This window comes from Chryseobacterium aahli (genome assembly GCF_022699665.1).
GTDB lineage: Bacteria > Bacteroidota > Bacteroidia > Flavobacteriales > Weeksellaceae > Chryseobacterium > Chryseobacterium aahli.
The window spans coordinates 748,762-806,432 of the sequence record NZ_JALDNB010000002.1 but is presented as its reverse complement, the minus strand read 5'-3'; the positions used below and the strand labels follow the sequence as shown (position 1 = coordinate 806,432).

The 57,671-nt window shown below is 34.0% G+C and carries 57 protein-coding genes (1 of these 57 running past the window's edge); 34 read left to right on the top strand and 23 right to left on the bottom strand.

Annotation, left to right across the window (positions count from 1 at the left end):
- The first annotated feature begins 235 nt into the window (after window positions 1-235).
- From lysS to MQX03_RS05825, 3 genes are all read left to right on the top strand, one after another.
- Window positions 236-1,933: a lysine--tRNA ligase gene (gene lysS / locus MQX03_RS05835; protein ID WP_242802052.1), complete on the top strand. Its 1,698-nt coding sequence runs from the start codon at window positions 236-238 to the stop codon at window positions 1,931-1,933.
- Window positions 1,934-2,043: 110 nt separating this feature from the next.
- Window positions 2,044-3,489 carry a T9SS type A sorting domain-containing protein gene (locus MQX03_RS05830; RefSeq protein ID WP_242802051.1) on the top strand — a complete coding sequence of 482 codons (1,446 nt, stop codon included), beginning with the start codon at window positions 2,044-2,046 and terminating at the stop codon, window positions 3,487-3,489.
- A 91-nt stretch (window positions 3,490-3,580) separates the two neighbouring features.
- Complete coding sequence (locus MQX03_RS05825) at window positions 3,581-4,405, top strand: OmpA family protein (protein ID WP_242802050.1); 825 nt, start codon at window positions 3,581-3,583, stop codon at window positions 4,403-4,405.
- Between the two features lie 2 nt (window positions 4,406-4,407).
- Here the strand turns inward: MQX03_RS05825 and MQX03_RS05820 are convergent, their stop codons facing one another.
- Both MQX03_RS05820 and MQX03_RS05815 read right to left on the bottom strand, forming a co-directional pair.
- Window positions 4,408-5,418 carry a cytochrome d ubiquinol oxidase subunit II gene (locus MQX03_RS05820; RefSeq protein ID WP_242802049.1) on the bottom strand — a complete coding sequence of 337 codons (1,011 nt, stop codon included), beginning with the start codon at window positions 5,416-5,418 and terminating at the stop codon, window positions 4,408-4,410.
- Window positions 5,415-6,758, bottom strand: coding sequence for a cytochrome ubiquinol oxidase subunit I (locus MQX03_RS05815; protein WP_242802048.1), 1,344 nt, complete (start codon window positions 6,756-6,758; stop codon window positions 5,415-5,417). Before MQX03_RS05815 ends, MQX03_RS05820 begins: the two co-directional genes overlap by 4 nt.
- A 231-nt stretch (window positions 6,759-6,989) precedes the next feature.
- Between MQX03_RS05815 and gyrB the strand changes: the two genes are divergently transcribed.
- The 5 genes from gyrB to MQX03_RS05790 all read left to right on the top strand — a co-directional run bounded on the left by gyrB (window position 6,990) and on the right by MQX03_RS05790 (window position 14,704).
- Window positions 6,990-8,924 (top strand): DNA topoisomerase (ATP-hydrolyzing) subunit B, encoded by a 1,935-nt coding sequence (gene gyrB, locus MQX03_RS05810; RefSeq protein WP_129534130.1) that lies wholly within the window; start codon window positions 6,990-6,992, stop codon window positions 8,922-8,924.
- A 142-nt stretch (window positions 8,925-9,066) separates the two neighbouring features.
- Window positions 9,067-10,962, top strand: a complete 1,896-nt coding sequence (locus MQX03_RS05805) for a DUF3857 domain-containing protein (protein WP_242802047.1) — start codon at window positions 9,067-9,069, stop codon at window positions 10,960-10,962.
- A 1-nt stretch (window position 10,963) separates the two neighbouring features.
- Entirely contained in the window at window positions 10,964-12,901 is a 1,938-nt protein-coding gene (locus tag MQX03_RS05800) for a transglutaminase-like domain-containing protein (RefSeq protein WP_242802046.1), read from the top strand.
- A gap of 79 nt (window positions 12,902-12,980) precedes the next feature.
- Window positions 12,981-13,808 carry an RsiV family protein gene (locus MQX03_RS05795; protein ID WP_242802045.1) on the top strand — a complete coding sequence of 276 codons (828 nt, stop codon included), beginning with the start codon at window positions 12,981-12,983 and terminating at the stop codon, window positions 13,806-13,808.
- A 5-nt stretch (window positions 13,809-13,813) separates the two neighbouring features.
- Window positions 13,814-14,704 carry a diacylglycerol/lipid kinase family protein gene (locus tag MQX03_RS05790; RefSeq protein ID WP_394801737.1) on the top strand — a complete coding sequence of 297 codons (891 nt, stop codon included), beginning with the start codon at window positions 13,814-13,816 and terminating at the stop codon, window positions 14,702-14,704.
- Window positions 14,705-15,102: 398 nt separating this feature from the next.
- On the opposite strand, the gene MQX03_RS05785 is transcribed toward MQX03_RS05790, so the two are convergent.
- Window positions 15,103-16,383 (bottom strand): dicarboxylate/amino acid:cation symporter, encoded by a 1,281-nt coding sequence (locus tag MQX03_RS05785; RefSeq protein ID WP_242802044.1) that lies wholly within the window; start codon window positions 16,381-16,383, stop codon window positions 15,103-15,105.
- 109 nt (window positions 16,384-16,492) lie between these two features.
- A complete protein-coding gene (ggt, locus tag MQX03_RS05780) occupies window positions 16,493-18,178 on the bottom strand; it encodes a gamma-glutamyltransferase (protein WP_242802043.1) in 1,686 nt (561 codons plus the stop codon).
- 90 nt (window positions 18,179-18,268) lie between these two features.
- On the opposite strand from ggt, the gene MQX03_RS05775 reads away from it, so the two are divergent.
- Both MQX03_RS05775 and MQX03_RS05770 read left to right on the top strand, forming a co-directional pair.
- Window positions 18,269-19,231, top strand: coding sequence for an NAD-dependent epimerase/dehydratase family protein (locus tag MQX03_RS05775; protein WP_242802042.1), 963 nt, complete (start codon window positions 18,269-18,271; stop codon window positions 19,229-19,231).
- An 86-nt stretch (window positions 19,232-19,317) separates the two neighbouring features.
- Complete coding sequence (locus tag MQX03_RS05770; RefSeq protein ID WP_242802041.1) at window positions 19,318-20,070, top strand: polysaccharide deacetylase family protein; 753 nt, start codon at window positions 19,318-19,320, stop codon at window positions 20,068-20,070.
- Between the two features lie 12 nt (window positions 20,071-20,082).
- Here the strand turns inward: MQX03_RS05770 and MQX03_RS05765 are convergent, their stop codons facing one another.
- From MQX03_RS05765 to MQX03_RS05755, 3 genes are all read right to left on the bottom strand, one after another.
- Window positions 20,083-20,373 carry a hypothetical protein gene (locus tag MQX03_RS05765; RefSeq protein ID WP_242802040.1) on the bottom strand — a complete coding sequence of 97 codons (291 nt, stop codon included), beginning with the start codon at window positions 20,371-20,373 and terminating at the stop codon, window positions 20,083-20,085.
- Between the two features lie 27 nt (window positions 20,374-20,400).
- Window positions 20,401-21,606: a metallophosphoesterase gene (locus tag MQX03_RS05760; RefSeq protein WP_242802039.1), complete on the bottom strand. Its 1,206-nt coding sequence runs from the start codon at window positions 21,604-21,606 to the stop codon at window positions 20,401-20,403.
- 72 nt (window positions 21,607-21,678) lie between these two features.
- A complete protein-coding gene (locus tag MQX03_RS05755; RefSeq protein ID WP_242802038.1) occupies window positions 21,679-22,746 on the bottom strand; it encodes a 3-oxoacyl-ACP synthase III family protein in 1,068 nt (355 codons plus the stop codon).
- A gap of 100 nt (window positions 22,747-22,846) precedes the next feature.
- On the opposite strand from MQX03_RS05755, the gene MQX03_RS05750 reads away from it, so the two are divergent.
- From MQX03_RS05750 to MQX03_RS05710, 9 genes are all read left to right on the top strand, one after another.
- Window positions 22,847-23,416, top strand: coding sequence for a hypothetical protein (locus tag MQX03_RS05750; protein ID WP_242802037.1), 570 nt, complete (start codon window positions 22,847-22,849; stop codon window positions 23,414-23,416).
- Window positions 23,413-24,144 (top strand): bifunctional demethylmenaquinone methyltransferase/2-methoxy-6-polyprenyl-1,4-benzoquinol methylase UbiE, encoded by a 732-nt coding sequence (gene ubiE, locus MQX03_RS05745; RefSeq protein WP_242802036.1) that lies wholly within the window; start codon window positions 23,413-23,415, stop codon window positions 24,142-24,144. The genes MQX03_RS05750 and ubiE overlap by 4 nt, the downstream gene beginning before the upstream one ends.
- A 3-nt stretch (window positions 24,145-24,147) precedes the next feature.
- On the top strand, window positions 24,148-24,930 hold the full coding sequence (gene porT, locus MQX03_RS05740; protein WP_129534117.1) for a type IX secretion/gliding motility protein PorT/SprT: 783 nt from the start codon (window positions 24,148-24,150) through the stop codon (window positions 24,928-24,930).
- Window positions 24,931-25,068: 138 nt separating this feature from the next.
- Window positions 25,069-25,371: a hypothetical protein gene (locus MQX03_RS05735; RefSeq protein WP_059123884.1), complete on the top strand. Its 303-nt coding sequence runs from the start codon at window positions 25,069-25,071 to the stop codon at window positions 25,369-25,371.
- A complete protein-coding gene (locus MQX03_RS05730) occupies window positions 25,371-25,658 on the top strand; it encodes a cell division protein ZapA (RefSeq protein WP_242802035.1) in 288 nt (95 codons plus the stop codon). Before MQX03_RS05735 ends, MQX03_RS05730 begins: the two co-directional genes overlap by 1 nt.
- Before the next feature lie 219 nt (window positions 25,659-25,877).
- Window positions 25,878-27,449 carry a ribonuclease Y gene (gene rny / locus MQX03_RS05725; RefSeq protein ID WP_129534114.1) on the top strand — a complete coding sequence of 524 codons (1,572 nt, stop codon included), beginning with the start codon at window positions 25,878-25,880 and terminating at the stop codon, window positions 27,447-27,449.
- 225 nt (window positions 27,450-27,674) lie between these two features.
- Window positions 27,675-27,878 (top strand): hypothetical protein, encoded by a 204-nt coding sequence (locus MQX03_RS05720; protein ID WP_129534113.1) that lies wholly within the window; start codon window positions 27,675-27,677, stop codon window positions 27,876-27,878.
- 42 nt (window positions 27,879-27,920) lie between these two features.
- A complete protein-coding gene (locus MQX03_RS05715; RefSeq protein ID WP_242802034.1) occupies window positions 27,921-28,124 on the top strand; it encodes a hypothetical protein in 204 nt (67 codons plus the stop codon).
- Between the two features lie 36 nt (window positions 28,125-28,160).
- The gene (locus MQX03_RS05710; protein WP_242802033.1) at window positions 28,161-28,346 is read left to right on the top strand and encodes a hypothetical protein; all 186 of its coding nucleotides are present in this window, start codon (window positions 28,161-28,163) and stop codon (window positions 28,344-28,346) included.
- 55 nt (window positions 28,347-28,401) lie between these two features.
- On the opposite strand, the gene MQX03_RS05705 is transcribed toward MQX03_RS05710, so the two are convergent.
- Complete coding sequence (locus MQX03_RS05705; protein ID WP_242802032.1) at window positions 28,402-29,277, bottom strand: sugar phosphate isomerase/epimerase family protein; 876 nt, start codon at window positions 29,275-29,277, stop codon at window positions 28,402-28,404.
- A 9-nt stretch (window positions 29,278-29,286) separates the two neighbouring features.
- Window positions 29,287-29,754 (bottom strand): acyl-CoA thioesterase, encoded by a 468-nt coding sequence (locus MQX03_RS05700; RefSeq protein WP_047442845.1) that lies wholly within the window; start codon window positions 29,752-29,754, stop codon window positions 29,287-29,289.
- Window positions 29,755-29,893: 139 nt separating this feature from the next.
- On the opposite strand from MQX03_RS05700, the gene MQX03_RS05695 reads away from it, so the two are divergent.
- Window positions 29,894-30,250, top strand: coding sequence for an arsenate reductase family protein (locus MQX03_RS05695; RefSeq protein WP_129534108.1), 357 nt, complete (start codon window positions 29,894-29,896; stop codon window positions 30,248-30,250).
- 100 nt (window positions 30,251-30,350) lie between these two features.
- Here the strand turns inward: MQX03_RS05695 and gcvT are convergent, their stop codons facing one another.
- Genes gcvT through idi form a run of 3 tightly spaced genes read right to left on the bottom strand, consistent with a single transcriptional unit; the run spans window position 30,351 to window position 32,481 of the window.
- On the bottom strand, window positions 30,351-31,427 hold the full coding sequence (gene gcvT, locus MQX03_RS05690) for a glycine cleavage system aminomethyltransferase GcvT (protein WP_242802031.1): 1,077 nt from the start codon (window positions 31,425-31,427) through the stop codon (window positions 30,351-30,353).
- Window positions 31,428-31,485: 58 nt separating this feature from the next.
- On the bottom strand, window positions 31,486-31,962 hold the full coding sequence (locus MQX03_RS05685; protein WP_242802030.1) for a hypothetical protein: 477 nt from the start codon (window positions 31,960-31,962) through the stop codon (window positions 31,486-31,488).
- 9 nt (window positions 31,963-31,971) lie between these two features.
- Window positions 31,972-32,481 carry an isopentenyl-diphosphate Delta-isomerase gene (gene idi / locus MQX03_RS05680; RefSeq protein WP_242802029.1) on the bottom strand — a complete coding sequence of 170 codons (510 nt, stop codon included), beginning with the start codon at window positions 32,479-32,481 and terminating at the stop codon, window positions 31,972-31,974.
- Window positions 32,482-32,720: 239 nt separating this feature from the next.
- Between idi and MQX03_RS05675 the strand changes: the two genes are divergently transcribed.
- Complete coding sequence (locus tag MQX03_RS05675; RefSeq protein WP_129534104.1) at window positions 32,721-33,122, top strand: LNS2 domain-containing protein; 402 nt, start codon at window positions 32,721-32,723, stop codon at window positions 33,120-33,122.
- Between the two features lie 95 nt (window positions 33,123-33,217).
- Entirely contained in the window at window positions 33,218-34,177 is a 960-nt protein-coding gene (locus tag MQX03_RS05670) for a D-2-hydroxyacid dehydrogenase (protein ID WP_242802028.1), read from the top strand.
- A gap of 56 nt (window positions 34,178-34,233) precedes the next feature.
- On the opposite strand, the gene mscL is transcribed toward MQX03_RS05670, so the two are convergent.
- Window positions 34,234-34,623: a large conductance mechanosensitive channel protein MscL gene (mscL, locus tag MQX03_RS05665; protein ID WP_229984538.1), complete on the bottom strand. Its 390-nt coding sequence runs from the start codon at window positions 34,621-34,623 to the stop codon at window positions 34,234-34,236.
- A 136-nt stretch (window positions 34,624-34,759) separates the two neighbouring features.
- On the opposite strand from mscL, the gene MQX03_RS05660 reads away from it, so the two are divergent.
- Window positions 34,760-36,274 carry an NAD(P)H-hydrate dehydratase gene (locus MQX03_RS05660; protein ID WP_242802027.1) on the top strand — a complete coding sequence of 505 codons (1,515 nt, stop codon included), beginning with the start codon at window positions 34,760-34,762 and terminating at the stop codon, window positions 36,272-36,274.
- 26 nt (window positions 36,275-36,300) lie between these two features.
- On the opposite strand, the gene lgt is transcribed toward MQX03_RS05660, so the two are convergent.
- Window positions 36,301-37,146, bottom strand: a complete 846-nt coding sequence (lgt, locus tag MQX03_RS20450; protein WP_317224556.1) for a prolipoprotein diacylglyceryl transferase — start codon at window positions 37,144-37,146, stop codon at window positions 36,301-36,303.
- Between the two features lie 452 nt (window positions 37,147-37,598).
- Window positions 37,599-37,841 (bottom strand): membrane protein insertion efficiency factor YidD, encoded by a 243-nt coding sequence (yidD, locus tag MQX03_RS05650; RefSeq protein ID WP_185145176.1) that lies wholly within the window; start codon window positions 37,839-37,841, stop codon window positions 37,599-37,601.
- A gap of 190 nt (window positions 37,842-38,031) precedes the next feature.
- Between yidD and MQX03_RS05645 the strand changes: the two genes are divergently transcribed.
- Window positions 38,032-39,309: a replication-associated recombination protein A gene (locus MQX03_RS05645; protein ID WP_242802026.1), complete on the top strand. Its 1,278-nt coding sequence runs from the start codon at window positions 38,032-38,034 to the stop codon at window positions 39,307-39,309.
- A 55-nt stretch (window positions 39,310-39,364) separates the two neighbouring features.
- On the opposite strand, the gene MQX03_RS05640 is transcribed toward MQX03_RS05645, so the two are convergent.
- The 3 genes from MQX03_RS05640 to MQX03_RS05630 all read right to left on the bottom strand — a co-directional run bounded on the left by MQX03_RS05640 (window position 39,365) and on the right by MQX03_RS05630 (window position 42,713).
- Window positions 39,365-39,802 (bottom strand): hypothetical protein, encoded by a 438-nt coding sequence (locus MQX03_RS05640; RefSeq protein ID WP_242802025.1) that lies wholly within the window; start codon window positions 39,800-39,802, stop codon window positions 39,365-39,367.
- 198 nt (window positions 39,803-40,000) lie between these two features.
- Entirely contained in the window at window positions 40,001-42,268 is a 2,268-nt protein-coding gene (locus MQX03_RS05635; protein WP_242802024.1) for a DUF2339 domain-containing protein, read from the bottom strand.
- 31 nt (window positions 42,269-42,299) lie between these two features.
- Window positions 42,300-42,713: an acyl-CoA thioesterase gene (locus tag MQX03_RS05630; RefSeq protein WP_242802023.1), complete on the bottom strand. Its 414-nt coding sequence runs from the start codon at window positions 42,711-42,713 to the stop codon at window positions 42,300-42,302.
- A 135-nt stretch (window positions 42,714-42,848) separates the two neighbouring features.
- On the opposite strand from MQX03_RS05630, the gene dnaA reads away from it, so the two are divergent.
- The 4 genes from dnaA (at window position 42,849) to MQX03_RS05610 (ending at window position 46,182) form a co-directional block, all read left to right on the top strand.
- Window positions 42,849-44,303 (top strand): chromosomal replication initiator protein DnaA, encoded by a 1,455-nt coding sequence (gene dnaA / locus MQX03_RS05625; RefSeq protein ID WP_129534097.1) that lies wholly within the window; start codon window positions 42,849-42,851, stop codon window positions 44,301-44,303.
- Window positions 44,304-44,401: 98 nt separating this feature from the next.
- Entirely contained in the window at window positions 44,402-44,872 is a 471-nt protein-coding gene (locus tag MQX03_RS05620) for a low molecular weight protein-tyrosine-phosphatase (protein WP_242802022.1), read from the top strand.
- 46 nt (window positions 44,873-44,918) lie between these two features.
- Window positions 44,919-45,617, top strand: coding sequence for an SAM-dependent methyltransferase (locus tag MQX03_RS05615; protein ID WP_242802021.1), 699 nt, complete (start codon window positions 44,919-44,921; stop codon window positions 45,615-45,617).
- A 187-nt stretch (window positions 45,618-45,804) separates the two neighbouring features.
- Window positions 45,805-46,182: a hypothetical protein gene (locus tag MQX03_RS05610; protein ID WP_242802020.1), complete on the top strand. Its 378-nt coding sequence runs from the start codon at window positions 45,805-45,807 to the stop codon at window positions 46,180-46,182.
- A 67-nt stretch (window positions 46,183-46,249) separates the two neighbouring features.
- On the opposite strand, the gene MQX03_RS05605 is transcribed toward MQX03_RS05610, so the two are convergent.
- Complete coding sequence (locus MQX03_RS05605) at window positions 46,250-47,128, bottom strand: DUF4349 domain-containing protein (protein ID WP_242802019.1); 879 nt, start codon at window positions 47,126-47,128, stop codon at window positions 46,250-46,252.
- Between the two features lie 139 nt (window positions 47,129-47,267).
- Here MQX03_RS05605 and MQX03_RS05600 point away from each other — a divergent pair, with 139 nt between their 5' ends.
- The gene (locus MQX03_RS05600; protein ID WP_242802018.1) at window positions 47,268-48,335 is read left to right on the top strand and encodes a DUF2891 domain-containing protein; all 1,068 of its coding nucleotides are present in this window, start codon (window positions 47,268-47,270) and stop codon (window positions 48,333-48,335) included.
- 105 nt (window positions 48,336-48,440) lie between these two features.
- Here MQX03_RS05600 and MQX03_RS05595 read toward each other — a convergent pair whose 3' ends face one another.
- Window positions 48,441-48,914: an Mpo1 family 2-hydroxy fatty acid dioxygenase gene (locus MQX03_RS05595; protein ID WP_242802017.1), complete on the bottom strand. Its 474-nt coding sequence runs from the start codon at window positions 48,912-48,914 to the stop codon at window positions 48,441-48,443.
- Window positions 48,915-48,983: 69 nt separating this feature from the next.
- On the opposite strand from MQX03_RS05595, the gene MQX03_RS05590 reads away from it, so the two are divergent.
- From MQX03_RS05590 to MQX03_RS05570, 5 genes are all read left to right on the top strand, one after another.
- Window positions 48,984-49,829: a helix-turn-helix domain-containing protein gene (locus MQX03_RS05590; protein ID WP_242802016.1), complete on the top strand. Its 846-nt coding sequence runs from the start codon at window positions 48,984-48,986 to the stop codon at window positions 49,827-49,829.
- 88 nt (window positions 49,830-49,917) lie between these two features.
- Window positions 49,918-51,228, top strand: a complete 1,311-nt coding sequence (locus MQX03_RS05585; RefSeq protein ID WP_242802015.1) for a TolC family protein — start codon at window positions 49,918-49,920, stop codon at window positions 51,226-51,228.
- 26 nt (window positions 51,229-51,254) lie between these two features.
- The gene (locus MQX03_RS05580) at window positions 51,255-52,382 is read left to right on the top strand and encodes an HlyD family secretion protein (protein ID WP_242802014.1); all 1,128 of its coding nucleotides are present in this window, start codon (window positions 51,255-51,257) and stop codon (window positions 52,380-52,382) included.
- An 88-nt stretch (window positions 52,383-52,470) separates the two neighbouring features.
- Entirely contained in the window at window positions 52,471-54,060 is a 1,590-nt protein-coding gene (locus MQX03_RS05575) for an MFS transporter (RefSeq protein WP_242802013.1), read from the top strand.
- A gap of 862 nt (window positions 54,061-54,922) precedes the next feature.
- Window positions 54,923-55,405 carry a hypothetical protein gene (locus tag MQX03_RS05570; protein WP_242802120.1) on the top strand — a complete coding sequence of 161 codons (483 nt, stop codon included), beginning with the start codon at window positions 54,923-54,925 and terminating at the stop codon, window positions 55,403-55,405.
- Window positions 55,406-55,641: 236 nt separating this feature from the next.
- Here MQX03_RS05570 and MQX03_RS05565 read toward each other — a convergent pair whose 3' ends face one another.
- The 3 genes in view from MQX03_RS05565 to MQX03_RS05555 are tightly spaced (each overlapping or abutting the next) and all read right to left on the bottom strand, a layout consistent with a single transcriptional unit that may run on beyond the window.
- Window positions 55,642-56,730 (bottom strand): HpaII family restriction endonuclease, encoded by a 1,089-nt coding sequence (locus MQX03_RS05565; protein ID WP_242802012.1) that lies wholly within the window; start codon window positions 56,728-56,730, stop codon window positions 55,642-55,644.
- Window positions 56,700-57,467 (bottom strand): HNH endonuclease, encoded by a 768-nt coding sequence (locus MQX03_RS05560; RefSeq protein WP_242802011.1) that lies wholly within the window; start codon window positions 57,465-57,467, stop codon window positions 56,700-56,702. The genes MQX03_RS05565 and MQX03_RS05560 overlap by 31 nt, the downstream gene beginning before the upstream one ends.
- On the bottom strand, window positions 57,454-57,671 hold the 3' portion of the coding sequence (locus MQX03_RS05555) for a hypothetical protein (RefSeq protein WP_242802010.1). It continues 142 nt past the right edge of the window; the window shows 218 of its 360 coding nt (coding positions 143-360); its start codon lies beyond the right edge, outside the window; the stop codon is at window positions 57,454-57,456. The genes MQX03_RS05560 and MQX03_RS05555 overlap by 14 nt, the downstream gene beginning before the upstream one ends.

The following is a 57,671-nucleotide window of genomic DNA, read 5'->3' as shown; positions in this document are numbered from 1 at the left end:
TTCCCTCCTTTGGAGGATTGCCGAAAATTCGAAAGAATTTTTGACTGGGGTGGTTTAAAAATACTTAAATCATCATAAAAATTTTAAAGGGGAAATCTTAATCAGTTTTAATAAAATAAAAAACTTTTGTGACCCTTGACTATGTCGAATTTAACGATTTGTGGTTTAAATAAAATTCCAGTTTCATAAACGCTTAAAATTCACTATTTTTGCAATTCGAAAAAATTGAATTATAATGCAATTATCAGAACAGGAAATCATTAGAAGAGAAAAGCTGACTAAGCTTGTTGAAATGGGAATCAACGCATTCCCGGCAGAAGAATACACGGTTACAGATACTACAGAATCTATAAAACAGAATTTTTCTGAAAGTAAACAGGTGAAGATTGCGGGCAGACTGATGTCTCGCCGTATTCAGGGGAAGGCTTCTTTTGCTGAATTGCAGGATTCTACAGGGAAAATTCAGGTCTATTTTAACCGTGACGAAATCTGTACCGGAGAAGATAAAACTTTATACAACGACGTTTACAAACACTTATTAGATATCGGTGATATCATCGGAATCGAAGGAGAATTGTTCACAACTCAGGTTGGTGAAATGACGGTTTTGGTGAAAAATTTTACGTTGCTTACCAAAGCATTGCGTCCGCTTCCACAAGCAAAAACTGACGAAAACGGAGTGGTGCATGATGCTTTCAATGATCCTGAAATGAGATATAGACAGCGTTATGTCGATTTAACGGTGAATCCGCAAGTGAAAGAAATTTTCGTGAAAAGAACAAAACTGTTCAATGCAATGAGAACTTTTTTCAATGACGCAGGTTATTTTGAAGTTGAAACTCCAATTTTGCAGTCAATTCCTGGTGGAGCTGCGGCTAGACCATTCATAACGCATCACAATGCTTTAGATATTCCTTTATATTTAAGAATCGCAAACGAATTGTATCTGAAAAGATTGATCGTTGGTGGATTTGACGGTGTTTACGAATTTTCGAAAAACTTCAGAAATGAAGGGATGGACAGAACCCATAATCCGGAATTTACTGCGATGGAAATTTATGTAGCCTACAAAGACTACAACTGGATGATGGATTTCACCGAGAAATTACTGGAATTCTGTGCAACTTCTGTGAACGGAAATTCAGAATCAACTTTTGGCGAACATACAATTAGCTGGAAAGCTCCTTATCCTAGAGTTTCGATGACCGATGCCATTATCAAATATACAGGTTTCGACATTACAGGAAAATCTGAGCAGGAATTGTTCGATTTTGCAAAGTCTATCGGAATCGAAGTGAATGAAACTATGGGGAAAGGAAAATTAATTGATGAAATTTTTGGTGAAAAATGTGAAGGAAACTTCATTCAGCCGACTTTTATTACAGATTATCCGATTGAAATGTCACCTTTAACCAAGAAACATAGAAGCAAAGATGGTTTAACTGAGCGTTTTGAATTAATGGTTTGTGGTAAAGAAATTGCCAATGCTTATTCAGAGTTAAATGACCCTATCGACCAAAGAGAACGTTTTGAAGAGCAATTGAAATTAGCTGAAAAAGGTGATGATGAAGCAACAGGATTTATTGATGAAGACTTCCTGAGAGCTTTAGAATATGGAATGCCACCAACTTCTGGTTTAGGAATCGGAATGGACAGATTGATTATGTTCTTAACAAACAATCCATCAATTCAGGAAGTATTATTCTTCCCTCAAATGCGACCAGAAAAAACCGTTGCTCAAATTGAATTAGGAGAAGATGAAAAGATCATTCTTGATATCCTAAAATCTGACGAACAAATCGCTTTAGCTGAAGTAAAAACTTTAAGCAAATTATCTGGTAAAAAATGGGATAAAGCTTCTAAAACTTTGACTAAACATAATTTGGTGAAAGTGGAGAAGATTGATGAGAATGTATTGATGAAGCTGGTTTAAAATCAAATAGAAATAAAAATGAAAAAAAGCGAACTTTAAGTTCGCTTTTTTTCATTTTTATGTGATTAATTTTTATTAACTTTGCTTTTAGGAAAAAAAACACACCTAAGATGAAAAAAATAATTACTGCAGTTCTTGCATGTGGGTTTGCATATTCTTATGCACAGATTACTCTTACTAAAGATTTAAGTTTCGGGAATAATGGGGTTGTACAAATTACAACGCCTAATCAATTTCTGATGGTAGAAGATCGTGATATTGATAAAAAGTCAATGTTTCAGGGAGATAAAATTTTTCTAAGTTATCCTTATGGAGATCAATTGAACGGAATTCCTACTTCTACAAGATATATTCGATTGAATCATAACGGAACTATTGACAATACTTTTGGTAATAACGGTGAAGTATCTGTTCCGGAGTTAGAATCTTACTATTTCCATTCACAGAATGATTTTTTTTATTTGCTTTCAGGAAATAAGTTCCTTTCAAATGGTCAGATAGATTCTTCTTTTGGAAATAACGGAATGTTGACAACAGGAAATTGGTCTTATAAGTTTGTACTTCCTGACGCAAAAATCATTTCAAGAAATGATACAAATATTCAGAAATTTCTCTCAAACGGTACTGCAGATGCTTCTTATGGTACTGGTGGTACTTTAACTTTAAACTCTTCAGTTAATAATTCTTTGTACGATTATGGATACTTACTTTTTTGTAAAGATAATGCTGTGTACGAAAATGTAACCGCTATTGGGCAATTCTCAACTATAAGAAAAATAAATTTGAATACAGGAAGTTTAGACTTATCGTATGGTCAAAACGGATATGCACAAATTAGGCATTCCACTGCTAGTTTAAATTATGATTTTTACAGTGGCAGTGTTTTGATAAATGACCAAGACAATTCATTTATTAATAAAGTTGATGGTTTAGATGGTTACTCTCAATTAACAAAAACAAACTCCCAAGGTAACTTAGATTTAGGGTTTGGTACAAATGGAGTTATTGAGTTTGATAATTCTTTTACATATAACGGGGATGATTATCTTGGTGGAGAACGAAGACCTCTTCTTTACGGAAATATGATATTGGTTTCCTCAGAATTTGAGACAGCGGGAGTAGGTAAAATCGGAATCAGAGGATTTTCTCCCTCAGGAAATACCGTAACGATTAATAATAATTTTTTCTACCCGTTATCTGATGTGACTTATACTCATCCTGAATATATGCGAATGATTGTGAAAGACAATTACTTGTATGTTTTTTTTGATAATAAAATTGCGAGGTATATTTTTGGACAGTCTACATTGGCTACGAATACTATTTCACAAAACGAAAATTCATTAAATTTTAATAATCCTTTCAAAGATGAATTAAATTTAAACACCAATGAAAAAATAAAATCGGTGGAAATTTATGACGAAGCAGGACGTTCAGTGTTAAAAGCAAACGCAACAAAAAACATCGAGACTTCTATGCTGGAAAAAGGAGTTTATTTTATTAAAATCATTACAGAGCAAAATCAAATAATTTCCAAGAAAGGAATTAAAAATTAGTTTTAAATAAATTATAAAATCCTGAAATTTTTCAGGATTTTTGCTTTGACATAAACTATAAATAAATATTTCTCGTTTTTAAGAAAAACTAATGAAAGCCTTCATATTCTTTTTTCTGTTTTTTATTTCTATAACATTTGATGCACAAATGCTCACTTCCGTTTATTTTAAAAACAACAGTTATGAGCTTAATCTGGCATCTAAAAACAAGTTGGATAGTTTAGCCCAATTAAAGAGTAATCTCACGTTCAGAATTTTTGGAAATTGTGATCCTCCCGGAAATCTTGTACTCAATAAAAAATTATCAGAAAACCGTGCAAATGCAGTCAGTGAATATTTAAAAGGAAAAATTTCGAACAATATTAAATTGCAAACTACAATTGGTTTAGGAATAGAAAAACAAATCAACGACAACAGTACAGAAGATCTTCGAGAAAAAAACAGAAGAGTAGATGTTTTTATTGAAAAATCATTCGCTCTTGGAGAAAAAATTTCGAGAAAAGCCTATCCTAGTTTTCTCAATACGAAAATTGCAATGATGAAAGTGAAAGATACTTTTTCACTTCCTGATGTGAATTTCATTGGTGGGCGTCACTTCTGGCTTCCGAACGGAAATGCTAATCTGCTGAAACTTTCAAAAATATTAAAAGAAAATCAAAGTCTTGAGGTTGAATTACAAGGTCATATTTGCTGCGATTACGAGAATTTCGATGGTGAAGATATTGATTTAAAAACATTCAATCTTTCATGGACGAGAGCTATTGCAATCAAAGACTATTTGCTGAAACAAGGTATTGAGCAGAATAGAATTATGGTAAAAGGTCTCGGTCATCTAAATCCGGTCGTTTACCCTGAAATTACAGAGGTCGACCGAATCAAGAACCGTAGAGTAGAATTGGTTTTAACTAAAAAATAGCTTTAAGATTTTCCTTTTGCTTTTGTAAACGAAAACATCAGATAAAATAAGAACGGTAAAATAAATAGTGATCCTAAAACCAAAGCCCAACCCAAAGCAGAAATTGTTTTTTCGGGTGCGATATGTTTTAATAGAGAAAGGTGTTGTCCGTTTCCTAATAAAATAATATCCGGATTGTGCTGATACGTTGCCGCTACAAGAATCATAATAATCTGAAATCCTGCCAAAGCTCTTACAGGAAGCAATTTTCTGTTATGCATCGCTCTTAAAATTAAACCTAAAGCAACGGTTGCAAAGGAAATCGACATCACACCCAATGGTTTAGAAAAAATCCATTTTGTCAAAGGAATATCAGAAAAGTAAGCAGCAGAAAAGACGAATAATCCCGTTACAACTACAAAAATCATTGTTTGATGCGATTTTTTAATCATTAAGCCTAATTCTAATCTGTCACTGGTTTCCCGTAAAGAAAAAATGGAAGCTAAATAAGCGCAAAGAGAAACTGTGAATAATCCTACTGCAACACCGAACCAATTGAGCCAGCTGAAGACATACAAATCTAAAAAGTTATTTGCGTCAGGGTTGATCGATTGTGAAACCGTCGCAGCGGCTATTAAACCTAAGAAAAAGGGTGTTAAAAGACTCGCATAGTAGAAAATCTGTGTATAAATTATCTGCCATCGGTCTTCCACTGCATCATAATGTCTGAATGTGAATGCAGTTCCTCTCGCAATAATTCCCACCAGCATCAAAACCAAAGGAATGTGAAGGTAAGTAGACATTGTCGTATAGATTTCAGGGAAGCCTACGAATAAAATAACAATCGCAATGATTAGCCACATGTGATTTGCTTCCCAAACGGGCGCAATCGACTCATACATGATTTTTTCGGTGTACTTTCTGTTTTTCTTTTTGGTCATTAACTCTACAATTCCCGCTCCGAAATCAGCACCGCCTAAAATCACGTAAAGACATACGGAAAGCCATAGAAAACCAATTACAACGTAAATCATGATTTTTTGTTTTTAGAGTTAAATTGTGGGTCTCTAGGGTCGTAGAGTTTCGGAACCATTTGTATTTGTCTTCTTAAAAGAAAGATGATTATTAATGATAATGAAATAAAAATAGCCGTAAAAAAGTAAAACGAATACTGAATGCCGGGCATTGGAGTCACAGCATCTACGGTTTTCATAATTCCGTAAATAATCCAGGGTTGTCTTCCGACTTCAGTGACTGTCCAACCTGCTTCTAAAGCAATATATCCAAATGGTGTTGCAAAAAGAAATGTTTTCAGTAACCAGTTTTTATTCAGCCATTGTTTTTTGAAAAAGAAAGCGTAGAGATAAAGACTTCCGATACAAATCATCACCACGCCAAAGAAAATCATAATCTGGAAAGCGTAATGTACAATCGCAACAGGTGGCCATTCATCTTTTGGAAAATCATTTAAACCTTTTATTTCTGCGTTAAAATCATTAGTGGCTAAAAAACTTAAAACTTTTGGAATTTTTAAAGCATAATTAATTTCACCTTTTTCTTCATCAGGAATTCCACCAATCACAAAAGCTGCACCTTTTTCAGTTTCAAAATGTGCTTCCATCGCAGCTAATTTTATAGGTTGTCTTTCCGCAACAGATTTCGCTGCTACGTCACCGCTTAAAGGAGCACCAAACGCACCAATCATCGCAAAAGCAGCCGCAATTCTGAACGCCTTTGTATGAAATTCAACGTTCTTTTTTCTCATAATTAAAAATGCATGAACTCCCGCAACTGCAAATCCGGTCGCACAAAAAGCAGCCACTGTCATGTGTAAAGCCTGCGGAAACCACGCTTCATTAAACATTGCTTTAATAGGATCAATATTGACGTATTCTCCATTAATATAATCAAATCCGGTAGGTGAATTCATCCACGCATTTGCCGCAACAACTAATATTCCTGATGCCAAACCACTTAAGCCGACCAAAAATCCACAAAACCAATGAAACCATTTATTGAATTTATCCCAACCGTAAAGAAAAAATCCGATAGCGATGGCTTCGATAAAAAAGGCTGTTCCTTCGAGAGAAAACGGCATTCCGAAAATGGAACCTGCGTGCTTCATAAATCCAGGCCAAAGAAGTCCCAATTCAAAAGAAAGCATTGTTCCTGAAACGGCTCCGGTGGCAAAAAGAATCGCAACACCTTTGCTCCAAGCTTTGGTAAGACCTTTGTAAATTTCATTTCCAGTTTTCAGATATTTCCAGTGGGCAAATGCCATGAGAAAAGGCATTACCATTCCGACACAGGCGAAGATAATATGAAACCCTAAAGAAAGTGCCATCTGGGCTCGTGCAGCGATGAAATCATCCATAATATTAATTTTTCAGCTGAAAGTTACGGATAAAATTAGGGTAACTTTATATGATTTAAAACATTGCAATCAATTCAAATCTGCATTGTAACTTTATTGTTTTTTTTGATGAATGAATCATTCAAATTTTAGGATAAATTCTGATATTTTAAGAGGTAAATTACTTTCATAAGTCGAAAAAAATCACGATATTTGTAGGTCTTTGCATTAAGCAAATATTTCAATTTTAATATGAGTCAAAAACAATATACAGCTAGTAGTATCCAGGCATTAGAAGGCATGGAGCACGTTCGTCTAAGACCATCTATGTACATTGGAGATGTAGGAGTAAGAGGTCTTCATCATTTGGTTTATGAAGTAGTAGATAACTCTATCGATGAGGCACTTGCAGGTCATTGCGATACGATATTAGTAACAATTCATAAGGGAGAAGGTATCTCTGTAAAAGATAACGGTAGAGGAATTCCTGTAGATTTGCACGAGAAAGAGCAAAAATCGGCTTTGGAGGTTGTAATGACCAAAATTGGAGCGGGGGGAAAGTTCGATAAAGATTCTTACAAAGTTTCCGGTGGTTTACATGGTGTAGGTGTTTCTTGTGTGAATGCACTTTCTACTTTATTGGTGGCTACGGTTAGTCGTGATGGTAAATTATATCAACAAAAATATTCTGAAGGAAAAGCTTTAGCAGATGTTGCTGAAATTGGTACAACTGACGAAAGAGGAACTGAAGTTTTCTTCCAGCCGGATGGTACTATTTTTCAGGAATTGGTTTATAATTATGATACCCTTGCAGCGAGAATGCGTGAGCTTTCTTTCTTAAATAAAGGAATCACAATTACTTTGGTTGACGAAAGAGAACCAAACGAAGACGGATCTTTCGCTTTTGAAGTTTTCCATTCTGAAGGTGGTTTGAGAGAATTCGTAGAATTCATCGATGGAAGTCGTGAAGCAATCATGGAAAACGTAATTTTCATGGAAGGTGAAAGAGACGATATTCCTGTAGAAGTTGCAATGCGTTACAATACTTCTTTCAGCGAAAATCTTCACTCTTACGTTAATAATATTAATACTCATGAGGGTGGAACTCACTTGGCAGGTTTCAGACGTGCTTTGACGAGAACATTGAAGAAATATGCAGATGATTTAGGAATTCCTGCAAAAGAAAAGGTAGAAATTACCGGAGACGACTTCCGTGAAGGTTTAACGGCTGTGATTTCTGTAAAAGTAATGGAACCTCAGTTTGAAGGACAGACTAAAACTAAACTTGGAAACTCTGAAGTTTCTGGTGCGGTAGATAAGATCGTTGGTGAAATGTTGACCAACTTCTTGGAAGAAAATCCAAATGAGGCAAAAATTATCGTTCAGAAAGTTGTTTTGGCTGCAAAAGCAAGACAGGCTGCGAAAAAAGCCCGTGAAATGGTTCAGAGAAAATCTCCGATGGGAGGTTCTGGTTTACCGGGGAAATTATCTGACTGTTCATCAAAAGATCCTGCAGAATCTGAATTGTTCTTAGTCGAGGGAGACTCGGCAGGTGGAACTGCAAAGCAGGGTAGAGACAGACATTTTCAGGCGATTCTTCCGTTAAGAGGTAAGATTTTGAATGTTGAGAAATCAATGCTTCACAAAGTGTACGATAACGAAGAGATTAAAAATATTTATACAGCTCTAGGAGTTTCTGTGGGTACGGAAGAAGACAGCAAAGCCCTAAACATGGCTAAGTTAAGATACCATAAAGTAGTAATAATGACCGATGCGGATATTGACGGTTCTCACATTTCTACTTTGATTCTTACGTTCTTCTTTAGATTCATGAAAGAAATGATCGAAAACGGATATATTTATATTGCACAACCTCCTTTATATTTATTAAAGAAAGGAAACAAGAAAGTATATGCGTACAATGAAAAAGAGCGTGAAGAGATAACTTTAGAGATGTCTCCGGACGGGAAAGGCGTTGAAGTTCAACGTTATAAAGGTCTTGGGGAAATGAATCCTGAGCAACTTTGGGAAACTACATTGAATCCTGACCACAGAATTCTGAAGCAGGTAACAATCGATAATGCAGTAGAAGCAGATTCTGTTTTCTCAATGTTAATGGGTGATGAAGTTCCACCAAGAAGAGAATTTATCGAGAAAAATGCAAAATATGCGAAGATTGATGTTTAATTATCTTCTAAAATAATATTTCAAGGACTCCATACAAATGGAGTCTTTTTTTTTGTGTTAAAAAACTAATAATTCTCATATTCATGATAATATTTTAACATTTTATTAAGATTTTTTATATTTTCGTGGAAAATTAAATACCATGATGAAATTTCTTTGTTTAGGTGCTTTTTCCTTGGCGTCTATTTATTATGCACAAAGCTATCCTGTCTCAGAAATCAGTGATAAATTAAAGAAAAATGCCAGTGCCGTTATCCGAAATGAAAATACCATTGTTGAAATCAATAAAATTGACGAAATTTTTTATAGAAATTTATCTGTAATCACTATTTTAAATAAAGATGCTATCAGTTTTTCTGTTCCAAAGATCTTCTACGAAAAAGGTGATGTCATTTCTAATGTGAAAGTAACTGTCTATGATGAAAAAGGAGCGAAGCTGAAAAGTTATTCTAAGAGTGACTTTACAGATATGGCAGCCAATTCTCAAGGGACATTTTACTCAGACAGCAGAGCAATGGTTCTTCCTTACACGCCTTCTACATTTCCTTATACAATAGAATTTAGCTATGATCAGAAAGATCAGAACACTGTTTTTATTCCTGATTTTATTCCGTTTAATTCGTATAATATTTCTTTGGAAAAAAGCAGTTTTAAAATCATCAACAAATCAGGAATTAATCTACGTTCAAAAACCTATGAATCTCCATACAAATATACAATAGCAGAAGTAAGTGACAACGGAAACGAAAAAACGTATTCTTATCGGAATGTTCCGGCAATTGACAATGTAGAATTGGTTCCTAATCCACAGAAAATTTTACCAAAAGTAAGTTTTTCCCTAGATCAATTCAGTTTGGTTGGTAAGAAAGGCAATATCACTTCATGGAAAGATTTCGGCCTTTGGTATTATAGTAATCTTTTAACTCCTGTATCAGTTTCTACACCACAAATCAAATCTGAAATTGCTGCGCTCAATCTCTCAGGAAGTACAGATGATAAGGTGAAAAAGATCTACCAATACATGCAGAGTAAAACAAGATACATTTTTGTTGCTTTGGGAATTGGCGGTTGGCAGCCAATGATGCCGGATGAGGTTCAGAAGAAAGGTTACGGTGATTGTAAAGGCCTTACGAATTACATGAAAACGCTTTTGGATGAGGCTGGAATTCCTTCTTATTACGCAATTATCAATTCAAATTCTTCACCTGTGAGTTTTGATGTTGATTTTCCTAAAATGGCTGGAAATCACGTGATTTTGGTAATTCCCACAGAGAAAGGAAATATTTGGCTAGAGAATACTTCACAGGATATTGCCTACAACCATTTGGGCTATAGTACAACCGACAGAAATGTTTTAGCGGTAAAGTCTACGGGAATTGAAATCATGGAAACTCCTTCTTACACAGCTCAGCAAAGTAAGGAAAAGCAGGTTTTGAATATTCAGATTAATCCGGATAAAACTATTTCAGGGAAAGGGAAATTCTCTTACACAGGAAATCAGTATGACTTTAATTTATCTTACGTTTCACTTTCTCAGAAAGATAAAAATGAGGCGATGAGATCTAAATTTTCAAGTCTGAATTTCGAAAATGTGGAGATGAATAATTTCGTTAACAATAAAGATTTAGCTTCAATTGATTTTGATTTAAATTTTAAAGCGACCAATTATTCTAAAATGATGGGTGAAAGTTTTATTTTCAGAGCGGTACCAATTTATTCTATAGGATTTTATCATACCGATGAAAACCGTCAGCTGCCTTTTGAAAACAGATTTTCTTATGAAGATGAGTATGAAATTATCTACCAAATTCCTGCAAACTATGTTGTTGAAGAGATGCCGGAAAATGGTCTTTTAGCTTCGGACTTTGGAATCTACACCATCACTTTTGAGAAGAAAGACGATAAAATTATTGTAAAAAGAAATGTAAATATTAAAAAAGGGATTTATTCTAAAGAAAAGTACAACGATTACGTAAGTTTCAGAAAAAAAATAATGAACGCAGATAACTCAAAAATTCTAATTTCAAAAAAATCATAAGATGAAAAAACTTGTTCTAATTTTTTGTGTAAGCGCTATGAACATAACGTTTATCGCACAAAAGCATGAATTCCTTAAAATGCCAAAATTCACGATTGAAGATTTAAAAAAAACAAAATCTAGCATTGATGAAAAAGCTCCAACAGAAATTCTTTACCGCTCAATCCACTATCGTGTAGATCCTTACAATGGACAATTAATTAAAAAATATGCATACAGAGTAAAGGTTTACGACAAAGATAAATCTGAAGATTGGTTGAATCTTGATATCCCTTTGCAAGAGAACAGTGGGGGAAGTCGCGAGACTTTGAATTCTTTAAAAGCGTATGTCTACAATCTTGAAAATGATAAAATTGCAGAAACTAAAGTTGATAAAAGCTCAAAATTTAAGTCAAAAGAAAACAAATATGTTACGGTAAATAAATTTGCTTTTCCAAACATCAAAAATGGTTCTGTGATTGAGTATCAATATGAGGTTTTATCACCTTTTATATATGAAATTCCGTTGATTTATATTGAATTAGATACACCATCTTTGTATACAGAGTATGTATTAGATTCACCAACAAATATGTCTTACAACGTAGATTTTACAGGAAGTCTTGCTCCAAAACACCAAAGAATAGGAGATGAGTTTTTATATGGCATAGATACTAAAACATACAGATTTGCTTATGAAAACGTGAAAGCATTTAAAACGGAAAAGTTTGTGAAAAACAATGATAATTACAGAACGAAATTAAGAGCAGAGCTTCATTCTACGTTTTTTAACAATGGTCTAAAAACTTATACGTCAACTTGGGAAGATATCAGGAAAACGCTTTGGGATCATGAAGATTTCGGTGTTCAATACAAAAAAGACAGATTGGTAAAAGATATACTTCCGAAAACTATTTCCGAGGAAAAAGATGAAATGAAGAAAGCAAATGCTATTTTTGATTTTGTTAAAAATTCTTATACTTGGAACGAGACCAATGGTTTTTATGCAGAAACAGGAATAAAAGAACTTGCAAAAACAAAAACAGGAAATACTGGTGATCTTAATTTGATGTTAATCAACTTAATGAGAAGTGCAGGTTTAAAAACGTATCCTATTTTAATATCAACGATCAGAAATGGTCATGTAAATCTTACCTTTCCTAATGTTGGAAACTTCAATTATGTGATTGTCGCTGCAGAAATCAACAAAAATATTTATCTTTTTGATGCCACTTCAAAACAGTCTAAAGAAGGAATTCTTCCTGGCAGAGTTTGGAATAGCAATGGACTTTTGTTAAGAGATGAAAAAGCAGAAATTATTTCATTGAATAATATTAAAGAAAGTTATAATAGTCATACAACTAAGGCGAAAATAAATCCTGACGGTACTGTAACAGGTCAATATCAGGATCAAGATGAAGGTTTGTTGGCTCTTAATGCAAAAGAAAGTTTTGATGAAAACCCTGATAAATATAAAAAACAGTACAAGGAAAATTTTTCGGTTGATTTTGATAATATCAATTCAAGAGTTTTAGAAGGCGGAGAGTTCAGATCGACCATGAGTTTTACCTCAAATAATATGATTGATAATTTAGGCAAAAGAAAAATCATCAACCCGCTTTTATTTTTGCACCAGACAACTAATGATTTTGATCAGCAGGAAGAAAGAAAATACATGATTGATTTTATCTCACCAATTAGTAAGACAAAAATTGTTGAAATTGAAATCCCGGAAGGGTATGAGGTTGCTGATTTACCAAAGAGCAAAAAAATTGTGACTGAAGATAAAGAAATCAGCTATTCTTACACTATAGAAAAGAAAGAAAACAAAATTGTCACAATTTCAGAATATAAAATTGCAAGCGCAGATTATCCTAAAGAATATTATCCCGCTTTCAAGCAGATCTGGAAAGTAATTTCAGACAGTGAAAACCAAGTGATGAGCCTGATTAAAAAATAAAATTGAGCAAATATCAAATAAAAACGAAAACCATTCATCTTTTGAATGGTTTTTGCATTGCTACACGAAATAATAATTTATGAAAAACACCATTGCTATTTTTACTATTTCTGCGGTATTTGCTCTAGCATCTTGTAAAAAGAATGATTCTCAAACAGCAAAAACAAATATTACAGAAGTCAAGACACCCGAAAAATTCACTGTAGATTCTATTAAAGTAAATGATTCTATGAAAATTAATGATAAGCTTTCTGTGAATTATGCTTCAAAAATGTTGGTATTTCCTACACTGAAAGACAAAGCGCTTCTAGACAGCATTTATTATCATAAAAAAGGGATTACAGATTTTTCCAAAAACGGATTGCAGAGTTTTTTAGATAAAGATAAAACTGAATTTTTCTCATCGACAAAAGAAAAAAGCAGCGAATGGATTGCTGATATTCAATACAAGCAGACTTGGGAAGCGGGGTCTTTTATGAAACTTCTTTCTCAGACTGACGATTTTCTTCAAATCGAGTATCTGTTTACATCTTACGAAGGCGGCGCGCACGGAAATTATTCTTTTGCTGCACGAGTTTTTGATTTGAAAAATAATAAAAAACTAGATTTAAAAGATGTTACGACAATGCCGCAGGCCAGATTATCAGAGCTTTTAATGAAAAATATTGATAAACTTCCTAGCGGAACAACAGATTCTAATGGGGCAGTTAATAATTCTGAGATGCTTTTGGTTGATGTCATCCCTGCCAACAAAGATTTTTATTTTGATGACAAAAATCTTTATTTTCATTACAGTCCTTACGAAATTGCCGCTTTTGCAGCCGGTGATATTGTGATTCCTGTATCTTGGGAAGAGCTGAAAGGAACAATAAATCCTGAATTTAAAAAGAGAATAAAAATTAACTAACATTAATGCTTCCAAATCAGGAAGCATTTTTTACTTTTGTGGCAATGGAAAAAGTAGCTTTTATCATCAATCCTTTTTCGGCGAAAAAGAATTATCAGCCATTTCTCAATGAGCTGAAGAGGAAAGTCGAAAATCCTTTATATTACATTTCAGAATCTATTCCGGGAACGGAAGAATTTATTCAGAAACATTTTTCGGATACGGATATTTTCGTGGCGATTGGAGGTGACGGTACAATTTCTACGGTTGCCAAAAATTTGATTAATACCGATAAAATTTTAGCAATTTTTCCGGCAGGATCGGGAAATGGTTTTTCTAATGAAACGCAGTTCAGCAAAAATTTAGATGAACTGTTGGAAAAATTAAAACAAAAAAAATCCAGAAAGATTGACACGTTTACTGTTAATGATCGGCTTTCCATCAATGTTTCAGGAACCGGATTTGACGGGAAAGTGGTCAAAGAATTTGAAAAAACCGACCGTGGTTTCAAAAATTACATCAAAGTTTCGCTTAAAACATTTTTCAATTACAAGCCTATCAAACTGAAATTTCTTGATGAAAAATACCATCAATATAACGGGAAGTATTTGATGGTCAACATTGCAAACACACGTCAGTTCGGGAATAATGCTTACATCGCTCCGATGGCGAGTAAAAGTGACGGTTTGGTTGATATGGTGTTGGTGAAAAAATTTCCGCTGACGTATTCTGCGCTTTTTGCATTCAGAATGTTTACCAAAAAGCTGAAAGAAGATGATTACATCACGTATCTGCCGGTTTCAGAAGTCGAATTTAAAGTCAATACCAAAAATTGGCATCTCGATGGTGAATTCAATAAAATAAAATCTCCCATCCATATCAAGGTACAGCCTTCCAGTCTTACTATTTTAGTTTAAACTTATCATAAACGCGATTGTTTTTAGGAGCTTAATCTCGCTTTTCACTGTATCTTTTCTTTCGCCTTCGCTTTTACCAGCAGCAAAAGAAAAGGATGCCGTTGCAATCGAGGCTAGGGATTTTCTGGGTAAATGAATGATTTCTTTAAGTTTACATCTTAAATTAATTATACTGTAATAATTTAAGATGATGAAAGATAATAAGAGAGAACAAAAAAAGCCTTCAATGAAGAAGGCTTAAAAACACAAATGATGAAAAAAAAATTACCATTATTCAATGATAATGTACTGCAAATTTAAGAAAACTTATTTTAAAATCCTAAGTTTTGAATCACAGGTTTTAAAAAAAATATTTAAAATTTAGAAAAATAACTGTTTTCGGTGATTCAAATGAGGAATTAAACTTCCAACTTTTCCTCTATTTTATTAGGATTATTGAGGCAGTATTGCAATTGTTCTTTGTCGAGCTGTTTTTCCCAATTGGCCACTACCACGGTTGCTACAGAATTTCCAACGACGTTTGTCAACGCACGGCATTCACTCATAAATTTATCAATTCCCAAAATCAAAGTCATTCCTGCAATCGGAATTTCGGGAACTACTGCTAAGGTCGCTGCTAAAGTTACAAATCCGGCTCCGGTAACGCCAGCAGCACCTTTAGAACTGAGCATTGCGACTAATAGAAGCATTAATTGCTTTTCCAGTGAAAGATCTATATTCAAAGCTTGGGCAATAAATAAGGATGCTAAAGTCATATAAATATTGGTTCCGTCAAGATTGAAAGAATATCCTGTGGGAACCACTAAGCCTACAATTGCTTTAGAACAACCTGCTTTCTGAAGTTTGTCCATGATTCCCGGCAGTGCAGATTCTGAAGAACTTGTACCCAAAACCAAAAGAAGTTCTTCTTTCAGGTAATACATCAATTTAAAAATGCTAAAACCGTTATACCAAGCAACAGAACCTAAAACCAAAACCACAAATAAAATAGAGGTAATGTAAAAAGTGCCGACAAGGAAAATTAAATTTAAAACTGATGCCAGACCGTACTTTCCTATTGTAAATGCCATCGCCCCAAAAGCCCCAATGGGAGCCAGTTTCATCAACATGTGTACAATTTTAAAAACCGGTGTTGCCAAATCTTGAAGAAAATCTGTCACTTTTTGGCTTTTTTCTTTGGTTAAAACCAACGCAACTCCCATCAGAATGGCAACCAACAAAACCTGAAGGATATTGTCACCAACCAGCGGACTGAAAAGCGTTTCCGGAATGATATTCATCATAAATCCTATCAGCGTGGTATCATGAGCTTTCTGCTGATATTGTGAAACGTCACCGGACAGACTTGCAGGATCAATATTCAATCCAGAACCTGGCTGTAAAAGGTTTCCGACAATTAATCCGATAATTAAAGCCAAAGTGGAGAATGTGAAAAAGTAAATCATTGCTTTCACTGCAATTCTTCCCACTTTTTTCAAATCGGTCATGTGAGCAATTCCCAAAGTCAATGTGATGAAAATCACGGGAGCAATAATCATTTTGACAAGTTTGATAAATCCGTCACCCAAAGGTTTCATTTTTTCACCCAATTCTGGATAAAATTTACCTAAAAGAATTCCTGCAATAATAGCAACAATCACCTGAAAGTAAAGTTGCTGATAGATTTTTTTTGCTCTCACAAGAAATATGTTTAATTCTGGTTGAAAAGTAAGAAAATAACTATTAAGATTTATGCTTTTGAGAAAAGTTTGTTGTTAGCTAATGTTGAGGGTTAAATATTATTCGAAATTATTCCACCGCAACAGAATCATCTCCACGTCCGTCAGCCACGGCATTGATTGTTCCGTTATCATCAATCAAAATTATTTCTGTTCTTCCTAATTGATTGACTCTTTCTGCTTTGTAGCCTAGTTTTTCTAAATCCATAATCGTAGTTTCAGGAAAGTTTTTCTCAAAAGCAACAGTTTCCGGAAGCCATTGATGATGAAACTTAGGAGAATTGACAGACATATTTACATTCAATTTAAAATCAATTACATTTACAATCGATTGGTAAACAGAAGTAGGAATCGTTGTTCCGCCGGGAGTTCCAACAACCATGTACGGTTTTCCGTTTTTCAATACAATTGTCGGAGTCATTGATGACAGCATCCTTTTATTTGGTTGAATAGAATTGGCTTCACCGCCAACGGCTCCAAACATATTCGGAACTCCGGGTTTTACTGAGAAATCATCCATTTCGTTGTTTAGAAAAAATCCGGCTCCCGAAACGACTACTTTACTTCCGTACAAACCGTTTAAAGTGGTGGTAACTGCTGCTGCATTACCATCTTTATCAATCACTGAAATATGAGTGGTTTCTGTAGATTCTTTTGGCTGTTTGATGATTTTTCCGACCTCCGAACTTGGTGTTGCCTTGTTAAAACTGAAACTTTTCCAGCGATTCGTCAAATATTCATCTGAAATTAAATATGAAGTTTGATCCTTAATGAAATCCGGATCGCCCATATATTCTGCGCGGTCTGCAAAAGCTCTTCTTTCGGCTTCAGCCATAACTTGAACTGCTTCTTTAGAGTTGTGCTGGTATTTTTCTAAATTTTCATAACCTGACATTTTCAGCATTTGGGCTAACAAAATTCCACCGCTTGAGGGTAATGGCATCGATATAATCTGATTTCCTTTATAATCAAATTCCAATGCTTTTCTTTCTGCTACTTTGTAGTTTTTTAAATCTTCCAAGGTGATAATTCCGTTTCCTTTTTTCATTTCGGCAACCAAAAGTTCAGCAGTTTTTCCTTCGTAAAAACCCTTTAAGCCTAATTTCTGAATCAATTTTAAAGTCTCTGACAATTCTTTTTGAATGAGTAAATCTCCTGATTTCCAGAGATTATTTTTAAAAAAAACTGTGGTTGACGGATTATTTTTTTGAAAATATTCTCTATTTGAATTTAATAAATTGGCTTCCCTATCAGTAATGGCAAATCCTCTATCCGCTAAATCAATTGCAGGCTGAATCAGTTTTTCCATCGGAAGTTTGCAGTGTTTTAAAGTAGCAAAAAATCCGGCAACACTTCCGGGAACACCTACTGCCAATCTGCCATTTTGGGATAAATCTGTATTGGCATTTCCTTTTTTATCTAAATACATATTATGAGAAGCCTTTTTGGGAGCTGTTTCACGATAATCGAGAGTGAATTTTTCTCCGTTATTTTTTACTCCAACCAAAAATCCACCACCGCCGATGTTTCCAGCCTGTGGATAAACAACAGCCAAAGCATATTGTGTCGCTACAATCGCATCGTAGGCATTTCCGCCCATTCTCATGATTTTTGCACCGGCTTCACTCGCCAGAGGATGCGCAGAGACCACAACACCTTTGTTTTTGACTTTTACTTCTTTTACTATGCTAATGTCTGTAAACTGCGCCGAAACTGATTGAGAGACAATGAATAAGATTAATAAAATTTTTTTCATGATAAATATTATAACCGAATTTACAATTTTGTTTTCTTATAGTACTCAAAATCTTTATTTTTGCTTTTACTCATCTAATAATAAATAAAAATGGAGTCCTTCACGGAAAAAATATTGATTACAGGAGCTTTGGGCCAAATCGGGACCGAGCTTACCAACAGACTTGTAGAAATTCACGGAGCAGATAATGTGGTGGCTTCAGGCCTAGACAGATATCAAAAAGGGCTTACTTCTGCCGGTCATTACGAAAGAATGGATGTGACCAACACGCAATTGGTAAAACAAGTAATTAAAGATTATGAAATTACAACCGTTTATCACTTGGCGTCACTTCTATCTGGAACGTCTGAAAAACAGCCTATTTTTGCATGGAAACTGAATCTTGAGCCGCTTCTTCATTTTTGTGAAATGGCAAAAGAAGGTTTGCTTCAAAAGATTTTCTGGCCTAGCTCAATCGCTGTTTTCGGAAAAGGAATTCCTAAAAATGATGTTGCTCAGGATGTTGTTTTGAATCCGACTACAGTGTATGGAATTTCAAAAATGGCAGGTGAAAAATGGTGTGAATATTATTTTGATAAATATGGAGTAGACGTAAGAAGTATCAGATATCCTGGATTGATTTCTTGGAAAACTCCCGCAGGTGGTGGGACTACTGATTACGCTGTTGAGATTTTTTACGAAGCAGTAGAAGAGGGGAAATATACAAGTTTTATTTCCGAAGATACAGCAATGCCAATGTTGTATATGGATGATGCAATCAACGCAACTTTGAAATTAATGGAAGCTCCGAAAGAAAGTTTAACTGTTCGTTCATCATATAATTTGGGCGGAATGTCTTTCACTCCAAAAGAACTGGCTGCTGAAATTAAGAAGGAAATTCCTGAATTTGAAATTGATTATAAACCGGATTTCAGACAAGCAATTGCAGATTCTTGGCCATCGTCGATTGATGATTCTATCGCCAAAAAAGATTGGAATCTTTCTTACGATTTCGGAATTTCTGAAATGTCTAAAGACATGATTAAAAATCTAAAGGTCAAATTGTCTAAATAAATTTAATTAAAGTTTTACTTTAATTAAATTGTATTTTAACTATTGATTGATAGTGTTTTATAAATTTTATGTAAATTTAAGTTTAAATGATTTTACTGACCTTTAATTTGATAAATATTGAATCTGAAACTAAAAAAGAAGTTCAGATTTCCAATGATGAAAGGTTGGCAATCACTGAAGCGAATACTAAATCGGTTCTTAGAATTTTAGATATCCATGAAATAAAAGCAAGCTTTTTTATAGAGATTTCTCTTGTTGAAAAACTTAAAAATTTAATAAAAGCAATTTCTGCTCAAGGGCACGAAATTGCTTTTTACAATAAAAACTCTTCTACTTCGCAAATAGAAGAAGCTAAAAAGTTCGCTGAATATTTTTTAGAAAAACAAATCAAAGGTATTCGGCAAAAAGAATTTAAAATTGCAGAATCTGATTTGAAATTAATGGGATTCAGCTATATTTCAAATATTGATAACGCCGATATTCTGTTTCCTTTTAAGCGTCTGAAGAGAGACTCTGAGATTACTGAAGAGAACGGAATCAGTATCGTTCCGGAAAGTATTTCTCCTTACAGTCAGCTTCCATATAATGATTTTGTATTTCAGACTTTACCGATGAAATATTATCAGAATATGGTTTTTGAAACGCTGAAAAATGACGAGTTTGTATTGGTTTACCTTGACTCTTGGCAATTCACAGATGTGAAAAGATATCAGTTTAAAGTTCCGTTTTACAGAAGCTACAACTGCGGAAAAAAAATGGAAGACAAGCTGGAAGATTTCCTGACCTGGATTAATGAAAAAGAATTGGCGACGTCGAGAATGAAGGATTATATTTTTTAATTGCCTACAATATTATTTGTAGCTTTCTTCTAAGAATTTAATAATAGCTTCATTCGCTAATCTTTCAACATCTCCTTTTATATTTCTGTCATTATAATTGGAAAGCGCGTATTGTTGAATGTTTTTCACCAAAGAATTTAAATAATCTCTCCCAAGATTTTGATACTCATTCAATTCCGAAGTGTTTAATTGAATTAGCATATTGAAGCCAACAAATGAAAAACTGCAGTTTACATCAATATAATAATCTTTGTCATTACTTAGAAAAAACCAGGATTTAGATTCAAAATCAATTACTTCCATGTAGCGGTATGATTTAAAGATTTTAAGCTAAGAAAGTTCCAATAATGTAATTTCAGGCAATACTCCGACTCTCCCAGGATATCCTAAAACTCCGAAACCACGGTTGACATAAAGCATTTTTCCTTCACTTTCATATAAGTCTGCCCATTTCGGATAACGGTATTGTACAGGCGACCATTTGATGTTTTTTAAATCCAATCCAAACTGCATTCCGTGAGTATGACCTGAAAGTGTTAAACTGATATCTGCAGGATGTTTTTTAACCACATAATCAAAATGAGTAGGGTCATGGCTCATTAATATTTTTGCAGCATTTTGCGGAACGTTTTCTAATGCTTTGTCGATTTTTCCGAATTGCGGAAATGGTTTCAATCCCCAGTTTTCAACGCCTAAAATATAAAGTTTTTCTCCGTTTCTGTCGATTGCACGGTTTTCATTCATTAGCATTTCAAAACCTGCCTGTCTTTCATATTCAATCAATTGATCAAGATTCACTTTTTTTGCATTAGGAGAATCCCAAGTTACATAATCACCGTAATCATGATTTCCTAACACTGCAAACTTGCCGTCTTTCGCTTTAATTTTAGAAAAAAGAGGAATAAAAGGTTTGAATTCTTCAGAAACATTGTTGACCATATCTCCGGTAAATAAAACCAAATCTGCGTTTTGTTTGTTGATCAATTCAATAGCGTGCTCCAGTTTGCTCGGGTCTGAAAAACTTCCGCTGTGAACGTCTGAAATCTGAATAATTTTATATCCTTTAAAACTTAGAGGAAGGTTTTTAATTTTAACTTTTACTTTTCTTACGGTATGTCTGTATTTACCGAAAGTAATTCCGTCGATAAATAAAGCCGAAAGTACTCCTCCTAAACCAAGTCCCATAATGCTTAGAAATTTCCTTCTTTCTGGGAAGAAATTTTCTGTTGGTCTTGTTAAGCCAACTAAATATCCACCAGTTCTGAAAATATCATCAATCAATAAAAATAATACGATGAATATTTTAGGTAAAATAAAGATCAAAAACAATGAAATCATGATTTGTGCTCTCATTGTACTTCTGTCTGACCTTTGAAAATGCGAAACCTCGTAAGCAAAGAATCCGTAGATAGCCAAAGACAAGACGCAGTAGCCTATTTTGATCCATGAATTATCTGTTAAAGTTCTTATTGCTTGATAGATATAGACTTCAAGAAACAAGAAGATGGCAGCTATAAATAAAAAATTTCTTTGCATAACTAAGTTTTAAAAAAGCACAAAAGAAAATTCCTTTGTGCTTTTTTTATATTTTTAAAAATTTATTAAGTCTTAAGGAAATTTATAAACGATCGCATTGATATTCATTCCGGCACCTACCGAAGTCATTACAATGTTCCCTTTTTCTTTAAACGTATGACCATCCATTTTTCCTTTAATTATTAAATCAAACATGGTAGGAATGGTTGCTACAGAAGAATTTCCAAACTCCTGAATCGTCATTGGCGAAATTGCGTGGTCGTAATCTTTTACTTCGTACAATTTGTGAAGTCTGTCGATCATTGCATAATCCATCTTAGCATTGGCCTGGTGGATTAGAATTTTGTCGATATCATCAATAGATAATCCTGCATTGTCGATGGTTTCTTTGATAGCAACAGGGACGTTTTTAAGCGCATATTCGTAGATTTTTCTACCCATCATTCTGATATACAGTTTTTGGTCGTCAAAATCTTTGTTGATGGATGCTCCGTTTCTTAAATATTCAAGCTCAGGACCGTTGTCACAAATGGTATTATGAGAAATAATACCTACATTTTCTTCGTCAGTTGCTTTTACAACAACTGCACCTGCACCGTCAGCAAAAATCATTTTATTTCTGTCGTAAGGATCAGTTACTCTGCTTAAGGTTTCAGAACCTACCACAAGTATCGTTTTGGCAACTCCGGCTTTGATAAAGTGGTCTGCTAAAATCATTGCTTCAACCCAACCCGGACATCCAAAAATCATATCATAAGTGATACATTTTCTGTTTTTGATGCCTAAATGATTCTTCACTCGTCCTGCCATATTCGGCATAAAGTTCGCAGCGCCATTGGTTCCTACTTCACCAAAATTACTTGCGTAGATGATGTAATCTAAATCTTCACCATCAACTTTTGCGTCTTCAAGAGCGATTTTTGCAGCTTCGTAACCAATTTTTGAGTTTGACGTGTCTTCGCCTATATATCTTCTGTTTTCAATTTCTGTAATTTCTACAAATTTTGAGATAATTTCTTCTGTCGGCTTGTCTATTTTTTCGCCTTCATCGGTATAGAACTCAGAATTTAGAAAATAATCTCTACCAATAACTCTGTTAGGAATGTAAGATCCAGAACCAATAATGATCGTATTCGGCATTCGTTTTAATGATTTTATAAAGATGCAAAGTTAATAATTAATATTAATAAGAAAGAATTAAAATTATTATTAAATTTGCAAAAATTGTGCTTTACAATCTATGAAAAACAATCCGTCGTTAAAAGGGTTACTTATAGCATCAGTGGTATTTATACTTGCTTTTGGAGTGTACTTCTTTTTCTTAGCCAAAAAAAATTATTACCTTGTAGATAACCCTACGCCAGATACCTATTACTATAAAATTAATAATGGTTCTGAAGGAGTGATTTCTGGAGGTCAGTTTGTAAAAGTTGACCTTAAAAAGGGAAAAAATTCTATTAAAGTTTTTAATCAAAATAAGAAGTTGCTTTACGATTCTGCATTTGAAGTGAATAAAGTAAGGGGCTTAATCAACATTGCGCATAAGGATTATTATGTTAATGATCAATATTATGGGTACAATCTTAAAAAAGATTCATTACTTTTGGCGTTGGATAAAACCATCATTGATGGAAAACCATATTTTGGAGGTGCAAAACACTTCAACAAGCTTTATACGGATGACTTCTACTACAATGTAGACGAAGAATATGATCAGCTTATAAAGAATATTGATAAAGTAGAATCACGTTCAAAGATCTTCAGAAAACAAGATTACCTTAATTATTATAAAGAATATTACAAGTTTTGACAAACGATATCAACAAAGTAACTCCCTACAACTCTGAGGCAACGAAAAAAAGCCAGGTAGAGGATATGTTCGACAATATAGCGCCGAAATACGACTTACTGAACCATGCATTATCTATGAAAATAGATGTTTTGTGGAGAAATAAGCTGGTAAAAATGATGAAAGAAGATGCTCCTCAAGAAGTTCTTGATGTGGCTACAGGAACAGGAGATTTAGCAATTGCTGTGGAAAAAGGAACTGACGCAAAAGTAGTTGGTTTAGATTTATCGCAACAAATGTTAAATGTTGGCGTTATTAAAATAAAAAAACTTAAATTAGACGGCAAAATTTCTATGCAAAAAGGCGATGCAGAAAATTTACCTTTCGAGGACAATAGATTTGATGCTGCTTCCGTTGCATTTGGAGTAAGGAACTTTGAAAACCTTACAAAAGGTTTGGCAGAGCTGAGAAGAGTAGTGAAAGAAAACAAGAGCGTGTACATTCTTGAGTTTTCAAAAGTAGAGGGTTTTTTAGGACCATTTTATATGTTTTATTTCAAAAATATATTACCGGCGATCGGGAGATTGGTTTCTAAAGACAATAGGGCGTATACTTATCTGCCGGATTCTGTAAATGCTTTCCCGTTTGGGGAGAAAATGAGACAAATACTTTTAGATACAGGATTTAAAAAAGTAGAATATAAAAAATTAAGTTTAGGTATAGCCACAATTTATAAAGCAACAAAATAACCTATGAATAAATTTCTATTAAAAGCTCTGGTTTTAGCCTCAGTTAGTATTGCAACATTTGCAGACGCTCAATTTAGAACTCGTAACAGGATGGACAAGCTGGAAGATTTTGACCAGCAAAAGTTCAGTTGGGGGTTTTATCTGAATGGCAATATTCTTGATTACCGTATCGTGCATAACCCTAGATATGGTATGGCTGATAACCAGAACCTTGTAAGTTCTAAATCTAGTACTAGCTTTGGAGCAGGTTTGATTGCGAAATTTAGAGTGCATGATTACTTAGATGTAAGATTAGAGCCGGGTTTACAGTTTGCTCAGAGACAATTGACTTTCAATACGCAGGGAAATGACATTTATCAAAATGGAAGTTTAACGAATCCTGCATTTACTCCGATTTTATTAACTGAAAAAGATAAAGTAAGAGAGGTTAAGTCTACTTTGGTAGATATTCCTGTTATGCTTGAATTTCATGGTGAAAGATGGTACAACTCAAGACCTTACGTTGCGGCGGGTGTGAATTATATCGTTAATTTACAGTCGAATTCTGATTCAGAAGACGATAACCAGCAGCAGGTGTTCAGATCTACAACGCATAATTTTGCATGGTCTGCAGAGATGGGAATTCAGTTTTATTTCAATAAATTTAAATTGACTCCAGCTGTAAGAGGAACGTTCTTTATGAACAACGAAATGGTTGCTGATAACGCTACAACTCCACCTTATTGGTCTGCAGCAGTATCTACTTTACAGACAAGAGCGATTATGTTTGTATTGAAATTTGAATAATATAATAAAAAATTAATATAGAAAGGAGGTGCTTTGGCATCTCCTTTTTGTTTTTAGTCAAAATATAGAGACATTTATTTTTGTTAGTCTTTTTATTTTCATATTTTTGCTTTTAGTTAGAATATTTAGAAACCTGAAATGCTTCAAGAATTAGAAAACAATTTTTCAGAATTGGAAAAAAAGATTTTGAATCTTCATAAAAGTCATCAAAATCTTTCTGAAAAGTTATCAGAGTTGAATAAAGAGCATGAAGACTTGAAGAAGAAATATGATGAGGAAAGAAAGAAAAATCAGGTATTAGCAGAAGAACAGAAAAATATAAAATTGTATTCAGCAATATCAGGAAATCCTGAACACAACAGACTCATGAAAAACCATATCAACAGGTTGGTAAAAGAAGTAGACTTTTGTATTGCGCAGCTTCAAAACAGTGGACTATAATGGAGGTAAGGAGAATAACCATCAACATTGCAGGAAGAGTATATCCGCTGAATGTACCCGCGGCAGAGGAAGAAACTTTGCGCAAAGTGGGGAAGCAGATTGAAAATATGATTAAAGATTTTGAACAGAATTTCGATGTGAGAGATAAACAAGATGCTTTGGCAATGTGTGCCCTAAAATTAGGAACCAATGCAGAAGTTGTAAATCTGAACTACGAAAAAAATATAAATTCAATCAACGAAAGATTAGCAAAAATTAATCAGACGTTGAATGAAGTCGGAAAGTAAATTTCCGAAAAAACTGCCTACAGTAATTCTAACACATTAAGGTAAACTCAACACTAAACAATTAATGTTCGAAAGTCTTTTCAATGGCGTGCTGCATTACGCAGATTACAGAGAGAAGGAATCAGATCAAATCGTGGAGATCAGGAGTTTACTCTAAATCACTGGATTATTGTAGGTTTTTTTATTTTTAAATTTAGACAATTAAAACTCAATATATATATGACAACAACCGCTATTATTATAGGCGTTATTTGTTTGGTAATAGGTGCTGTTTTAGGAATGGTATTTTCTAAAAGCTCTCTTAATGCTAAAGGCAAATTTATTATAGACGATGCAACAAAAAATGCCGAAAACCTTATAGAAAAAGCTAACGTACAAGCCGAATCCATAAAGAAAGAAAAAAATCTTCAGGCAAAAGAAAAGTTTCTTGAACTGAAATCTCAGCACGATGCAGACATTCAGTCTCGTGAAAGAAAAATGCAGGAGGGCGAAAAAAGAGTTAAAGACAAAGAAAACAAACTGAACGACGAACTTAGCAAAGCAGGTAAACTTGAAAAAGATTTAGATAGACAAATTGCTGACTACGCTAAGAAAACCGAAGTTTTAGAGAGAAAACAACAAGAATTAGACTCAGCAACTTCTAAGAAAGTTGAAATGCTTGAGAAAATTTCAAACTATACCGCAGAAGAAGCTAAATCTGAATTGGTAGAAACCATGAAAGCTGAAGCGAAAACTAGAGCTCAGGCGCATGTTCAGAGCATCATGGAAGAAGCTCAGTTGAATGCGAAAAGTGAAGCGAGAAAAATCGTTATCCAAACCATTCAGAGAATCGGAACAGAACAGGCGATTGAAAACTCAGTATCTGTTTTTAACATCGAATCTGACGAAGTAAAAGGTAGAATTATCGGTAGAGAAGGTAGAAATATCCGTGCTTTAGAGGCGATGACAGGTGTAGAAATCATCGTTGATGATACTCCGGAAGCTATTCTTCTTTCATGTTTTGATCCGGTAAGAAGAGAGATCGCAAGATTATCCCTTCACAGATTGGTAACAGACGGTAGAATTCACCCTGCAAGAATTGAAGAGGTGGTAGAGAAAACCAAAAAAATGATCGAAGAAGAGATTATTGAAGTGGGGAAAAGAACCATCATCGATCTTGGAATCCACGGTTTACACCCGGAATTGGTAAAAATCGTTGGTAGAATGAAATACCGTTCGTCTTACGGACAAAACCTTCTTCAGCACTCAAGAGAAGTAGCAAACATTGCTGCGACAATGGCTGCAGAATTAGGGTTAAATGTAAAAATGGCTAAAAGAGCAGGTCTTTTACACGATATAGGTAAAGTTCCTGAGCAGGAATCTGAACTTCCTCACGCCTTATTAGGAATGCAATGGGCAGAGAAATACGGTGAAAATCCTGAAGTAATCAATGCAATTGGTGCTCACCACGACGAAGTGGAAATGACTTCATTATTATCTCCGATTATTCAGGTTGCCGATGCAATTTCAGGAGCAAGACCGGGAGCAAGACGTCAGGTTTTAGAATCTTATATCCAAAGATTGAAAGATCTTGAAGCTGCGGCTTTAAGCTTTGAAGGAGTTTCAAGTGCTTACGCAATTCAGGCGGGTAGAGAACTAAGAGTAATGGTAGAAAGCGGAAAAGTAAATGACGAAATCGCTTCACAACTTTCTTACGACATCTCAGAGAAAATTCAGAACGAATTGACGTATCCAGGACAAGTAAGAGTTACGGTAATCAGAGAAACAAGAGCTGTTAATATCGCAAGATAATTCAGGTTTAAAATAAAATAAAGAATCCTTTCAAAGAAATTTGAAGGGATTTTTTTGAAATCAGGTTTAAAATATCGAGTTGTATTTATTAAAAGCAGATTAAATATTAGTTTTTTAGACTTAAATACTAAGAGTTTATATTAAATGTTATAAATAATATAAAATAATTTACAAAGTAGTTGTTTTAATTATTAAATTTGAACTTCAACTTAAAACCAAATTATTATGTTAAATGAAATTCTAAAAAACGCTAAGAAATTAAAAAGTGCTGACCTGAAAGACATCGTTGGAGGTGTAAGTGTAGATAATGCGACTCCAGATTTATCGCTTTGCGGATGCAGTTGTTCAGGTGCTGTCACGGGACCTAAGTACTGCCCAACTTATATTGGCTGTCTACAAGTATATACTTGTGATGATTTTGCCGTATAAATTAAAGATTTTTATATTTTTTAACTTAAAACCCAAATCATTATGTTAAACGAAATTTTAAAAAACGCTAAGAAATTAAAAAGTGCTGATCTAAAAGATATCGTAGGTGGTGTCGGTAAAATTGGTAAACCAGATTTGTCTCTTTGTGGATGTAGCTGTTCTGGTGCTGTAACGGGGCCTTTCTATTGTTCATCTTATATAGCTTGTCCACAAGTGTATACTTGTGATGATGCTGTTGCTATATAATTTAAACTTTCTCCAAAAAAGTAAAATCACAGAATTATGTCAAAGAAATTTTTGAATAACGCTAAGAAATTGAAAAGTGCTGATCTGAAAGATATCGTAGGAGGTGTCGGTAAAATCGGAACTCCAGATTTATCACTTTGTGGTTGCAGCTGCACCGGAGCAGTGACCGGACCTAAATATTGCAGTCAATATATAGGATGCCCGCAAGTAATTACTTGTTAATATTAAAAAATATTTAAAAATAGAAAGTCTTCCATTATTTGGAAGACTTTTGCATTTATTTATTGAAGAAGAAAGAATGGCTTTCAATGTATTTTTTACTCATCGAAATACTCTCAAAAATATCTCTCTCACTCGAATCCTGCTCAACAAACCAATATTCTAAACCAGCTTTTTCTCTGGCTTCAAAAATTCTTTTAAAATCAATAGTCCCATTTCCGATTTCTGCGAAATTTTCTGTTTCTTTCTGCATATCTTTCACATGCCACAATGGAAATCTTCCAGGATATTTTTCAAAATAAGTTAGCGGATCAAATCCTGCTTTTGCAATCCAATATAAATCAAGTTCCATTTTAACCAAATCCGGCGAAGTATTTTCTAAAATGAAGTCATAGAAATTCTTTTGATCATCCATTTTTAAAAATTCAAAATCGTGATTGTGATACGCAAGTTGGATTCCGTTTTGCTTTGAAATTTTACCAGCATTTTCCAAAACTTCCAGAAGTTTTCGGTAATTTTCAAGACTTCTTTCGGCTTCGGGAAGATAAGAGCAAACGGCGTATTTTGCGCCGATATAATTTAGATCATCTAGCGTATTTTCCCAGTTTTTTAAAAGTGTCCCTTCATCTTTATCGGTGATTCCGGTACGATGATGCGAACTGATGACTTTTAAACCTGTGCTATTTAAAATAGATTGAAATTCATTTCTGTTTTTGCCAAAAAAAGTTCCATCATATCCATAGATTTCTACATCTTTATAACCTAAAGAAGCGATTTTCTCGAAGGCTTTTTCCAGATTTTGAGAGACAGCGTCCCGAATGGTATAAATTTGTAAAGCTAAACGTTGGTTTGTGTTCATAGATTTTGAGATTCCGCAAGAATATAATCCCAAAAAACCTAAAGATGACAGTTTCAAAAAATCAATTCTCTGCATAATTTTCTGTTAAAGAAAAGGTTTCATTTCATCTTCAATTTGCGTTCTGAGCTCCATCAGACGTTTGGCATACATTTCCTGCTGTTTTTCTTCATTGGTTTCCGGAATCCATTTAGGAACGGGTAATTTTTTACCGTTTTCATCAACGGCTACAAAAACGATAATGCAGTGTGTTTTTTTATCAAAAATCGGTTGTTTAAGGTTTCTTGAGAAGACATTGATCGAAATATGCATACTCGATGAGCCGGTATAGATGACTTGAGCCTCAACTTTTACGATTTCTCCGATTTTTATTGGCTCATAAAAACGAATTCCGCCTACATAGACTGTTACAGAATAATTTCCGCTCCAAGTTGTTGCGCAGGCGTATCCTGCCTGGTCAATCCATTTCATAACGCTTCCACCATGTACATTTCCCCCATAATTGACATCTGAAGGCTCCGAAATAAACTGAAAAGTCACAGGCTTATTATCCATTTTTATTTAAATTTTAATAAAGATATTCATTAATTATCACAAAGTGAAATTAAATAGCTGTTTTTCCATATTAAAGTGGTATCTTGTAATAATATCCAATTTGGAGAGAAATTTTAAAAAATAATTAATTAATATATAGATGAAGAAAGTATTTTATCTTAATAGTTGCGACACATGCAGAAAAATTTTAGCAAAATTTGATCTGAGAGACTGGGAGATGCGCGAAATAAAGAAAGAGCCTATCACACAAGAAGAAGTGGAAGCCATGCATAAAATCACAAATTCTTACGAGGATTTGTTCAGTAAAAAATCAACCCAGATCAAATTGAGAGAACTTGATTTGAAAACAATGGGTGAAGACGATTTCAAAGAGTTGTTGTTAGATCATTACACGTTCTTGAAACGTCCGGTTTTCCTTACTGATACGGAGATTTTCATAGGAAACGACAAGAAGAATATTGAGAATTTAAGAGCTCATTTCAACGGAAATAATTAAAAATTTTTCTGTCAAAAAAAGTAAAAAAACCACAGAGCAATCTGTGGTTTTTTGTATGTAAAAGCAGACTAGCCAAAAACCAGCTGCAAATAGTAATATGCTAAACGAAAGGCATTTTAACAACTTTCGCAGGAATATTTTTATTTCTAACCTGGATAAAAATTTCAGCTCCCAATTTGAAATGAGGCTTATCAACATAAGCGATTCCCAAACCGATTTTCTTCATTGGAGATTGCGTTCCGGAAGTTACTCTTCCAATCACGTTTCCTTCTGCGTCTACCACAGGATAATCATGTCTTGGAACACCTTTATCAGTTAATTCAAAACCTACTAATTTTTTGGTAACTCCTTCTTCTTTTTGTTTTGCAAAAATATCTTTAGACACAAAATCTTTATCAAATTTTGTGATCCAGCCTAACCCAGCTTCGATAGGAGAAGTTGTATCATCAATGTCCATTCCGTACAAACAGAAACCTTTTTCTAATCTTAAAGTATCTCTGGCAGCCAATCCGCAAGGAATAATTCCTTCGTTTTCTCCAGCTTCAATGATTGCATCCCAAAGTTGTACTGCATTGTCATTTTTAAAATAAATTTCAAAACCACCGCTTCCTGTGTAACCAGTATTTGAAATAATTACATCACTTACTCCGGCTATTGAACCGATTGTAAAATGGTAATAAGGAATTTCTGATAAATTAGTTTCAGTTATCTTCTGAAGAATTTCAGTCGCTTTCGGTCCCTGAACTGCCAAAAGAGACATTTCATCTGAAGCATTCGTCATTTTTGCACCGAAAGTATTGTATTTTGAAATGTGATTCCAGTCTTTTTCAATGTTTGAAGCGTTGACAACTACAAAATATTTGTCGTCTTCCATTTTGTAAACGATAAGGTCATCTACAATTCCGCCATCTTCGTTCGGAAGACAAGAGTATTGAGCTTTTCCGTTCTCAAGAGCATCAACGTTATTGGTTGTTACAAACTGCAAAAGATCTTTCGAGCCTGCACCTTCAATGAAAAACTGTCCCATGTGAGATACGTCAAATAATCCCGCTTTTTCTCTTACTGCAAAGTGCTCTTCCGTCACTCCGGAATATTGTACAGGCATATCAAATCCTGCAAAAGGTACTATTTTCGCTCCCAAAGAAACGTGTTTATCGTACAAGGCTGTTTTCTTCATGTTTATTTTTATTTATAAATATTCTTAATTTGAAAAGTGAAAATCTTACAATAAGATTCTATTTTTTTATTTTAAAACTGTCAAAAGTCTCGTTAAAAACTTTCATATAATTTCCATTCCAGTATTTTTTTTGGCAGTTGATGCTGACAATATAGATTTCTTTGCTTTTTTGAAACACTTTAGTGATCCAGAAAAGATTTTCTTTTTCGTCAAAATATTCGTAAAAATACTCTGTGTAACCTCTTTTACCACTGCCGGTCTTAATTTTTTTCTCGTCATCCGAAGAATTGTAAAGAGCAAGAATGAATTTCTTGGTTTCGGCTTTGGGAAGTTCTAAATCATGATATTCAGAAATGGTTATTGCACCAATCTGGTTGGTCGGAAAAATGTTAACAATGCCTTCATCGTTGGTTGCTTTCCATGTATCTGGCATGGTCAATGAGTAATTTTCGCTTTCAAAAACTTTAGTATCTGATTTCTGACCAAACAGACCTAAAGAAATAACGAGAGCAAAAAGAAATACTATTCTTTTCATTATAGGTGCTTAAAAATTGTGTTTGTATTCTTCTAAAATAATTTTAAACCATTCTGTAAATTGTTCAGGATATTCTGAAATTTCTTGATCCAGATCTTTCATGGAAATGTATCGAACTTCCTCAACTTCATTTTTATTTAAATTAAAGTCTGCATTGTAAGTTCCTGTAAAAACATAATCGAGCTCATGCTCCCAAAGTCCGCTGCCAACGTCTGCTTTATAGATGAAGTTAAATTTTTCTGAAAGTTCAGTTTCTATTCCCAATTCTTCTTTTAGTCTGCGTTTGGCTCCTTCAAGATAAGATTCGCCATCTCGGGGATGAGAACAAACAGCATTCGTCCATTGGTTAGGAGAATGATATTTCTCTGCCGCACGCTTCTGCAAGAGCATTTCACCTTGATCATTAAATAAAAAAACAGAAAATGCACGGTGTAGCAAACCATTGATATGAGCCTGCTGTTTTTCCATCAAACCTAACACTGTATCTTCAGGATTTACTAAAACTACGTATTCTTCCATTCCTACAAATTTAAGTTTTAATCATGATTACGTAAAATATTTGAGTGAAATTTTTAATATTTATGAAATATTGGCTTTTTTTAAAATAAAAATAACACGCTAATTTTGTGAAAAATGCAATAGAATACTTGTTTTTACTTATTTATAAAGATTTTTATTGTTAAAATTTTAACATAAACTAAGATTAATGTAAGTCTTTGATCAATAATGTGTAACTTTGCGCTTTAAAAATTTGAACGATGGAGCTAGATTATATTGAGCATATCAGTCCGATTCTGAAGGACGGAGTTAAGAATTATTTAATTGATATTGACGGAACAGTTACAGATGACGTTCCTAATGAAGAACCGGAAAGAATGGTTACTTGTCTTCCTTATCCTGATGCATTGGAAACGGTAAACAAATGGTACGACGAAGGTCACCAAATCTGTTTTTTCACATCAAGAACTGAAAATTTAAAGCAGATTACCATTGATTGGTTAGACAAACACGGATTCAAATATCACAGTGTATTGTGCGGAAAACCAAGAGGTGGAAACTACCACTGGATCGACAATCACTTGGTAAGAGCTACAAGATATAAAGGTAAATTCACTGATTTGGTTGAGAAACAAGTAACCATTGAAGTTTTTAAAGATTAAAATCTAATTGAAGATTTAAAAATTGAATAAATAAAGTTTTAAACGACTTCCATTTTTTAATTTTTAAATCTTTCATTTTTAATATATAAAGGAATATGAAAGTTTTAGCAAACGATGGCTTAGATCAATCGGGGATTGATGCATTAACGGAAAAAGGTTTTGAAGTAATCACTACAAAAGTTCCGCAGGAGCTTTTGATGGATTATATTAATGAGCACAAAATCCGTACAATTTTGGTAAGAAGCGCAACGCAGGTAAGAAAAGAATTGATTGACAATTGCCCATCGATCGAGATCATCGGTAGAGGTGGAGTGGGAATGGATAATATTGATGTAGATTATGCAAGAGGAAAAGGAATTCACGTCATCAATACTCCTTCGGCTTCTTCAGAATCTGTTGCTGAATTAGTGTTTGCACATTTGTTTTCAGGAGCAAGATTTTTGCAGGATTCAAACAGAAAAATGCCTCTGGTAGGTGATACAGAATTTGCTTCACTTAAAAAAGCGTATGCTGCAGGGATCGAATTGAAAGGAAAAACCATCGGAATCGTTGGGATGGGAAGAATCGGTCAGGAAGTGGCAAAAATCGCTTTAGGTCTTGGTATGCGTGTGATTGCTGCTGATAACATGATCGGTAAAGCGAGTATAAAAGTAACTTTCTATAACAATCAGTTTATTAACGTTGATATAGAAACTGAACCTTTACAGGAAGTTTTAAAGCATTCAGATTTTATTACGCTTCATGTTCCGGCTCAGAAAGAAGGTTTCATGATTGGTAAGAATGAATTTGACATCATGAAAGACGGCGTGGCAATCGTAAACTGCTCAAGAGGCGGTGTGATCGATGAAGTTGCTTTAATAGAAGCTTTAGATTCAGGAAAAGTGAAGTTTGCAGGTCTTGATGTTTTCATCAACGAGCCTACTCCTTCAAAAGCGATTTTAAATCATTCAAAAATCTCTTTAACTCCTCATACAGGTGCTTCAACTTTGGAAGCTCAGGATAGAATTAGTCTTTCTTTAGCAGAGCAGATTTCAAGCATTTTACAGATTCATTAATTTTGAATTTTTAAGAATAAATAAGAAACGCCGCAAATTTTTGCGGCGTTCTTATTTTATATATTGTTCTTAGTTTTCAACAAATCTCTGATTTCCATTAGTAATTTTTGATCTTCAGTTGGTCCTGCAGGAGCTTCCACAACGGTGTCTTCTTTCTTGCTTAAACTCGCAATTCCTTTGATGAGCATAAATAAAACAAATGCTACAATGATGAAACTGATTACCGAAGACAAGAAATTTCCGTATTTCACTCCGTTCCATGAAAGTTCTGCAATATTTTTTACATTTGCTTTTTCCAATGCCGGATTCAACAATAGAGGTGTAATAATATCATCAACAAATGATTTTACAATTGCACTGAAAGCTGCACCGATGATGACACCGACAGCAAGATCGACAACATTGCCTTTAAAAGCAAAATCTTTAAAATCCTTAACAAATCCCATAATTTATATTTTTTTAAATGTTTAACACAAAATTATCATTTAAAAACTTTAATCATGCAAATTTCGGTTAGTTTTTACGATGATAATTGGATTATTTTTAATTTATAATCATTAATTTTAATAAAAATAGGCTTCAATGAAAATTTTAACAGCAGAAAACATCAGATTAGCGGATGAGTTTACCATAAAAAACGAACCTATTTCTTCAATTTTATTAATGGAAAGAGCTTCTTCCGCTTGCGTAAATTGGATTGTTGAAAATTGTAAAAAGCATACGAAATTTGCGGTTTTTTGTGGAAATGGGAATAACGGCGGAGACGGTTTTGCTATTGCCAGATTATTGTATCTGAAAGGTTTTGATGTACATGTTTTTATTGATCAGTCAAATGAAAAATTCTCAGGGAATGCTGAAATTAATTATAAAAGATTAAAAGAATTTTCTGGAATTTCAATTGATAATTTTAAAGAAATCAACACCATTCAGTTTAGTCAGACTGTGATTATTGATGCACTTTTCGGAACAGGATTATCGAGAAAATTAGATGGAATCTATGTTAAATTAATCGATACACTGAATAAACTTAATCAAATTAAAATTTCTGTTGATGTTCCTTCAGGATTGTTTTCTGATAAAATTTTAGAAGAAAATCAAACTGTTTTTAAAGCTGATTATACTTTAAGTTTTCAGTTTTGGAAACGCAGTTTTTTACATCCTGAAACCGGAAAGTTTGCGGGTAAAGTTTTGATTTTAGATATTGATTTAAGTGAAGAATTTATAGAAAAAGCTGCAACAGATTATTTTGTGATTGATGAAACAATTGTTTACAAAATTTTTCAACCAAGAAATGATTTTGCACACAAAGGAACTTATGGCAAATCGGTTATCGTTGCAGGAAGTTACGGTAAAATAGGTGCTGCAATTTTAGCTACGAAATCAGCTTTGAAAACAGGATCTGGATTAACTTTTGTGCTGGCTCCCAATTGTGGATACGAAATACTTCAGATGACTTGCCCGGAAGCAATGTTTATTTCTGGTGGCGAAAAATTGATAGAAGAAATTGAAATTCAGGATAATACTGTCTATGGAATAGGTCCGGGTTTAGGAACAGATTCTTTAACGGAAAAAGCATTGTTGAAATTTTTAGAACAAAGTTCAACACCATTGCTACTAGATGCGGATGCTTTAAATAGTATTGCTAAAAATAAAGACAGTATCAATTTAATTCAAAAAAACTCGATTATTACTCCGCATCCTAAAGAATTTGAGCGATTGTTTGGTTCAACTAAAAATTCATTTGAGCGACTGGAATTGGGAAGAACTAAAGCACAAGAATTACAGATTTATATTGTGTTGAAAGATCATCACACTCAGATTATCACTCCGGAAGGAAAGGTTTATTATAATATCACCGGAAACTCAGGTTTGGCAAAAGGCGGCAGCGGAGATGTTTTGACGGGGATTATCACTTCACTTTTAGCTCAAAATTACTCTCCCAAAAATGTGTGTATTTTAGGAGTTTGGCTTCACGGAAAGGCTGCAGATTTTGCTTCTCAGAAATTCTCAAAAGAAGCCATGCTACCGACTGATGTTATTGATGAACTTGGAAATGTATTTTTGGAACTCAACAAAAAAGCCACAACAGTGTTGTGACTTTTTAATGATATTTTTAATTTTTCTTAAACCGTTTTTTCTGTTTCGGGAAGAGTTTTATTGTATTTAGAATAAAACATAATTACTAACCCAGCAATCATAAAAGGGATTGAAAGAATCTGTCCGGTATTCAAACCTGCAAAAGAAATTACTTCATCTCCCTGAGGCATTTTCAGGAATTCTACAAAGAATCTGATGGCCCAAAGAAGGAAAAAGAACAATCCGAATAACCATCCCTGCTGATATTTTTTGTCTGTTTTTCTGTATAAAACCCAAAGAATCACAAATAAAGTTACATAACCCACCGCTTCAAATAATTGAGTAGGATAACGTGTTACCGTTAATCCGTACTCGCTGCTTTGTTGTGGAAATAATAATGCAAATGGTGAGTTCGGGTCAACAGGTTTACCAATGATTTCAGAATTAAAAAAGTTACCCATTCTTACAAATGCACCTCCGATGGCCACTACAATTCCTAATCTGTCAAAAACCCAAAGCGGATTTTTTTTCACGATTTTATAAGAATAATATAATGTTGTTGCAATCACAGCAAGTGTTGCTCCGTGACTTGCTAATCCAGCAAATCCGGTGAATTTTAAACCATTTTTTGTGCTGATTGGTAAAAATACACTCCAAAAATCTTCTTTGAATAATTCAGGTTGGTAAAAAATAACGTGACCTAATCTTGCTCCCAAGATCGTTCCTATTAATGTCCATGTAAAAAATGGTTCTACATATTTTGTATCAACTCCGTCAATAGAATACATTTTTGTCATCAGGAAATACCCGATTCCAAAAGCGAAGATGAACATCAAACTGTAAAAGTGTAAAGTAACCGGACCTAAATGAATTCCTGTAGAAGGATCCCAGATTTTAAAAGGAGTTTCAAGCTCTACTGTATCAGAAGATTTGATTTGATTTGGAATTTTTGCAGCATATTTAAGAGCTTCAATATTATCTTCAGTTATTTTAATGTTCTCAACCAATCTAAAATCTTTGTCAAAAAACTGATAATTGTTTGCTTTAAATTTCCCTAAAATAATAGAGCTGTTGACGTAATGTGAAACTTCTACATTTGATTTATTTAAAATAACCAAAGTATTCTGTATGTTATTTAAATTGGCAAAAGAATCAAGTTCTACAAGTTCTGAAGTTGCGAAAATTTTCACCGGAACGTCAGTAGAATTTACTTTTAAAGTTCCCTCAGACAAGGAATTATTTTGTGCAAAAAAACACTGGGTAATCAATGCAAATGCAAAAAGGTAAATTCTGAAAAAAATATTACTCATTTTTATTTTTTTAATAGGTCGTTTATTCAAAAATATTATTTTTTTGGAGGTACGGGATCATAGCCGCTTCCACCCCAGGGATGACACTTAGCAATTCTTTTTAATCCTAACCAAAACCCTTTAAATATACCATGTACTTGCAGCGATTTAACCATGTAGTGCGAACAGGTTGGCTCGTATCGGCAGTTTTTGGGAAGCAAAGGCGAGATAAACCATTGGTAAAATCTGATTAAAATTACCAAAGGCGATGTAATGATTTTATTGAATGTAAGTTTCAAAACAATGCAAAAATAGGCTAAAAAATTGAAAATTAGTTTAAATTTGTTAGAAGTTTCGGAGTGATGAATGGTTGTTTGTCGGATAAATCAATGTGTTTATCGATTTTAAAATTTCTTGATGGAAGCCAGTCTTATTATTGAAAATCTGTAACTTTTAATTAAAATTTCACTTTAAATCAAACTATACATTTTGAGTCAAAATACTCCATTAGCCGAAAGAATGAGACCGAAAACTTTAGATGAAGTTTTGGGGCAGGAACATCTTACCGGCGAAAAAGGTACACTTAGGAAAATGCTGCAGAATGACACCTTAAATTCACTTATTTTGTGGGGTCCGCCAGGAACGGGTAAAACTACTCTGGCAGAAATTATTTCAGAAAAATCCGGAAGAAAATTTTATAAACTTTCTGCAGTATCATCGGGTGTGAAGGATGTGCGCGATGTAATTGATGAAGCCAAAAAACAAAATTTGTTTTCCGGGAAATCGCCGATTCTTTTTATTGATGAAATTCATCGTTTTAATAAATCACAACAAGATTCACTGCTTCATGCGGTAGAAAAAGGTTGGGTAGTTTTGATTGGTGCAACCACAGAAAACCCCAGTTTTGAAGTGGTTTCGGCATTGCTTTCCAGAAGTCAGGTGTATATTTTAAAAGCTTTGACACATGAGAAACTGGAAGAACTGATTGATATTGCTCTTGAAAGATTTAATAAAGATGAAAAAACTGATTTCACTATTAAAGAAAATCAGGCTTTCATTCAATATTCGGGTGGTGACGGGAGGAAATTGATTAATTCGGTGGAATTGGTTTTGAGTCAGTTCATCAATTCAAATACGAAAGAAATTTCGAATGATAATGTGATGGAAGTGCTTCAGGAAACGATGGCGCTTTATGATAAAAATGGAGAACAGCATTATGATATCATTTCAGCATTTATCAAATCGATGCGAGGAGGTGACCCGAATGGCGCAGTGTATTGGTTGGCGAGAATGATTGCCGGTGGCGAAGATATTAAATTTATTGCCCGAAGAATGCTTATTTTGGCGTCTGAAGATATTGGTCTGGCCAATCCAAATGCTTTGGTGATTGCAAACAATTGTTTTCAGGCGATAAATGTAATCGGAAATCCTGAAGCTAGAATTTTGTTGAGCGAAACTGCAATTTATCTGGCGGTTTCGCCGAAAAGTAACTCAGCATATGCAGCGATTAATGATGCTTTGGCTTTTGTGAAAAAGACTGGAAATTTGCCGGTTCCGCTGCATTTGAGAAATGCACCGACTAAACTGATGAAAGATCTAGATTATGGTAAAGAATATAAATATGCTCATTCTTTCGAAGGCAATTTTGTCGATCAGGATTTTTTACCGGAAGAAATAAAAGACGTTAAGTTCTACGAACCCGGAAATAATGCCACAGAAAAGAAAATCTACGACGAGCTCCAAAAAAAATGGACAAATAAGTACTAAAAAAAACGGATATTCAAAGTTGAATATCCGTTTTTAAATATAATAATTCTAAATATTATTTCTTATTTGTAGTAATAACCAGCGCTTTTTTACCATCTACAGTTTCTACTTTGTAGTCAGCAATCATGTCAGCGAAGATGTGTACATCGGTATTTTTGAATTCATATCCTTCAATAAAAACGGGTGTATCTTTTGGAAGCCCATTTTGAGCATTAAAATCAGCTAAAGCCATACGATCTAAAGTTCCGAAATCTTTTTTGAATTTTACTTCAGCCAAACCGTTGTCAGCTAAATAATCAAATTTCTTAAGGTTTTGAGGAAGATTTGCTTTCGTTTTAAAAACATTTACGCTCTGAACGACTTCTTTTCTTGAATCGAACATTGCCACAGTACCTACAGCGTCGTTACAGATTGCAAATTTTACAGTAGGATTTTTTTGAGCAAATAAAGTTGCTGAAGCAAATATTAATAAAGAGTAAAGGATTTTTTTCATATAACAGATATTTTATTATTTCAAATAATCTTGCATCGACTTATAGAAGCTTGTTTGCTGTGTTTTATCAACATTAATTCCTTAAATTAAAGTATTAGTATTAAAAACGTGATAAATATACTTATTTTTTACAGATTGTCAATAAAAAATTAAAATAATTTATAAAATAATGACAAATAATAGATTTTGTTGTTGTTTTTATTGATTTTCTTCAAGAGATTCATCTTTTTTATCTACCAAGTTTCTGATTATATTCTTAAGTCGTTGGAACATAAATGAACTCAAGAGCAAGATAATTCCAAGGATGATAAATGCGATAATTCTTGAGACATTATCCATTTGCCAGACGTCGTAAGCGTATAGTTTTAAAACCATAATTCCGAGTAAACTGAAACCGATTTTGTTGAATTCCTGAATTTCTTTTTTTAAACCAAAATAAATGAAAATACAAGCCAAAACTGCCCAGATAATAGGCAAATATAATATGCTGAAGTGATTCTGAAGGGTATAAATTTCCTCCAAATTATTTGCATTAATCAGTAAATATGTTCTAAATAATTCGAAACTGAAAGCAAGAACAATAATTAAAGAGGTCACCCAATAGGCTAAGTTATTTTTAATGAAATCTGATTTCGGAATTATTTTTAGAATTAAATAAATCAGTGGTAGAATGTACAATAAGTGAACAAAGTAAAACCCTACCTCAATTTGCTTACTGATGATTTCCGTTGCAACCTGTGAACTTGATATATGCGTGAAGAGCAATAAAAGAAAAAGATAAATCATTCCGGTCTGGAAATCTCTGCTGATGCTCAGTTTTTTGCCGAAAAGAATCAACGCAAATAAATAATACAAAGTAAAAAGGAGACCAATGGTAAGGATAAAAACCAAATTTTCATCCGAAATATGATAGATAATTTCAAATAAAACTGAAAAATAAATAACCGAAATGCATAAGAATTTAAATACATTCTCATAAAACTCCAATTCAGATTTTTCTTCTTCAGAATCTTTTTTCAGTAAAAATAAATTCATGAAACAGCTTCCAATTACAACCAAACTTGTAATAAAAACCGGATTTAAAATCACATTTAAAGAAGTTGAATCAAAATACCTCGCCCAAGTGATCATTTGAGACAAAATAACCATTGGAAAAAGGACGTAAAAGAAAACTTTGAAGATTTTGTGATTTGTTTTCTTCCAGATATAGAGTAGAAGGCTTGCTTCGATTGCCCAAACACTTGTAGTAAGATGAGTTCTTAGCTCAAGTGCAAATGCTAATGTGATAAGGCTGATGGTGATGCTTGCAAAAACTGAATAGTTAATGCCGAAATTTTTCTTTTGATATTCTCTGTATAAACCAAAAGCGTTGATGACGGCAAAAGCAACCGGAAATACAGATACAGGAAACATTTGCAACTCATTAAAAATATAAACTAAACCTGAGACTGCCGAAAAATTAATCAGCACAAGCATTAATATATCAAGCTGCAACAACAGATTCTTTTTAATATAATTCTGTAAAGCAAATGCATAAAATATAATATATGTAATGCTGTAAAAAGGAATACTTGTCAACGTTGGATGATCTGTAGTCCAGGCGAAAAGATAGATTGAGGTGAAAATAAAAGATATCCAGCCAATACTTTTCCAATGTTTGAGATAGGCGATAATCAGCATTCCAATATTTAAAACAGATAAATAAGTAAACAGGAAAATATAGTTGTTTTGCCCTGTGCTGATCATTAACGGCGCTAAAAATCCACCAAATATAGAAAATATGATTAAAATTTCACTTTTGTAATAGGAGGAAAGAGCGATTGAAATCACGGTAATCAAACATGTTATCAAAAACGCTGTATTTTGTGAAAAAATCTGGTACTCACGAAAGGCAATCGTTGTTGTAAAGTAGAGTACAGCCACGCCGCCGCCCGTAATTATGGAGGAGAATACCGTGTAGTTTTTCCTTAAAAAATGTCCTATTCCTATGATGCTGATACCAACGATGAAGCCGATTCCTGCTCTGGAGGTCTCGCCAATCCAGTTTTTGTCGATGGCATATTTTACAAAATATCCTATTCCTAAAACTAGTGTGAAAATACCAATAATAGTGAGTGCATTTTGTTTTAGAAAATCAAAAACAGGGGTCAGCCAATCTTTCTGTGGTTCGGGTTCTTCAAAATTGGTTGCAATGATATTGGGGCTTTCAACTTCTGTATTTTGACTGATAAATTGGATGGGTTCTGGGATGTTATCTTCATTTTCAGTCTTCTCAACTGAAGGAATTTCTTTTTTAGATAAATCAGAAATCTTTTTTTCTAAAATCTCTATGCGCCTATTAAGTCTATAATAAACCAATATGAGAATCACTATTAACATGACAATTAAAGAAGAAATAGAACTCATATACTTAGATTTGTCATCAAATATAAGAATTTGAGAAATAGAGGTCAATAAAAAATCCATTGTGTGAATTTTACAATGGATTGTTATTTATTTAATTTTCTTTCCAGTTTTCTTCGATGAGCTTCATCAAAAAGTCGGGACATTTGATGACTTTGTTGGTAGCGGCATCCAAAAAGAAAAGGGTAGTGCGGGCTTCAGTGATTTTTATTTTTTCTTCGTTGTAAATTTCATATTCAAATTCTATTCGCACACCCGGAATTTTTTTTACATAAGTATGAATTTCTAATTTTTGATCGTATAAAGCTGGTTTTAAATACTTAATATTGTAATCAGAAACCGGTAGCCAGATTCCAAGCTTTTCAATCTCGTCATAAGATATCCCTATGCTTCTGAAAAGTTCTACTCTTCCCAATTCAAAATATGCGGCGTAGTTGCCGTAATATACGTATTTCATAGGGTCGGTTTCTGCGTAACGTACTCGTATTGTGTGAGTTGTGTGTATCATCTTGAGGTTTGATTTATACATACAAATATATTTTTTAATAATCAATACTTGCAATATTTTTTTTTAAAGTTAAAATATGTGACCTTTGTCTTCCCAATAAAAACAAACAACCAAAGAATTAATCAGGGCATAAAAATGGATGAAAATTTAATGATGATATGGCAGAAGTGCCTTCAGTTTATGCGAGATAATTTAAACGCAGCTGAAGACAATTCTGATCTTAAAAAACTCGAAAAATCCTTCGACTTACTGTTTGATAAAGTACAGCCAATTTCATTGGTTGACAACAATCTTACGTTGATGGTTCCGAGTGATTTTTACAAAGAATATATTGAAGATAATTACTTATCGTTGCTTTCTGCTGCCCTGAAGAAAAACATCGGTAAAGGCGTTAAACTTTGGTATTCGGTAATGGAAAATAAGCCAAGCGGTTTAGAAAAACCCGTTACGATGAATATGAAAGGTAAAACCGTTCCTACACCAAAAATGCAGGAAACAATGCCTCAGGGTTTTTCATCTAATATTGTTAATCCTTTCGTTGTTCCGGGAATCAAAAAAGTAAATATTGATTCTAACCTGAAAGCTGATTTTTCTTTTGATAATTATGTGGAAGGTGAGAGCAACAAGTTTGCTTCTACGGTTGCTAGATCAATTGCAAAAAGACCTGGTTCTACGGCATTTAATCCACTATTTTTGTACGGAGGTTATGGTGTTGGTAAAACTCACCTTGGTCAGGCGGTTGGTTTAGAAGTGAAAAGCCAGTTTCCGGATAAAGTGGTTCTTTATCTTTCTTCAGAAAAATTTATCCAGCAGTTTATTTCAGCTGCGAAAGCACATAAACAGACAGAGTTTGCTAATTTTTACCAAATGGTAGATGTTCTGATTATCGATGATATTCAGTTCTTATCTGGTAAGTCTGCAACACAGGACAGCTTCTTCCATATTTTTGATTATTTACATCAAAACGGAAAGCAGATTATCCTGACTTCAGATAAAGCTCCTGTTGATATTATGGATATTCAGGACAGAATTGTTTCTCGTTTCAAATGGGGACTTTCTGCAGAAATCAAATCTCCGGATTTAGATACAAGAAGAAAAATTATCGTTGATAAACTAAGCAGAGACGGAATTGTTTTAACAGAAGATATGTTAGACTTCCTTGCTGCAGAAGCAAAAACTAACGTAAGAGAACTGATTGGGGTTATCAATTCAGTAATTGCCTATTCTACTATTTATAAATCTGAGCTAAGTCTTGAATTATTAAAGGAAACCATCAATAAGATTGCTGCCAATCAGAAAAAGGTCATCAATATTCCTTACATTCAGGAAGTTGTATGCGAATATTTCGGAATCAAAAGAGAGCAGCTTTTATCTAAAACAAGAAAAAGAGAAATCGCTTTACCAAGGCAGTTGGCGATGTATTTTGCTAAAGAATTTACCAATGCAACATTTACAAAAATTGGTGAAGAAATGGGAGGGAAAGACCATTCGACCGTAATGTACGCTTGCGATACGATAAAAGATGTTTCTAAAATCGATAAGGAAATTAAAAAATACGTAAAAGAATTGACAGAGAAAATCAAGCATTAATCTGTAATTTAAATAATAGGAAAGTGGAGAATAAATTTTGTTCTCCATTTTTTATTTAATTTTGTCAATAGAAAATATATAATTCTAAATTTTGTTCAATGAAAATACTAATGGTTTGTTTAGGAAATATCTGCAGAAGTCCGCTTGCTGAGGGAATTTTACGATCTAAACTTCGTGATAGTTTTTTTGTCGATTCTGCAGGAACAATTTCGATGCATGAAGGAGAAACACCTGACAAAAGAGCCGTGAAAACCGCGGCCAATCATGGCATTGATATTTCAAAACAAAAATCTAGGCCACTTCTTATATCAGATTTAGACAAATTTGATAAGATTTACTGTATGGATTTGAAAAATCTTGAAGATGTGATTTCAATGACTAAAAATGAAGAACAACGTCAGAAAGTTCATCTGTTTTTAGATGAAGCAGGTAACCATCAAAACTCAGAAGTTCCTGATCCGTATTGGGGTGACATGAATGATTTTGAAAATGTTTTCCAGTTATTGGATGATGCCTGCAATAAAATTTCACATCAATTACAACAACAGGTTATTACTAATAAAGTATAGAATAAACATCTTCTTTTAATTAAATTTCAACTTATAATTTACAACAATGCTTTTCTTAATTCCGGCTTATCTTTCAGAAAATACCCCAATCACTCATTTTTCTCCAGTGATCAAAGACTATATTATGCAGACCGACTTTTTCTTTGTTGAAAATGAAAAAACTGCAAGAAAAGTGATTAAGTTTTTTGCTCCTGAAAAAAAGCAGGCAGATTTGAGATTATTTCTTTTAGATAAATACACTGAGAATGCTGACATTAAAGAAGCTCAGGACAGAATGCTGAACGGTCAGGATTTCGGATTATTATCAGAAGCCGGACTTCCGTGCATCGCAGATCCGGGAAATCTTATTGTGAAATGGTGTCATGAGAAAAAAATCAGAGTGATTCCTATTTCTGGACCTTCATCGATTATTTTAGCATTAATTTCAAGTGGATTTAATGGCCAGGAATTTACCTTTAACGGTTATCTTCCGATAGAAAAAGGCGAAAAGAAAAAGAGAATCCAATATCTGGAAAGTGAACTTCAGAAAACGGGTTACACCCAGATTTTCATGGAAACACCTTATAGAAATAATGCGCTCTTCGATGATTTGTGTAAATTTCTCTCGCCGAATACGAAACTTTGTATTGCTGCAAACATTAATGATCCGGAGCATGAATTCATAAAAACTTTAAGCATTAAAGATTGGCAAAAACAAAAACCTGAATTACATAAAATTCCTGCGGTGTTTGTTATAGGAAAATAATTTTCGTTTGATAATCTCTCGCAGATTAAGCAAATTGAGCAGATTTATTTTTAAACATAATGTCATTCGTGAAATTCATTTGTGAAATTTGTGTTTAAGAAATTCTTTATTTATTATTTAACAGCCGTTAACAACTCTTTAGCATCATTCTTGTCTATACATACTTATAACATTAAAAAAATATAATATGTCTGACAAAAAATTAGCAGGTCTTTGGATCGATACCCAAAAAGCTGTAGTTGTAAAAAATCATGATGCACAAAATGCTTTCAAATTTTTCTTATGCAGTCCCGTAAAAGCAATTATTCAGCATGGGAACTCCAGTGAAAATGCAGGAAATAATGCCGAACAAACAAATAGAGTAAAATTCTTTAAAGAGGTTGAGCATCTTCTGACAAATTCTGAAGAAGTTTTAATTACTGGTCCTGGGACTATTCAGGAAGAATTAAAAAAGTATCTGCATGACACCGCTCAGTTTAAAGATTTAAAAATTACTTTAGAAACTTCGCAACAAATGTCTGATGAGCAGGTTTTAGAAACTGTAAAATCGCATTTTAATGCTTAGATAAATTGTTTATTGCAATGAAACATCCGAATATCAAAAGTATTCGGATGTTTTTTGTTTTATGATTTTATTTTTTAACTCTGTTTTTCCTCCATTTTTTCCAAACGAAAACGACTATTGGAATCAGTAGCAAGAAAGGCCAGAAAGAAATAATTCCTAAAAAGAATGCTATGAAACTATTCCAGCCTTCTGTAATAGAATCTCCAAAACGGCTTCCAAAACCTATTTTTGAGGTTGCTGAACTTCTCACTTTCTCTTTATATAGCATTAATTCCAAAGTACTGTAGTTGACTCTGTCGTCTATAAAACGAAGTCTTCCCTCCGAAACGTCAATCTCATCTTCCAATGACCGAATATTTTCTTGAATTTCCAACATGTCTTTTGTGGTTTTTGCACTTCGCAACATGTCACGATATTTTTCTAGATAAATTTTCTTATTCTCTAATTTGATAGAAACATCTGTATATTCTTCTGTCACGTCATCGGACGAAATATTTTTAGATAAAACAGAACCAACACCATTGGAAAAGGAATTAATAAGTGGATCAAAATTTTGATGGGGAACTCTTATGGTTACATTTAAATTTTCGGCAGTATCATTATTATTAAAACGTTCAGATTGAATGTATGCATTATTTTTCTTTAGAATTTCACTGATTTGATTTTGTGCTTTCTTAATCTCACCAACCTGAATTTCTATCTCCCCATTTTTAATAATTTTTTTAGAAACAATATTGGTTTTTGGATTAGAAGAATTTGGTTCACTGTTTTGTACTTGTTTGTCCGAAGTGGTAGTTGATGGAGAAGGAGAATAGGAAGCAGCCGCTGAATCAACGACAACATCTTCCATCACTGCCATTGCACTTACTGATTCATTCGCAACAGCTTCTGATTTGTTACAATTAAAAAGGATCAAACAAAATAATGGTAAAATTATCTTTTTCATAAATGAATTTTTCAATGTGGTATCAAAAAACATGCTTAAGGTTTTATTTGTTGTAAATATCTCAAATATTTTAATTTGAATTAATTAATAATTCGCTGTAAGACTGTTATAGTTAAATTTTAATTAATATTTTTATAAAATGAAAACAAGTCTTTTAGTATTTATCTTCTCTCCATTTTTAATTTTTGCTCAGGAATCTCCGAAATTAACGGATGAAATGGCTATAAAGCTCTCTGAAAAGCCACTGCACTGTATCAATCAGGAATATCCCAATAAAACAGCACACATTATCAATAATGCAAATGAAGTTCCTTTAACACCGAAAGATCTGCACCCAAGTTTCTACGGCTGTTTTGATTGGCATTCGTCTGTTCATGGACATTGGATGTTAGTGCGGATGCTGAAAACAAAACCTAATTTATCAGTTGCTAAAGACATCGAAAATATTTTAGATAATTCATTTAAAAAAGAAAATCTTCAGGTTGAGGCTGATTATTTTACAAAATATCAATTGACTACAACTTTCGAGCGAACGTATGGTTGGGCTTGGCTTCTCAAATTAGACGAAGAACTCATGACATGGAATCATCCTAAAGCAAAGATCTGGCATGAGAATTTAAAACCATTGACCGATAAAATCCTTAATTCATGGAAAACCTATCTGCCTAAACAAACCTATCCCAATAGAACTGGAGTTCATCCAAACACTGCATTTGCAATGGTTTTTGCGTTGGATTGGGCAAGAGCTGCAAAGGATAAAGATTTTGAAAATCAACTAACTGAGAAAGCAAAATACTTTTATTTAAATAATACAAAAACACCTGCTTATCTCGAGCCAGATGGTTCAGATTTCTTCTCGCCAAGCCTTGAAATTGCCGATTTGATGCGAAGAATTCTTCCACAAAAAGAATTTGTAAAATGGCTTGATCAATTCTATGAAAAAAGAAGCATAGAAAATATTGAAAAAATTCCTGTGGTCAGTGATTTGAGCGATTATCAAACAGTACATTTGGTTGGATTGTCCTTCACAAAAGCCTGGTGTATGAAAGGAATTGCAAAGTCTCTTCCCGATAATCATCCATTGAAAAAAGAATTTCAGAAAACAGCTACGATCTTTTTGAACAACGGTCTACCACTATTATTCCAAGGAAATTACGGAGGAGATCATTGGTTGGCAAGTTTTGCGGTGTATGCTTTAGAGGATTAATATTTAACTGAAATTTTAATAAACTTAATTCTAAATAATTGTCTTTCTTAGTTAAGTGAAACGCCTTTGTCTAACCTTGCGTTTAAAAAAAATAAAATTTAAAAATCAATATCTAATCCCCAATTTCTTCAAAATAAAACTCAACAACCAAATCGGCCCAATTAAAAGAAACTGCAGATCTTTCAGAAAAGAAGGTTTCTTACCCTCAATCTTATGTCCAACAAACTGTAAAATCCAGGTAATCACAAAAACTGCCAAATAAACCATCCACGATTTATTTCCAAAATGAATATTTACAGCATACGCTAGATGCTCCATCAAAAGCATAGCGAAAATCATAATGAAACCTATTAATAAAGAAAGTCTTAGATAAAATAAGGTCACCAAAATCACAGCAATCAAACTCACCAAACTGATACATCCAAAGTAAGGCGCACAAAAATGTGGGGAAGGAATCAAAGAAATAAATCCTAAAATCGTCCAGAAGATCAGCGGAACACAGATCCAGTGAATCAGCTTGTTGGTGGAGTTTCTGTGGCTTTCAGCGTATTCTGCGAAAAGTAAATCAATCTTTCTCATAGTTTGAATTTGGGTGTACTAAAATAATAAATTTTTGCAATCGAAAAAGAGATTGATTACATTTGCCTTATGTCTGCTTTAGAAACATTCGGGGTTGAGATTTTTACGCAACATAATATCTTTGAAAGAATCTCTGCCGACAAACCTTTCCGTCCCGATAATCCTGCTTTTATCTTTATCAAAAGTGGTTCTATCAAACTGCGACAGCATTTCAGCGACCTAGAATTGTCTGCCAATATGTTTATGGTGACCGACCCGCAGACGGTTTACGAAATGATCTCGGTGAGTGACGATTTTCAGTCGAGGATGGTTTCTTACAAAAGAGATTTTATTTCAGCTTTATCTCTGAAATTTAATCGGTTGATTACGTATCGCTATTTCCGTCAGCAGATGAATGTCGGCGTTCCTTTTCATCAGGATGATATGGATGTAGTTTGGAAAAGCGTTAATTTTTTAAAATATATTCTCGATTCTCAGACAGAAATGATTTACAAAAAGGAAATGGTGGAACATCTTTTCTCGGTTTTCTGTTACCAAATGGCTGGAATTATTTCAAGGGAGGACAATAATTCAATGAATCAAATGTCGAGACAAGAAGAAATTGTTTTCGTTTTTCTCAATGATTTGGCTTCTCATCATCATAATGATAGAACAGTAGAATTCTATGCCGAGAGACAGTCGATTACAACCAGACATCTTTCATCAGTGGTGAAGGCCATTACCGGAAAGTCGGCGAGTCAGATTATTGCTTTAATTGTAATGAATGAAGCGAAGGTCTTATTAAACTCTTCTAAAAAGCCTGTTTCAGAGATTTCTACAATCCTAGGTTTTAGCGACCAGTATTCATTTTCTCACTTTTTCAAGAAACATTTGGAGGTGAGTCCTTCTCAATACCGAAATCAATTCGAAGGTTAGAATCCTACATTTGAACATCTTTTTCCAAATCTCAAACATTTGTTTGAGATTGCAGTCGTCGTAACTTTGCTTCGTAAAACAAGGTAAAATGACAAAGAATATAAAAACAGCACTATCACTTGTAGTGGCTATCTTTCCTACGCTGTTTTTTTCACAAGAAATAAAACAGATGACAGCGAATGAAGTCGCCGAACTGGCACTTCAGAATCACTATCAGTTAAAAGTTTCTGCGCAGAATATCAATATTGCCAAACAGCAGACGGATATTACCAAACTTCAGAAGCTTCCTTCAATAACGGCTTCCACTACTCAATTTTATTTGGGAAATGTGGTTGCGATCGATAAAGATTTCTCAAATTCTACAACCATTCAGATGCCTCATTACGGAAGTACGTATGGCGTGCAGGCTACTCAACTTATTTTTAAAGGTGGATTGGTTAATAAATCTATCGAATTGGCGGGCCTTCGTGAACAGCTTTCTGAACTGGATTTAGAAAAGAATAATCAGGACGTTAAATTTTTAGTGATCTCAAATTATTTAGATATTTATAAAATCATTAATCAACAATCGGTTTTTGAAAACAACAAAAAACTGGCTCAGCAACGATTGAAGAACATCAACGATTTTTACAAACAGGGAATGCTGACGAGAAATGAAGTCATCCGTGCTGAATTGGCGATTAAAAATTTAGATCAGGGAATTCTTACGTTATCCAACAACAGAAAAATCCTTAATTACAATTTAAATATCGCTTTGGGATTGCCTGCGGATACAGAAATTATTCCTGTTGAAAATTTAGGCAATAAAGAATCAGGAATCGGAATGGATTATTATTTAAATCTTGCTCACGATACCAATCCGCAACTAAAATCTGCACAAACCAACATTGGTGTGGCCGACAAAAATATTGAAATCATTAAAACCGACAGAATGCCGACGCTTTCAGGTTTTGGAGGCTACAGTTTGCAAAGACCGATTACCAATAGAAATCCTGTTTTGGATATGTACGCAAGCGGTTGGCAAGGCGGAATTTCTTTAAGTTATAATATTGATAATTTATATAAAACCAAAGAGAAAGTGAAGCTTGGAGAATTGCAGAAAACACAGGCAAATGATGCGCTGACTTTAACGCAACAGAATATTGATATGAATGTCAATGCTTCATATGTAAAATATCAGGAAGCAATTCAGCAAGCAGATATTTTAAACGATTCAAAAAGACTGGCCGAAGAAAACTATAAAATCACCGAAGCAAAATACCTCAATCAATTGGCGGTGCAGGCAGAAATGATTGATGCGCAAAACCAAAAACTTCAATCTGAACTGGACTTTGCCAATGCGGAAATCAATGTGCTGTATCAATATTACAATTTATTGAAATCTACTGGGACGCTTTAATTATTTAAAACTGAAAATCAAAAACAATGGAAAACAAGGAACAAAATACTCAAGATACACAACTACAACCAGCAGCAAAACCTGTGGTTTCAAACGCTGATGCTAAGAAAAAACAAAACAGAAAGAATAAAATCAGAGCCATCATTTCAAACGTTATCGTTTTTGCATTGATAGGTTTCGGATTGTTCTGGCTGATTCGTCAGTATTTTCACATCGGTGACAAAACCTATACAGAAGCGGCTCAGGTGGAGGAATTCATCAATCCAATCAACACAAGAGTTTCAGCTTACATTAAAGAAATAAAATTCATCGAACATCAGCAGGTGAAAAAAGGTGATACGTTAGCCATTTTGGACGACCGTGAAATCATTACCCAATTAGGACAAGCGGAAGCAGCGTATCAAAATGCATTGGCCCAGCGTTCTGCTACAGGTTCTTCAATTAATACCGTTTCCAACAATGTCAGCGTGATGGAATCCAACATAGCCGGAGCAAAAGCAAGATTGTGGAATGCCGAACAGAATTTAGGCAGATATAAAAACCTTTTAGCTGCAGAGGCAGTAACCAGACAACAATTTGACCAAGCCAAAACTGAATATGATGCGCAGAAAGCAGCCTACGAAACTTTGGTCAATCAAAAACAATCGGCCAACCTTTCTACAACGGAAGTGAAAAGTAAATTGGGAATCAATGACGCTGAAATCAAAAGAACAAAAGCGGCTTTGGATATGGCGAAAATCAATCTTTCATACACTGTCATCACTGCACCTTACGACGGTGTGATGGGAAGAAGAACGATTTCTGAAGGACAGTTAATTCAACCTGGACAACAAGTTGCCACTATCGTTTTAAACAATCAAAAATGGGTCACAGCCAACTTCTTGGAAAGTCAAATGCCGAATATTAAAATTGGTGAAAAGTTAATGATGACAGCAGATGCTTTAGGTGGAAAACAGTTTGAAGGCGTAGTCACCGCAGTTTCAGCAGCAACAGGTTCAAGATATTCCAGTGTTCCAACGGACAATTCAACAGGTAACTTCATCAAAGTACAACAGAGAATTCCCGTAAGAATCGAGTTTACAGACGCCAACAAAAAAGAAGATGTCGCAAAACTGAGTGCGGGGATGAATATGAATGTTTCAATTAAAGACTAAACGATTTCAGATTTCAGACTTGAAGTAAGAAAATGAAGAACGCTGGAAATCTGATGTCTAATATCTGAAATCTAATATCTATAAAAAAATGTATAATAAAGGTCTTTTCAGCGATTGGGTTCCAAAACCCGTGCAACTCCTGATGATGGTTTTACTGCTTACTGTGGTAATGCCGTTGGGTGGCGTTTACACCGGAAATATCAGTTTTATGGTCGGCGGAACCGGCGTGATGCAGGAATATTTTCTGTGGGCAAACTATGCTACTACCATTGGGATGGGAGCGTGTATGCCTGTAGTTTTAAGAATGAAAATGCGATTCAAAGTGCGTGATAAAGTTGTGATTTTATTGGTGCTTCTCGGTGCATTAAGTTATATCAACGCAACCACTTTTGAACCAATGATTATTGTGATAACCTCTTTGGTAATCGGATTTTTAAAAATGATGATTACCATCGAATTATTTTTACCGTTGATGGTAATGCTTGGTGGACGAGGTATTTTTTACGGAGTTTTCTACACATTTGTTTTGATATTAAATCAGGTCTCTGCTTATTATGCAGTGGAAGTTTCAGTGCTGTACAACTTTCAGCAGTTCTTTGTTTTAGCAGCAGTTTTATGTTTCGTCTTGGCAATTTTATGTTGGGTTTTAATGCATGATCAATATTTTGCTTTAAAAGTTCCGTTGCATTACATCGACTGGCTGAGCATCATCCTGTTTGTATCGACCTTTATGTTTTCGGCGTATGTTTTTTCATTTGGAAAACAGCAGGATTGGCTTCAATCAAAAAATATCATCAACGCCAGCATCGCAGCATTTGTGAGTTTTGCTTTATTGGCAATCCGTCAGACGACGTTGAAAAGACCTTACATTTCTTTTCATATTTTCACAAAAAGCAATGTGCTGAACGGACTGTTTATGCTTTTGTGGCTGGGAATGTTTTTAGGAACAACATCCATTCAAAATATCTATTCAGTCGGAGTTTTAGGTTATGACCAATTGACCAATGCCAAACTGAATGTAATGATGACGCCCGGAATATTCTTAGCCGGAGTCATCGCTGTATTTTGGTTTAAAAAAGAACGACCGCTCAAAATGTTCATTTTTTCAGGCTTCGCTTCAATGACTGCTTATGCCATCATTATGTACTTTTCGATGGTGCTGGAATTCAATTACGAAAACTGGTACTTACCGATGTTTCTGAAAGGCTACGGAATGTGTTCACTCTTCATTTCGGTTTGGTATTACACCTTAGATAAATTGGAACTCAACGAAATGCTGGCGGCCATCGGACTGGTTTTGGTATGGCGAACCTTCCTTGCGGTAGGATTTTTCTCAGCTTTGTTCTCGTGGTTTCAGTATCAGTTTCAAATCGTCAGTTTAGGAGATTTAGCCATTTATATGGACGGAATGACCATCACGCCACAAACCGTTGCTGCCAATATGAAAACCATTCAGCTCAACGCCATCATTTCTGCCAATAAAAAGATATTCGGCTACATCATCGTTGCTGGGTTTGGAGTGATGCTCTATGTGATTACCCATCATTTTGGAAAACGCACAGAATATTTAAAAGTCATAAGAATCCTCAACGGAAAATCGGTCATTGCGAGACGAAGAGCCCGTGAAAGAAAAAAATTAGAAGAAGACATCAAAGGCGCAGCCGGTCCTGCCTTATAAAAGAAACCTTGTTTTTACCCGTAAAGTCTCGTTTTGTCTCAAAACGGGGCTTTACTTTTTATTTGATATTAGAATCTAGACACCAGATATCGTGTAGGTTTTCAAGATCTAATTGTTTTTTTTGTTGTACTATCTGTCATTCGTCAGTTCGAGTAGCTTTTTTTTTAAAAAAAGCGTATCGAGAACCCATGAACTACATGCTGCCCTTTAACCACAGACTTCTCGATACGATTTTTTTCAAAAATCTACTCGAAGTGACGGCGTGTTGTTATTGCGAGGAACAGATTACCTCGATTCTTCAGGAAAGCAATCTCATCGCACATTACTTATTACCAGTTACTCATTACTCATTTTTTGGAGCTCAATCCCGCTATCCACCTTTTCACGTCAGTTCGAGTGTTTTTCGAAGCAAAGCGTAGAAAAATGTATCGAGAACTTATGAACCATAGATAGATTGTGAATCAAAAACTTCTCGATACGATTTTTTTTCCAAAAATCTACTCGAAGTGACGCTGTGTTTATTATTGTGGGGAACTGCCTTTCTCGATCCTTCGGGAAAGCAATTTTATTGTGATGAGGCATTCATTGTAGTAGAATTTTAACTTTACATCTAAAAACCCTCATATCAATTAGTTTTTAATTTACAGATATTATGTTAAATTAAATAGTCTTTTATTTGATATTTATGAAAAATTTATTTTTGTTTTAATTTTTTATAATAAAATTTATTATTTTTAAGCATTAATTTACAAGAAACCAATTCGTCATTTTAGAAGATGATTTTAGAATAGGTCGGAGAACTGTTTATCAGGTTGAAAAATTGAACAAAAACACAGACGAACCATTAAAAAATTATACACAAATGGCAATTACCAATTTAAACAATGTGCATCTTTCTGCAACAGAAATGAATGCCGTAAAAGATGCTTTAACAGCTCTTGAAAACGCACTCACAAAAATCAATGTGACTTTGACTTCTGAAGACCGCCAGCGATATGGAAGCATCAACGAAGACAACAAGCTTTTGGTAAACAAAGTCAATGATTACCGTCAGAATCAACCAAATCTGAGTACTACCCAAGTCGATTGGGAAGAGTTCGAGAAGGACTTTACAAGCCGTCTGAACATGGAGAACATCACTTCACGTTTAGAGATTCTCGGCAATAAAATTCAAAATGCAAAGATCCTGCATGATTACGACAATTATCAGGCATCTCTCGTAGATTATGGCTTCACCAATTTTATGGCAGGAACAGGAGCGGAAGGTTTTGAAACCAAGATGAATGACCTGAAACAGTTTTTCGTAAAAACATATTCAAAAGACAAACCAGCTAAACCGGAGTAGTCATTTACCTTTCGAAACTAATATTTAACCCATCCGTTACGGTCATAGAACCGTAACGGATTTTATTTTAACCGTCTCGTCACGGTCGTTGACCTCGCTACCACGGTCTACAAACGTAAAATCGGGGTCTGCTAACCCCGCCGGATGAGTTCATGACCGTTTCTGATGAGTAAAAGACCGGGACGGAGGTGCTTGGAACCGTAAAATGATGAGTAAACAAAAAAAAGAGAAAAAGATTACTTAAACCTTATTTGTAAGTTCAGTTTAAAGAAAAGCTCACCGTTTTCTTCATAAATTTCTCCAAATCCGTGGCGTGTGCTGCTTGCTGTTTCAAGTTTAGTATTAGATAACAAATAATCTTCAAATTCATTTTTGTTATAAATGTGATAGCATAAAATTTCTCCATCTACTTTTACAATTAGATAACCGCCAGTTGCATCATATTGACCAGTCCAAACTTTTGAAGGCATCATTCCGACTGCAATATCAGTCAGAAATTTCTTAATCTTATAACTATAGTAAAGGTGTTTATTTGATATGTCAAATTTTAATGGATTTTCCTCTTCTATGAGTTGCACTAAATCTTCTGTGTAAGAATAATTTGATGTATAAAACTTTATAACAACATTAGAAAGGATATTAGGTAATAAGCTATCAATTAAAATTAAATTGTTTCCGAAGATTGTACGTTGAGTTCTGACAAATTCTAATTTCCCCCCCCCCTTACTGTTTATTTCGGTAATTCGGTCACGAATTTTACTTTTTGACGATATGCTGTTGATCTCAGCAATTTCCTGTTGACTAAGATTAGCATCAACAATTTTAAAAATAAAATTTGTAGTTTCTCCAGCATTTAAAAGGGTAGAAGGGTTTCCTAATTGTGATTTTATGCTAAATCCTAAAGAGGGTTGAAGACCTGTTCTTTGGTCATGAATAACAATAGTAATGTCGGTTTTTGCAGAGGAGCTTGCCTTAAGAGAGAGACATTTTATACTTACAATAAACTCTTCAATTTCAGGAATCGAAAAAGTTCCGCTGCTACTTCTAATTATATTTAGTAAATATTCTGCCTTTTCTTTGAATGTAGAAATGGGAATACGAAATACTTCTTCATTACCTGAAATTACAATGAGATCATCCTCTATTGAATACTCGAAATTTCCATTAACTTCAGTTCGCAGTATTTTTAGAATAGGATACATCAGATTTTGGATCTTTTTAATTTCATTATTTCCAGGATGTAATTCTTTATCAACTAAAAGCTTAAATAGAGAAAAGATTTCTACATTTTGCTTTACTTTATAAATAGATTTGTATAATGCCAATCTAAAAACTCTTTAGAAGGTAAAAATCTATCTGGAAGATTTATTGGTTGGTTATCATGTTTTAGAAAGAAGCTTGCTACAGCTTGATCATTATTAAAATCATCGAAATACTTTGAAACTTTTATGTTGTAATCGGGCGTAATTGTTATAAACCCTTTATCAAATGCCTTATCATGAATTGAATTTAAACACAAACCATTGTGTGGATTTAATCTATTGATTTCGTCTACCTTCCAAGGTTTAATATGGCTTGCAACTAAAAATTCAGAAATAGATAATCCAGTTATGCAACATTTTAAATTATAAGAAGAAAGTATTGTGGAGCGGAAAAAACTCTGATTGACTCTTTGTTTAATTAAAGTTTCTCTTTCAATTCCAAGTGGGAATTCAAAAATGTTCATTTCAATAGTCTCTTCTATTTTTTTGTTTTGAAATTCAGCAATCAACAATTCACTTTCATATGCTAACTTTTCCCAATTGCCATTAAACTCATTCCAAACAATTTCATCAAGTTTACTACCATTTCCCAAACCAACAATTCCTTGTTTTCTTAATTCAGGATCTAATCTTCCAAAGTTTCCAACTTTCATATTAAGAGCAGATGGACTCCTGCCGATAATGTTAGCATATTTTATAATTGCCGGATTCGTTTTGCTACTGCTTTTAAAAGGAATTTTACAATAAACATTAAAAGCAACAATTGTTTCTTCTTTTGTCCAATTATTACTTTTTGTCATTTTCTATAATTTGAATTTTATTTGTTTGAATAAGATTGTAAAAGTTTTGGTATGCTTCATTAATAAGTTCATTCTCAACTAACTTTATTTCATTTTTGATCTCACTTTCTGTTTTATTACCAATGAAGTTAATGAATTTATTTTTATCTGTCTCCTCGAAAAAATCATTATCAAGAAGCTTGTACAAGTCATCAAGATAAGTAA

What these genes read in the sequence shown, in the direction of transcription:
- lysS (WP_242802052.1), top strand. Translation starts at nt 236, where the DNA reads ATGCAATTATCAGAACAGGAAATCATTAGAAGAGAAAAGCTGACTAAG.
- MQX03_RS05830 (WP_242802051.1), top strand. Translation starts at nt 2,044, where the DNA reads ATGAAAAAAATAATTACTGCAGTTCTTGCATGTGGGTTTGCATATTCT.
- MQX03_RS05825 (WP_242802050.1), top strand. Translation starts at nt 3,581, where the DNA reads ATGAAAGCCTTCATATTCTTTTTTCTGTTTTTTATTTCTATAACATTT.
- MQX03_RS05820 (WP_242802049.1), bottom strand. Translation starts at nt 5,418, where the DNA reads ATGATTTACGTTGTAATTGGTTTTCTATGGCTTTCCGTATGTCTTTAC.
- MQX03_RS05815 (WP_242802048.1), bottom strand. Translation starts at nt 6,758, where the DNA reads ATGGATGATTTCATCGCTGCACGAGCCCAGATGGCACTTTCTTTAGGG.
- gyrB (WP_129534130.1), top strand. Translation starts at nt 6,990, where the DNA reads ATGAGTCAAAAACAATATACAGCTAGTAGTATCCAGGCATTAGAAGGC.
- MQX03_RS05805 (WP_242802047.1), top strand. Translation starts at nt 9,067, where the DNA reads ATGATGAAATTTCTTTGTTTAGGTGCTTTTTCCTTGGCGTCTATTTAT.
- MQX03_RS05800 (WP_242802046.1), top strand. Translation starts at nt 10,964, where the DNA reads ATGAAAAAACTTGTTCTAATTTTTTGTGTAAGCGCTATGAACATAACG.
- MQX03_RS05795 (WP_242802045.1), top strand. Translation starts at nt 12,981, where the DNA reads ATGAAAAACACCATTGCTATTTTTACTATTTCTGCGGTATTTGCTCTA.
- MQX03_RS05790 (WP_394801737.1), top strand. Translation starts at nt 13,814, where the DNA reads ATGCTTCCAAATCAGGAAGCATTTTTTACTTTTGTGGCAATGGAAAAA.
- ggt (WP_242802043.1), bottom strand. Translation starts at nt 18,178, where the DNA reads ATGAAAAAAATTTTATTAATCTTATTCATTGTCTCTCAATCAGTTTCG.
- MQX03_RS05775 (WP_242802042.1), top strand. Translation starts at nt 18,269, where the DNA reads ATGGAGTCCTTCACGGAAAAAATATTGATTACAGGAGCTTTGGGCCAA.
- MQX03_RS05770 (WP_242802041.1), top strand. Translation starts at nt 19,318, where the DNA reads ATGATTTTACTGACCTTTAATTTGATAAATATTGAATCTGAAACTAAA.
- MQX03_RS05765 (WP_242802040.1), bottom strand. Translation starts at nt 20,373, where the DNA reads ATGGAAGTAATTGATTTTGAATCTAAATCCTGGTTTTTTCTAAGTAAT.
- MQX03_RS05760 (WP_242802039.1), bottom strand. Translation starts at nt 21,606, where the DNA reads ATGCAAAGAAATTTTTTATTTATAGCTGCCATCTTCTTGTTTCTTGAA.
- MQX03_RS05755 (WP_242802038.1), bottom strand. Translation starts at nt 22,746, where the DNA reads ATGCCGAATACGATCATTATTGGTTCTGGATCTTACATTCCTAACAGA.
- MQX03_RS05750 (WP_242802037.1), top strand. Translation starts at nt 22,847, where the DNA reads ATGAAAAACAATCCGTCGTTAAAAGGGTTACTTATAGCATCAGTGGTA.
- porT (WP_129534117.1), top strand. Translation starts at nt 24,148, where the DNA reads ATGAATAAATTTCTATTAAAAGCTCTGGTTTTAGCCTCAGTTAGTATT.
- MQX03_RS05735 (WP_059123884.1), top strand. Translation starts at nt 25,069, where the DNA reads ATGCTTCAAGAATTAGAAAACAATTTTTCAGAATTGGAAAAAAAGATT.
- MQX03_RS05730 (WP_242802035.1), top strand. Translation starts at nt 25,371, where the DNA reads ATGGAGGTAAGGAGAATAACCATCAACATTGCAGGAAGAGTATATCCG.
- rny (WP_129534114.1), top strand. Translation starts at nt 25,878, where the DNA reads ATGACAACAACCGCTATTATTATAGGCGTTATTTGTTTGGTAATAGGT.
- MQX03_RS05720 (WP_129534113.1), top strand. Translation starts at nt 27,675, where the DNA reads ATGTTAAATGAAATTCTAAAAAACGCTAAGAAATTAAAAAGTGCTGAC.
- MQX03_RS05715 (WP_242802034.1), top strand. Translation starts at nt 27,921, where the DNA reads ATGTTAAACGAAATTTTAAAAAACGCTAAGAAATTAAAAAGTGCTGAT.
- MQX03_RS05710 (WP_242802033.1), top strand. Translation starts at nt 28,161, where the DNA reads ATGTCAAAGAAATTTTTGAATAACGCTAAGAAATTGAAAAGTGCTGAT.
- MQX03_RS05705 (WP_242802032.1), bottom strand. Translation starts at nt 29,277, where the DNA reads ATGCAGAGAATTGATTTTTTGAAACTGTCATCTTTAGGTTTTTTGGGA.
- MQX03_RS05700 (WP_047442845.1), bottom strand. Translation starts at nt 29,754, where the DNA reads ATGGATAATAAGCCTGTGACTTTTCAGTTTATTTCGGAGCCTTCAGAT.
- MQX03_RS05695 (WP_129534108.1), top strand. Translation starts at nt 29,894, where the DNA reads ATGAAGAAAGTATTTTATCTTAATAGTTGCGACACATGCAGAAAAATT.
- gcvT (WP_242802031.1), bottom strand. Translation starts at nt 31,427, where the DNA reads ATGAAGAAAACAGCCTTGTACGATAAACACGTTTCTTTGGGAGCGAAA.
- MQX03_RS05685 (WP_242802030.1), bottom strand. Translation starts at nt 31,962, where the DNA reads ATGAAAAGAATAGTATTTCTTTTTGCTCTCGTTATTTCTTTAGGTCTG.
- idi (WP_242802029.1), bottom strand. Translation starts at nt 32,481, where the DNA reads ATGGAAGAATACGTAGTTTTAGTAAATCCTGAAGATACAGTGTTAGGT.
- MQX03_RS05675 (WP_129534104.1), top strand. Translation starts at nt 32,721, where the DNA reads ATGGAGCTAGATTATATTGAGCATATCAGTCCGATTCTGAAGGACGGA.
- MQX03_RS05670 (WP_242802028.1), top strand. Translation starts at nt 33,218, where the DNA reads ATGAAAGTTTTAGCAAACGATGGCTTAGATCAATCGGGGATTGATGCA.
- mscL (WP_229984538.1), bottom strand. Translation starts at nt 34,623, where the DNA reads ATGGGATTTGTTAAGGATTTTAAAGATTTTGCTTTTAAAGGCAATGTT.
- MQX03_RS05660 (WP_242802027.1), top strand. Translation starts at nt 34,760, where the DNA reads ATGAAAATTTTAACAGCAGAAAACATCAGATTAGCGGATGAGTTTACC.
- MQX03_RS05640 (WP_242802025.1), bottom strand. Translation starts at nt 39,802, where the DNA reads ATGAAAAAAATCCTTTACTCTTTATTAATATTTGCTTCAGCAACTTTA.
- MQX03_RS05635 (WP_242802024.1), bottom strand. Translation starts at nt 42,268, where the DNA reads ATGGATTTTTTATTGACCTCTATTTCTCAAATTCTTATATTTGATGAC.
- MQX03_RS05630 (WP_242802023.1), bottom strand. Translation starts at nt 42,713, where the DNA reads ATGATACACACAACTCACACAATACGAGTACGTTACGCAGAAACCGAC.
- dnaA (WP_129534097.1), top strand. Translation starts at nt 42,849, where the DNA reads ATGGATGAAAATTTAATGATGATATGGCAGAAGTGCCTTCAGTTTATG.
- MQX03_RS05620 (WP_242802022.1), top strand. Translation starts at nt 44,402, where the DNA reads ATGAAAATACTAATGGTTTGTTTAGGAAATATCTGCAGAAGTCCGCTT.
- MQX03_RS05615 (WP_242802021.1), top strand. Translation starts at nt 44,919, where the DNA reads ATGCTTTTCTTAATTCCGGCTTATCTTTCAGAAAATACCCCAATCACT.
- MQX03_RS05610 (WP_242802020.1), top strand. Translation starts at nt 45,805, where the DNA reads ATGTCTGACAAAAAATTAGCAGGTCTTTGGATCGATACCCAAAAAGCT.
- MQX03_RS05605 (WP_242802019.1), bottom strand. Translation starts at nt 47,128, where the DNA reads ATGAAAAAGATAATTTTACCATTATTTTGTTTGATCCTTTTTAATTGT.
- MQX03_RS05600 (WP_242802018.1), top strand. Translation starts at nt 47,268, where the DNA reads ATGAAAACAAGTCTTTTAGTATTTATCTTCTCTCCATTTTTAATTTTT.
- MQX03_RS05595 (WP_242802017.1), bottom strand. Translation starts at nt 48,914, where the DNA reads ATGAGAAAGATTGATTTACTTTTCGCAGAATACGCTGAAAGCCACAGA.
- MQX03_RS05590 (WP_242802016.1), top strand. Translation starts at nt 48,984, where the DNA reads ATGTCTGCTTTAGAAACATTCGGGGTTGAGATTTTTACGCAACATAAT.
- MQX03_RS05585 (WP_242802015.1), top strand. Translation starts at nt 49,918, where the DNA reads ATGACAAAGAATATAAAAACAGCACTATCACTTGTAGTGGCTATCTTT.
- MQX03_RS05580 (WP_242802014.1), top strand. Translation starts at nt 51,255, where the DNA reads ATGGAAAACAAGGAACAAAATACTCAAGATACACAACTACAACCAGCA.
- MQX03_RS05575 (WP_242802013.1), top strand. Translation starts at nt 52,471, where the DNA reads ATGTATAATAAAGGTCTTTTCAGCGATTGGGTTCCAAAACCCGTGCAA.
- MQX03_RS05570 (WP_242802120.1), top strand. Translation starts at nt 54,923, where the DNA reads ATGGCAATTACCAATTTAAACAATGTGCATCTTTCTGCAACAGAAATG.
- MQX03_RS05560 (WP_242802011.1), bottom strand. Translation starts at nt 57,467, where the DNA reads ATGACAAAAAGTAATAATTGGACAAAAGAAGAAACAATTGTTGCTTTT.